General features: G+C 71.2%; 46 protein-coding genes (1 of these 46 running past the window's edge). 15 read left to right on the top strand and 31 right to left on the bottom strand.

Annotation, left to right across the window (positions count from 1 at the left end; all coding sequences use genetic code 11):
- Positions 1-998, bottom strand: partial view of a hypothetical protein gene (locus VGC13_RS10630; RefSeq protein ID WP_331125230.1) — the 5' portion only. It extends 256 nt beyond the left edge of the window; the window shows 998 of its 1,254 coding nt (coding positions 1-998); it begins with the start codon at positions 996-998; the stop codon falls past the left edge of the window.
- A 349-nt stretch (positions 999-1,347) separates the two neighbouring features.
- Here VGC13_RS10630 and VGC13_RS10625 point away from each other — a divergent pair, with 349 nt between their 5' ends.
- On the top strand, positions 1,348-1,758 hold the full coding sequence (locus VGC13_RS10625) for a hypothetical protein (protein ID WP_331125229.1): 411 nt from the start codon (positions 1,348-1,350) through the stop codon (positions 1,756-1,758).
- A gap of 191 nt (positions 1,759-1,949) precedes the next feature.
- On the top strand, positions 1,950-3,188 hold the full coding sequence (locus VGC13_RS10620) for a hypothetical protein (RefSeq protein WP_331125228.1): 1,239 nt from the start codon (positions 1,950-1,952) through the stop codon (positions 3,186-3,188).
- 348 nt (positions 3,189-3,536) lie between these two features.
- Here the strand turns inward: VGC13_RS10620 and VGC13_RS10615 are convergent, their stop codons facing one another.
- Positions 3,537-3,782 (bottom strand): hypothetical protein, encoded by a 246-nt coding sequence (locus VGC13_RS10615; protein ID WP_331125227.1) that lies wholly within the window; start codon positions 3,780-3,782, stop codon positions 3,537-3,539.
- A gap of 139 nt (positions 3,783-3,921) precedes the next feature.
- Here VGC13_RS10615 and VGC13_RS10610 point away from each other — a divergent pair, with 139 nt between their 5' ends.
- On the top strand, positions 3,922-4,170 hold the full coding sequence (locus tag VGC13_RS10610; protein ID WP_331125226.1) for a hypothetical protein: 249 nt from the start codon (positions 3,922-3,924) through the stop codon (positions 4,168-4,170).
- Between the two features lie 9 nt (positions 4,171-4,179).
- Complete coding sequence (locus VGC13_RS10605) at positions 4,180-5,649, top strand: hypothetical protein (protein WP_331125225.1); 1,470 nt, start codon at positions 4,180-4,182, stop codon at positions 5,647-5,649.
- On the opposite strand, the gene VGC13_RS10600 is transcribed toward VGC13_RS10605, so the two are convergent.
- Positions 5,646-5,894, bottom strand: coding sequence for a hypothetical protein (locus VGC13_RS10600; RefSeq protein WP_331125224.1), 249 nt, complete (start codon positions 5,892-5,894; stop codon positions 5,646-5,648). The genes VGC13_RS10605 and VGC13_RS10600 overlap by 4 nt on opposite strands.
- A gap of 264 nt (positions 5,895-6,158) precedes the next feature.
- Between VGC13_RS10600 and VGC13_RS10595 the strand changes: the two genes are divergently transcribed.
- Entirely contained in the window at positions 6,159-7,382 is a 1,224-nt protein-coding gene (locus tag VGC13_RS10595) for a hypothetical protein (RefSeq protein WP_331125223.1), read from the top strand.
- Positions 7,383-7,517: 135 nt separating this feature from the next.
- Here VGC13_RS10595 and VGC13_RS10590 read toward each other — a convergent pair whose 3' ends face one another.
- Both VGC13_RS10590 and VGC13_RS10585 read right to left on the bottom strand, forming a co-directional pair.
- Entirely contained in the window at positions 7,518-7,943 is a 426-nt protein-coding gene (locus tag VGC13_RS10590; protein WP_331125222.1) for a hypothetical protein, read from the bottom strand.
- Between the two features lie 35 nt (positions 7,944-7,978).
- Entirely contained in the window at positions 7,979-8,377 is a 399-nt protein-coding gene (locus VGC13_RS10585; RefSeq protein WP_331125221.1) for a hypothetical protein, read from the bottom strand.
- 548 nt (positions 8,378-8,925) lie between these two features.
- Between VGC13_RS10585 and VGC13_RS10580 the strand changes: the two genes are divergently transcribed.
- Positions 8,926-9,048, top strand: coding sequence for a hypothetical protein (locus tag VGC13_RS10580; protein WP_331125220.1), 123 nt, complete (start codon positions 8,926-8,928; stop codon positions 9,046-9,048).
- A 471-nt stretch (positions 9,049-9,519) separates the two neighbouring features.
- On the opposite strand, the gene VGC13_RS10575 is transcribed toward VGC13_RS10580, so the two are convergent.
- Complete coding sequence (locus VGC13_RS10575) at positions 9,520-10,554, bottom strand: chemotaxis protein CheB (protein WP_331125219.1); 1,035 nt, start codon at positions 10,552-10,554, stop codon at positions 9,520-9,522.
- A 327-nt stretch (positions 10,555-10,881) separates the two neighbouring features.
- Here VGC13_RS10575 and VGC13_RS10570 point away from each other — a divergent pair, with 327 nt between their 5' ends.
- From VGC13_RS10570 to VGC13_RS10550, 5 genes are all read left to right on the top strand, one after another.
- The gene (locus tag VGC13_RS10570; RefSeq protein ID WP_331125218.1) at positions 10,882-11,322 is read left to right on the top strand and encodes a response regulator; all 441 of its coding nucleotides are present in this window, start codon (positions 10,882-10,884) and stop codon (positions 11,320-11,322) included.
- A 378-nt stretch (positions 11,323-11,700) separates the two neighbouring features.
- Positions 11,701-12,300, top strand: a complete 600-nt coding sequence (locus VGC13_RS10565; protein ID WP_331125217.1) for a chemotaxis protein CheB — start codon at positions 11,701-11,703, stop codon at positions 12,298-12,300.
- Positions 12,297-14,180: a CheR family methyltransferase gene (locus VGC13_RS10560; RefSeq protein WP_331125216.1), complete on the top strand. Its 1,884-nt coding sequence runs from the start codon at positions 12,297-12,299 to the stop codon at positions 14,178-14,180. Before VGC13_RS10565 ends, VGC13_RS10560 begins: the two co-directional genes overlap by 4 nt.
- On the top strand, positions 14,170-16,506 hold the full coding sequence (locus tag VGC13_RS10555) for a PAS domain-containing sensor histidine kinase (RefSeq protein WP_331125215.1): 2,337 nt from the start codon (positions 14,170-14,172) through the stop codon (positions 16,504-16,506). Before VGC13_RS10560 ends, VGC13_RS10555 begins: the two co-directional genes overlap by 11 nt.
- 130 nt (positions 16,507-16,636) lie before the next feature.
- Positions 16,637-16,813 (top strand): hypothetical protein, encoded by a 177-nt coding sequence (locus VGC13_RS10550; protein WP_331125214.1) that lies wholly within the window; start codon positions 16,637-16,639, stop codon positions 16,811-16,813.
- 270 nt (positions 16,814-17,083) lie between these two features.
- Here VGC13_RS10550 and VGC13_RS10545 read toward each other — a convergent pair whose 3' ends face one another.
- The 10 genes from VGC13_RS10545 to VGC13_RS10500 form a co-directional block, all read right to left on the bottom strand.
- Positions 17,084-17,644, bottom strand: coding sequence for a hypothetical protein (locus VGC13_RS10545; RefSeq protein ID WP_331125213.1), 561 nt, complete (start codon positions 17,642-17,644; stop codon positions 17,084-17,086).
- A gap of 42 nt (positions 17,645-17,686) precedes the next feature.
- Positions 17,687-18,337 (bottom strand): hypothetical protein, encoded by a 651-nt coding sequence (locus VGC13_RS10540; protein WP_331125212.1) that lies wholly within the window; start codon positions 18,335-18,337, stop codon positions 17,687-17,689.
- Between the two features lie 4 nt (positions 18,338-18,341).
- A complete protein-coding gene (locus VGC13_RS10535) occupies positions 18,342-19,127 on the bottom strand; it encodes a hypothetical protein (protein WP_331125211.1) in 786 nt (261 codons plus the stop codon).
- A 7-nt stretch (positions 19,128-19,134) separates the two neighbouring features.
- A complete protein-coding gene (locus VGC13_RS10530; RefSeq protein WP_331125210.1) occupies positions 19,135-19,692 on the bottom strand; it encodes a hypothetical protein in 558 nt (185 codons plus the stop codon).
- Between the two features lie 301 nt (positions 19,693-19,993).
- A complete protein-coding gene (locus VGC13_RS10525; RefSeq protein ID WP_331125209.1) occupies positions 19,994-20,635 on the bottom strand; it encodes a hypothetical protein in 642 nt (213 codons plus the stop codon).
- On the bottom strand, positions 20,632-22,290 hold the full coding sequence (locus VGC13_RS10520; protein ID WP_331125208.1) for a metallophosphoesterase family protein: 1,659 nt from the start codon (positions 22,288-22,290) through the stop codon (positions 20,632-20,634). The genes VGC13_RS10525 and VGC13_RS10520 overlap by 4 nt, the downstream gene beginning before the upstream one ends.
- Positions 22,287-22,679, bottom strand: coding sequence for a hypothetical protein (locus tag VGC13_RS10515; protein WP_331125207.1), 393 nt, complete (start codon positions 22,677-22,679; stop codon positions 22,287-22,289). Before VGC13_RS10515 ends, VGC13_RS10520 begins: the two co-directional genes overlap by 4 nt.
- Before the next feature lie 9 nt (positions 22,680-22,688).
- Entirely contained in the window at positions 22,689-24,131 is a 1,443-nt protein-coding gene (locus tag VGC13_RS10510; RefSeq protein WP_331125206.1) for an FHA domain-containing protein, read from the bottom strand.
- Between the two features lie 114 nt (positions 24,132-24,245).
- Positions 24,246-25,721, bottom strand: coding sequence for a protein kinase domain-containing protein (locus VGC13_RS10505; protein WP_331125205.1), 1,476 nt, complete (start codon positions 25,719-25,721; stop codon positions 24,246-24,248).
- A 74-nt stretch (positions 25,722-25,795) separates the two neighbouring features.
- On the bottom strand, positions 25,796-26,518 hold the full coding sequence (locus tag VGC13_RS10500) for a vWA domain-containing protein (RefSeq protein WP_331125204.1): 723 nt from the start codon (positions 26,516-26,518) through the stop codon (positions 25,796-25,798).
- 766 nt (positions 26,519-27,284) lie between these two features.
- Here VGC13_RS10500 and VGC13_RS10495 point away from each other — a divergent pair.
- Complete coding sequence (locus tag VGC13_RS10495; protein ID WP_331125203.1) at positions 27,285-27,992, top strand: hypothetical protein; 708 nt, start codon at positions 27,285-27,287, stop codon at positions 27,990-27,992.
- A 305-nt stretch (positions 27,993-28,297) separates the two neighbouring features.
- Here VGC13_RS10495 and treZ read toward each other — a convergent pair whose 3' ends face one another.
- On the bottom strand, positions 28,298-30,187 hold the full coding sequence (gene treZ / locus VGC13_RS10490) for a malto-oligosyltrehalose trehalohydrolase (RefSeq protein WP_331125202.1): 1,890 nt from the start codon (positions 30,185-30,187) through the stop codon (positions 28,298-28,300).
- A complete protein-coding gene (gene glgX / locus VGC13_RS10485) occupies positions 30,184-32,673 on the bottom strand; it encodes a glycogen debranching protein GlgX (protein WP_331125201.1) in 2,490 nt (829 codons plus the stop codon). Before glgX ends, treZ begins: the two co-directional genes overlap by 4 nt.
- Before the next feature lie 1,254 nt (positions 32,674-33,927).
- Here glgX and treY point away from each other — a divergent pair.
- The gene (treY, locus tag VGC13_RS10480; protein WP_331125200.1) at positions 33,928-36,825 is read left to right on the top strand and encodes a malto-oligosyltrehalose synthase; all 2,898 of its coding nucleotides are present in this window, start codon (positions 33,928-33,930) and stop codon (positions 36,823-36,825) included.
- 158 nt (positions 36,826-36,983) lie between these two features.
- On the opposite strand, the gene VGC13_RS10475 is transcribed toward treY, so the two are convergent.
- From VGC13_RS10475 to VGC13_RS10435, 9 genes are all read right to left on the bottom strand, one after another.
- Complete coding sequence (locus tag VGC13_RS10475) at positions 36,984-37,892, bottom strand: anti-sigma factor (RefSeq protein WP_331125199.1); 909 nt, start codon at positions 37,890-37,892, stop codon at positions 36,984-36,986.
- Positions 37,889-38,494 carry a sigma-70 family RNA polymerase sigma factor gene (locus tag VGC13_RS10470; protein WP_331125198.1) on the bottom strand — a complete coding sequence of 202 codons (606 nt, stop codon included), beginning with the start codon at positions 38,492-38,494 and terminating at the stop codon, positions 37,889-37,891. The genes VGC13_RS10475 and VGC13_RS10470 overlap by 4 nt, the downstream gene beginning before the upstream one ends.
- Positions 38,495-39,428: 934 nt before the next feature.
- Positions 39,429-40,280 carry a ferritin-like domain-containing protein gene (locus VGC13_RS10465; RefSeq protein WP_331125197.1) on the bottom strand — a complete coding sequence of 284 codons (852 nt, stop codon included), beginning with the start codon at positions 40,278-40,280 and terminating at the stop codon, positions 39,429-39,431.
- 15 nt (positions 40,281-40,295) lie between these two features.
- Positions 40,296-41,078, bottom strand: coding sequence for a ferritin-like domain-containing protein (locus VGC13_RS10460; RefSeq protein ID WP_331125196.1), 783 nt, complete (start codon positions 41,076-41,078; stop codon positions 40,296-40,298).
- 138 nt (positions 41,079-41,216) lie between these two features.
- On the bottom strand, positions 41,217-42,455 hold the full coding sequence (locus VGC13_RS10455) for a hypothetical protein (RefSeq protein WP_331125195.1): 1,239 nt from the start codon (positions 42,453-42,455) through the stop codon (positions 41,217-41,219).
- Between the two features lie 716 nt (positions 42,456-43,171).
- Positions 43,172-43,894, bottom strand: coding sequence for a helix-hairpin-helix domain-containing protein (locus tag VGC13_RS10450; protein ID WP_331125194.1), 723 nt, complete (start codon positions 43,892-43,894; stop codon positions 43,172-43,174).
- A 59-nt stretch (positions 43,895-43,953) separates the two neighbouring features.
- Positions 43,954-46,164, bottom strand: a complete 2,211-nt coding sequence (gene glgB, locus VGC13_RS10445) for a 1,4-alpha-glucan branching protein GlgB (RefSeq protein ID WP_331125193.1) — start codon at positions 46,162-46,164, stop codon at positions 43,954-43,956.
- A gap of 909 nt (positions 46,165-47,073) precedes the next feature.
- The gene (locus VGC13_RS10440) at positions 47,074-47,325 is read right to left on the bottom strand and encodes a hypothetical protein (RefSeq protein WP_331125192.1); all 252 of its coding nucleotides are present in this window, start codon (positions 47,323-47,325) and stop codon (positions 47,074-47,076) included.
- 511 nt (positions 47,326-47,836) lie between these two features.
- Entirely contained in the window at positions 47,837-49,435 is a 1,599-nt protein-coding gene (locus VGC13_RS10435; protein ID WP_331125191.1) for a sulfatase-like hydrolase/transferase, read from the bottom strand.
- Positions 49,436-49,779: 344 nt separating this feature from the next.
- Here VGC13_RS10435 and VGC13_RS10430 point away from each other — a divergent pair, with 344 nt between their 5' ends.
- Together VGC13_RS10430 and VGC13_RS10425 are read left to right on the top strand one after the other, a co-directional pair.
- Positions 49,780-50,832, top strand: a complete 1,053-nt coding sequence (locus VGC13_RS10430) for a L,D-transpeptidase (protein WP_331125190.1) — start codon at positions 49,780-49,782, stop codon at positions 50,830-50,832.
- Between the two features lie 309 nt (positions 50,833-51,141).
- The gene (locus VGC13_RS10425) at positions 51,142-51,387 is read left to right on the top strand and encodes a hypothetical protein (protein WP_331125189.1); all 246 of its coding nucleotides are present in this window, start codon (positions 51,142-51,144) and stop codon (positions 51,385-51,387) included.
- Positions 51,388-51,689: 302 nt separating this feature from the next.
- Here the strand turns inward: VGC13_RS10425 and VGC13_RS10420 are convergent, their stop codons facing one another.
- The 4 genes from VGC13_RS10420 to VGC13_RS10405 all read right to left on the bottom strand — a co-directional run bounded on the left by VGC13_RS10420 (position 51,690) and on the right by VGC13_RS10405 (position 57,528).
- A complete protein-coding gene (locus VGC13_RS10420) occupies positions 51,690-52,559 on the bottom strand; it encodes an SWIM zinc finger family protein (protein WP_331125188.1) in 870 nt (289 codons plus the stop codon).
- A gap of 7 nt (positions 52,560-52,566) precedes the next feature.
- Complete coding sequence (locus VGC13_RS10415; RefSeq protein WP_331125187.1) at positions 52,567-55,683, bottom strand: DEAD/DEAH box helicase; 3,117 nt, start codon at positions 55,681-55,683, stop codon at positions 52,567-52,569.
- A 145-nt stretch (positions 55,684-55,828) separates the two neighbouring features.
- Complete coding sequence (locus tag VGC13_RS10410) at positions 55,829-56,569, bottom strand: hypothetical protein (RefSeq protein ID WP_331125186.1); 741 nt, start codon at positions 56,567-56,569, stop codon at positions 55,829-55,831.
- Between the two features lie 269 nt (positions 56,570-56,838).
- Complete coding sequence (locus tag VGC13_RS10405) at positions 56,839-57,528, bottom strand: class I SAM-dependent methyltransferase (protein WP_331125185.1); 690 nt, start codon at positions 57,526-57,528, stop codon at positions 56,839-56,841.
- Between the last annotated feature and the right edge of the window lie 143 nt (positions 57,529-57,671).

Below are 57,671 nucleotides of genomic sequence, written 5' to 3'. Positions count from 1 at the left end.
GCAAGGTGCTCATTCGGCCTGGGTACGTACGCGGTTACGCCCTGCCACGCGTCGAAGAACACCTGGCTTTCACCCAGGCCCGCAGCGGCACGCCCCAGGTTCGCGAGCAGTTTGATCCGCTCCTTCGGATGCGTAATCAGCGGCACCGCCGCCAAGAAGACGGGGTACGCGGCGGAATAGAAGCGCTGCCACGCCCACAACTGAGCTACGTCATGCGCGAAGTAGGGCATCCGGCCATGCTGCCGCCCGTAGAAGCCGAACGCGGCCAGGGCATGGTCCTGCGCCTCATCGAACTTTCCACGTTCGAGCGCGAGCGTCATCAGGTTGTGGCGAGCGGCGCCACCCTCTTCGCGAAGGTGGAATTTTCGGGCGGTCCGCCACGCGCGCACGAAGAAGCGGCGAGCGGACGCGTGCCTGCCGCGCTGGAACTCCATGTTGCCCCAGCTCAGATAGCCAGCCGCCTGCGCCGGCCGGTCAGCATGCGCGCGTGCGAGGTCGATCCCTCGCTCATACCAGTGCCGGGCCCGTTCGTAAACCGCGTATCGCCGGTTCACCCGACCGGCGGCCAGTGCAAGCAGCGCATCGTCCTCGGAGGCGGAAGCAGCGAGCTCAGCAAAGTAGATCGCGGTGCTGGCAAGCCCGCCTTCATTCTCAGCCCATTCGCTGATGGATGTACAGGCCTCGGCAACAGCGGCGGAGCGCACCGATTCCGGATGGGTCCACAGGCCCCGCAACGCGGCGGCCGCACGCGCCGAAGGCCCTTGAAGATCGAGCACGCGGGGAGCGTCAGGCCAGAACAACCCGGATCGCTGATCCGGCGGGGTTTGCACCCAGAGCGCAACATCACGCGCCCAGGTGAACAGCGCACCACGTGTGCCCTCCAGCTCATCGAGCAGTGCGGCGCCTTCGAACGGGCGCGTGGCGAGCGACGGCCCGGGCAGAATGCGCCGGTGCCGTTTTCTTGCGCCTGTCGGCTCGGGCCGCTCGGTGAGAAGCATGAACGCGGGTGCGTGTGCAGGAGTGCGCCATAGGAGCGCCCCGGAAAGCTAGTCCGCAAGTAAACAGTCCCGCAAGCCGCCCACGCGCCCACTCACCCCGCCAAAAGTGAACAGCTGCGAGGCAGCGCCCCGCCCTTTCCAATCGGCCCGCACCGTTCCGTTTCGGGGCCGAGGCCTCACCGCTCATCCAGTCTTTGTCGATCAGTGGCGCCACAGGGGACGTTCCGCGCTTCCGGCTGCTACGCGCCGGGTATCCACGATGCGAAGGGGGCGGCGCTCTCGTGGCGATCGGAGGGCCACGGGACGGCGGCGCACTCAGGCGCCGGGCTATTCCCTACGGAGGAGAACGATGGACATGATGAAGCGGCTCATTCTGGTTCCGGCGATCGCCATGCTGGCGGCGTGCGGCGGCGGCGACGAGGGCGACGCGGCGGCCGGCGGCACCGGCGGCGACACCATGGGCGCGGCGGGCACCACCACCGGCACCACCACGGGCGCCACCACCGACCCGGCCATGGGCGGCACCACCACCACCGACCCCGCCATGGGCGGCACCGGCACCATGGGCGACACCACCGGCATGGGCGCCGGCGGCACCATGGGCGGCACGACGGGCACCACCGGCACGACGGGTGGCACCACTGGCGGCACCACGACGGGCGGCACGGGAACGACCGGCGGAACCACCGGAACGACCGGCGGAACCACCGGAACGACCGGCGGCACCACGGGCGGCACGACCACGGGCACCACGCCCTGACCCAGCGGTCCACCAGACAGCCCGCCGCGCGGAGACATCCGCGCGGCGGGTTCGTTTTACCGCCGCCGGGCTCCCATTCCGCCATTTCATCCATCGAACCACTGGCGACGGAGTCGGAATCCCATTAATATGAGCTTAAGGAGCGTGCCCATTACTACATAAGTTTGGACGCCATGACCATCCAGAGCAAGATGGAACAGACAGACCCTGCGCGGCGGCCGCGGAGGCAGCGCACGCGCGGCTCGTCACGCCTGTGGTGCATTCCCCCCGTGATGCTGCGGGACCCGGGCGAGGGGCTGGAGCGGGCGGCGGTGCTGGACGAATCGGCGGGAGAGCTGGGGGTGCTGCTGTGGCGCACCGTGCGCGACGTGGAGCTGTGGGCGGCCACGCCGGCCGCCAGGCGGCGCGGGCTGTTTCACCCCGACGGCGCGGAGCACCGGGTGCGGCGGCTGGTGCAGACGGGGGTCCCGGCGCAGCTGGCGGAGCCGCTGGACGCCCTGGCGGACCTGCTCTCCACGCCGGAGCGGGTGAGCCCGGAGGCGCTGGCCCGCGGCTGCCTGCGCGTGGCGGAGTGGGCGGGCGGCACCGGCGCCCCGCGGACGGCGCTGGCGTACGCGCAGGCCGCGTCGCTGGTGCTGCCGGACGATGCGCACGCGGCGCTGCAGACCGGCGTGTGGGCGCTGCACGCGGGGCAGCGGGCGCGGGCGGAGGTGTGGCTGCGCCGCGTGGTGGGGCTGGGACGGCGGGCGGACGCGTGGGAGCCGTACGCACGGGCGCTGCTGGCGCTGGCGCAGCTGCGCGAGCGCGCGGAGGACCCGGAGCACGCCCTGCGCGACTACCGCCTGGCGTACCGGTCGGGGCTGCGCTACGGCGTGCGCGACGTGCGGCGGGGCGCGGCACGGGCGCTGCTGCGGCTGGCCGCCGGCTCCGGCGACGTGGAGGCGGCACGGGGATGGGCGGTGGCGGTGCAGCGCGCGTACCGGCCCGGCGCGCCCGACGCCGCGCCGCTGCTGCTGGAGCTGGCCCGCTTCTGGATCGGCGCCGGGCGCGAGGCGAACGCGGTTCCCGCGCTGCGCCGGCTGGCGCCGCGGGAGCAGGAGCTGGGCGCGGCGGACCGGCTGGCCGCGGCCGCCATGCGCGCCCGCGCGTACACGTCCGTGAAAAGGGACCCGGCGCTCGCCCGCGACGCCGCGGAAGAGGCGTTCACCCTGCTGCGCGACGTCGACGTCGCCGCGCCGGTGCAGCTGAGCGCCGCGGTGGACCTGGCCCACGCGACGGCCGCGCAGGGGGACGCCCCAGGCTTTGGCCGGGCGGTGCGCACGGCGCTGCGGCTGGCGTCGCTGGCGGAGTACGCACGGGTCCGCGAGGAGCTGGCGTCGCTGGCCCGCACGCGGCACCTGGCGGTGCCGCTGCTGGAGGCAGCGGCGTAAACGCGCGGCGTCAGGGCGGCACCACGGGCATCCCGACGACGCGCTGACTCAGCCGTTCACCAGAGAACTCGCCGCGCGGACCTGTCGCGCGGCGAGTTCGTTCTTTGCAGGCACCGGGTTCTGCCCAGGCTACGGACCCGCTCACGGCCGAACTCGCGGAGAGGGCGCTCCACCTCGCCACCCTTCGTGGAGAACGGACTGTCGCCGAACGATCCTCCACGCTTGCCCAAAGCGTCGGCTCCGGGCAGCCCGGCGACGCAGACCGCCCTCCCACCGACGAGATGCATGAGATGGCGGAACGGCTGGTCGGGCGTCTGCACCGGAGCGCCGCCACGCTGCTTCGATAAGTCAGTTCCCCGATCCCAGCGTTCCCACCCCGGATTCCTGCGTCGTGCTCTCGGCGCGCCCATCACCCGCCGCATTGCCGCCCCCATAAACTCCCGGGCCCTGCCGGTCCCCGCCTTCATACGAAGACGTCACCTCGTGCAGTAGCGGAACCGCCCCGTCCGCTTCGGGGCTCGTCGGCTCCGGTCCGCTGCACGCGGACAGCGCGAACAGGGCCATGATGGCGACGGAACGAGCAGCACGCTTCATCCTGACGACTCCAGTGAAGGGGCGGTAGCGAAGACCCGCTTCGCCTGCGGGCGAGGGCACATGCGCGACGTGGAGCTTTGGGCCGCGACGCCGGCCGAGAGACGGCGGTCTGTTTCACCCGAACGGTGCAGAGCGCAGGGTGCGGCGTCTGGTGGAGGCGGAGATCCCGCCGGAGCTGGCGGCCCCGCTGGATACGCTGGCGGCCATGCTCTCCGCGCCGGAGTGCGCCGACGCGCAGGTGGTGGCCCAGTGCTGCACCCACGTCGCATCGTGGGCGGACAGCAGCCGTGCGCGAGAGACGGCGCTGGCGTATGCGCAGGCCGCGGCGCTGGTGCTTCCGGGCGATGCGCGCGCGGCGCTGCGGACGGGCATCTGCGGTTCATGGTAGATCGAGTGCTTGTCCTGCGACATCGTCTCTGAAGCAGTGCACCGCGGCAGCCGCCGATCGATTGCTGCGCGCATCCCGCCGACCGCAGGAACATTGCGTAATACTATGGCGCGTTCCGGACTGGAGTTGTATTTATCCGGCGTATTTACTTCGTTCACCCGTTGGTTGACGAAGCACATCATGAAGGGTATGCCCAATTCAAAGCCCAGGGTCATTCCTCCCCTGCCCGGTTGGCCGCGCAAGGAGGCCGCGATCCTGGCTGAGGTCACCGACGCGGCGGTCGCGGTGGAACTCTGGGTGCAGCTTCGGCACGTGCGAGATTGGCTGCAGGCGGCGCAAGAGGGCGCTCAGGATCTATTCCACGAACACCCGTCGTCCAAAATCCTTGCACGGCGCGCCGAAGCACTGGAGGCGGCACACGGATTGGAGAACGCCCTGCCGGCGTTCCATGCACTCACGGATGGACTTGCCGACTGCACCAGCGAACGGCTCGCGGTCGCCTGTGTCGCGGTTGCCGACTGGGCCAACGAAGCAGGCTTCGGGACGACCGCCGCACAATTCGCGGCCGCAAGCACGCGCGCAGACCCGCAAAGCCCCGTATGCCACAACGTGGCCGGACTGACACATCGGAAAGAGGGGGAATGGTCGAGCGCTGAGCTGTACTATCTGCGCGCCGCGTACCTGGCGCGCGAGCAGAACAACGTGGACGAGCGAGTCTCGGCCCACATCGGTCTGGCCGCACTGTGGCTCTCGCGCGGACATCCCCGGCGGGCGCGCCGCCACCTGGACACCGCGACGAACGCCGCGACCCGCAGCGGCAGCCTGTGGCTGGCGGGACACGCGCAGCATGATCTGATGCTCATGCTGACGGAGTGCGGCGACTATGGCCAGGCAGAGCGCGCCGCTTCCCGTGCCGTCGGCCTGTACCCCCTCAACGACCCGCGCTTTCCCTATCTGGCCGCTGACTTCGCGTTTCTGCAAATCGCCCAGCATCGATATGCCGAGTCAATTCCCCTGCTGGAACGCTTTCTGGAGCTCGTCACCGAACCGGCCCAACAGGTCATCGGCTTGAGCCTGAAGGCACGTGCGTACGCCGGGGCAGGCCGCGTGGATGAACTCGACCGCGTCCGTGCTCACGTCATCTCGCTGGTTGCGGTTCACACCCAGGACAGGCCGGCTGCTTTCTACCATCTTGCCGAAGCCGCGCGTTCCTGCGGAAGGTGGCAGGCGGCCGAGGAGTTCGCGTCGCTAGCGCATGAGGAGGCCCGGCAGCGCGGAGACATTTCTGTCGCTCTCCATTCCGCGGCGCTGCTTTCGAAGATCGCGGCACGAAAGTATCCGGAAGCTTCGGCCGCACCGGACAGCACCACGACGCGGCGAACGACCGCGAACGCACTTTTCGTCCGTCTGGCCAGGTGGAACCCTGGTGCCAGAAAGGGGCGCAAGCGCACACGGCGCCGTAATCATTGGGCGGCTTAGTGCCCCGAGCCGTACCCCACCCCGCCCCTGTTCACAACCACGCCGCTGTCCGCCTCGATCGCGATTTCTTCTGAAATCGCGGCGGTGCCGGCTTGCTGGTCATGCCCCGATCCATAGCCAAGACCGGAGAAAGCTGCGTCCGCCTCCATCGTCCGTGTGGAAGAAACGGGCGAAGAGGAGCATGCGGAGGCGGCAATCATGCCGCAAAGGCTGACGCATCCCAGAAGGCTCCGCCTGACGTTCATCGTTCCTCGCTGGCTAGGGTGACATCTGCAGATCGGCTGCGTGCAGTACGATATGACTGACGCACCATTCCCGCCAGCCGCTACGGGCAAATACGCCTATGTCCATTTTCCGCCATCCACGGCGGGTACGCCAGCCGTCAACCACGCGAGTGTTTTCGGACTCGATGGGTCAATATCGTTGTGCAACCCGGCGAACCGCGGCGACGGTTTGCATGCTCGGGCTGCGTATGTAGAGTGACCCCTGGAGCGATTGGAATGCGGAAGATGGAAGCAAGCGCACACCGGCGGCCCACGCGGGCAGCGGGTCGCCCGTGGTGCATTCCGCCGGTGATGGTGCGCGACCCGGGCGAGGGGCTGGAGCGCGTGGCGGTGCTGGAAGAGTCGGAGGGGGACCTTGGCGTGCTGCTGTGGCGCACCGTACGCGACGTGGAGCTTTGGGCCGCGACGCCGGCCGAGAGACGGCGCGGGCTCTTCCATCCCAACGGTGCGGAGCGCAGGGTGCGGCGCCTGGTGGAGGCGGAGATCCCGCCGGAGCTGGCGGCCCCGCTGGATACGCTGGCGGCCATGCTCTCCGCGCCGGAGTGCGCCGACGCACAGGTGGTGGCCCAGTGCTGCACCCACGTCGCATCGTGGGCAGACGGCAGCCGTGCGCGAGAGACGGCGCTGGCGTACGCGCAGGCGGCGGCGCTCGCGCTCCCCGAAGATGCGCACGCGGCGCTGCGGACGGGTGTCTACGCGCTGGCCGCGGGGCAGCGGGCGCGGGCGGAGGTGTGGCTGCGCCGCGCCGTGGGGCTGAGCCGGCGCGGGCGGCAGTGGGAGCCGTACGCACGGGCGCTGCTGGCGCTGGCGCAGCTGCGGGAGCACGCCCGTGACACGGCGCGCTCCACGCGGGACTACCGCCTGGCGTACCGGGCCGGGTGGCGCTACGGAGTTCTGGACGTGCGGCGGGGCGCGGCGCGCGCGCTGCTGCGGCTGACGTCCGGCTCGGGGGAGGTGGAAGCGGCACGGGGATGGGCCGTGGCGGTGCAGCGGGCGTACCGGCCCGGCGTGCCCGACGCAGCGGCGCTTCTGCTGGACCTGGCGCGTTTCTGGATCAGCGCCGGCAACGAGGGGAACGCGGTTCCCGCATTGCGGCGGCTGGCACCGCGAGAAAAGGGGCTCGGCGTGGCGGACCGCTTGGCCGCCGCGGCGATGCGTGCACGCGCGTACGCAGGCGCCGGGGGCAACGCGGCGCTCGTCCGCGATGCAGCGGCGGAGGCGTTCACGCTGCTGCGGGACGTCACCGTCGCCGCGCCGGTGCAGCTGAAGGCCGCCGTGGACCTGGCCCACGCCACGGCCGCGCAGGGGGACGCGTCCGGCTTTGGCCGGGCCGTGTGCACGGCGCTGCGGCTGGCGTCGGTCACGGAATACGCGCAGATCCGCGAGGAGCTTGCGTCGCTGGCCCGCACGCGGCACCTGGCGGTGCCGCTGCTGGAGGCAGCCGCGTAATTGCGCGGCGCCGGGGCGGCCACCACGGGCATCATGTCGGCCCCGCTGACCCAGCCGTTCACCAAAGAACCCGCCGCGCGGACCTGTCGCGCGGCGGGTGTCCTGTGGCTTGGCCTTTCGAGAACGGATCGATGGCTACGCGGAGAATCGGGCGACGAACCGGTATTCTCTGTCGTATACCTCGATCACGCTGTGTTCACCCAGGCGGATGCGGTCGGTAGGGCGGCGAGGCGTGATCGGGACAAAATATCGATCGCCGGAACGATAGAACGCCACCTGATCCCCGGCTGTCAGCCCCCTCCCGCTCGATGCAATGGCTCGCCGGAGCGCAGCGCACGTTGGGCGGTCCGCCTCACCGGCCAGCGCGTGCACGTCTGACGCGGAGGATGACCCGAGATCCGCCACCTTGCGAAGCTCCGCGAGGTGAGGGAGCGACAGGAAGTTCGTTACGCGCGACTGTGCCTGCGGTTCAGGCGCCGGGCAGCCGGCCTGTCCTTCAGCCGATGCTGTCGGCCCAAGCCGCAACGCAAGAGCAAGAATCGCCGTGAGAAAGGCATCCATGAGATTGCTCCGGTTACGGGAAAAGAAGGGAGCAGTCAGTAACCGCAGCGAGTGATCCGAAAGGCGGTCTGCCCACCCGACGTGGTATACTTTGCGATTCCGGTGTGGTCTATGAAGAACCCCGTAGAAAGTCCGAGGTGCGCCAGCGCCTGGACATCTTCCGGGCTTGGCGTTCCCGTGTAGAACGCGTAGGCGCCGCCGCACATTCGCGCCTGCCCCAGCCGCCACGGATGTGTGTGGAACAGCGACACGAGATTGGCTGGCGGAGCCTCGAAGACGTCCACGCCGCAGGGTGTGTACACCGCGTTCTGAAAAGGGATCATCCGATAGTTGTCGGTGCCGTCTCGCACGATCCATCCGCCCATTTCGACGCCCTGCTGCACAGACTGCTGCCACAGGGCATCGAACTTTCCGAACACGTCCACATCATCCACGATCTTGTCGCCAGTTCGACAGGTATCGGTCGGGGGCGGCTCGCTCGGGGGAGGCTTGCTTGGAGAAGTCCCTGCTCCCCCACCGGGGGCACTCCCGCCGCTGATCGGGCAGGACTGGACCGCTGGACTGCGTGGATCAGAGACGGAGGTCATGCAGATGCCACCTCCTCCCTCACACCAGGAAAGGCTCATCCAGGGATCGCAACCCGGGTCTACGACGATGGGGGGCAGGACGCACACGCCGTCACCCACACACCCCTGCACATCAGCCTCCATCCGTGGCGCACCAGAAGGCATGTTCGGCGGCCGCTGACCCGGGAGCGTCGGGCTGTCTGCACACGCCCCCAACGTCACGAGCGCGCCCACGACCATAACAATGCGTAACATGAAAATTCGCATCATGCGTCCGTTGTCAGGCGGTTATACCCCTCTGCAGATTCGGTGAAGTTGCAGCGAACCAGTTGAGATCCTCCTTTCGCCCGATTTTCATTAGACGCGAGTTCCCAAAACAAGCGCTATATTAGGTACGTTTCAGGCATGCGTCAATCATGGCCGTGCGCACAGCGCTGCGGCTGGCGCCGGTCACGGAATACGCGCAGATCCGCGAGGAGCTTGCGTCGCTGGCCCGCACGCGGCACCTGGCCGTGCCGCTGCTGGAGGCAGCGGCGTAAACGCGCGGCGTCAGGGCGGCACCACGGGCATCATGTCGGCCCCGCTGACCCAGCCGTTCACCAAAGAACCCGCCGCGCGGACCTGTCGCGCGGCGGGTTCTTGTCGTCGGATTCTCTCCGGAATCTCGGCTCCCCCCGAACTGTCATTCCGAGGGAGCGCACGCCCGATACCTTGCCTGACCACGGAACCCGGCGCGCGACCGAGGAATCTACTTTCGTTTTCCTCGTGGCGCGTCGCGAGCCCCGGACCGGCCCTGTCCAGCGGTTTCGCCGCCGAACGAGCGGAGCGGGCCGCCGCGTCGGGCCTCGCGCGGACCGACAGCAGATTCCTCGGCCCTGCAGCCTGCACCGCGTCCCGCCAATGACCCTGTGGCCGGGCCTCGGAACGACAGTCCCTGGTTCATCCAGCTGGTGATCAGAGCGCCGCCGGCCTCAGGAAAGCCAACGCCGCCACCAGGATCAGCGGCCGGATCAGTCGGCGACGTTCTGGCCCTGGGGTCCGTCTTCCAGCACCGGCACCTCCTGGGTGCTCATCAGCAGCACGCGGCGAATGAGCTCGGCGCGCTGCAGCGTTTCTTCCGTCTGCTCGGCGTAGCGCTGGGCCAGCGACTCCTGCCCGCGCTCCCGCATGCGCGCGCCCATGCGGGAGGTAAGGGCGGCGCGCTCTTCCAGCGCGCGGTAGGCGGCCCACAGGGCGGCGTCCATGGACGCGCCCTGCCCCGCCAGCAGGTTCTCGATGGAGTAGGCGTGCCCCACGCGGCAGCGAAACCGCAGCAGCCCGCCCTCGTCCGTCTCCCACAGCGCGCCGTGGCACTCCGGGCAGGCGTAGCCCGAGGGCACGCCCGCCCGGGGGCTTTCCAGGGCATCACGGTACATCTCGGAGATGCCTACTTCGTCGTTCTGCTGCCTTGCCACGGGACCGGCTCCTTTCTGCTCCACCCGTTCGCCCACGCGGCGCACCAGCAGGGTGGGAATTTCGCTGAGCGGCGCCACGTGGTCCGCCTGCACGTGGCGCAGGGCGCTGGAGGGCATTCCGGCGTACAGCGCGTCGTCGGGATCCTGGATGATGGCCAGCCCGCCGGCGGACCTGACGGCCATCAGGCCGGCGGTGCCGTCGTCCAGGTTGCCGGTGAGCACAATGCCGATCACCCGCGACCCGTACGCCCGCGCGGCGCTGCGGAACAGCGGGTCCACCGCGGGGCGGGCGCTGTTCTCGCGCGGGCCGCGGATCAGCCGCACGAAGCCGTTCTCCACCAGCAGGTGCCGGTCGGGGGGGGCCACGTACACGCACCCCAGCTCGATGGGTGTGCCGTCCTCCGGGTGCATGGCCGTCATCCCCCCGCGGCGGGTGATGATGCGCGGCAGCACGCTGGTGGTGTGCGGGGGAAAGTGCACCACCACGAAGACGGCGGCCGCAAGGTCCCGCGGCAGCGCTTCGATGAGCGATGCCACGGCCTCTACCCCGCCCGCCGAGGCCCCGATGACGACGATGTCGCGCTCTTCCAAGTATCCTTGCTCCGGTGTATGCGGCAGACACGCCGACAGGGCCTGCCCAGGGAGCAAGACCCGTGCTCCCCCGGCCACACTCGGGCTGCGGGGGATCTGCCGGTTCTTCCCCGCGGCCGCAGGCACGTTTCGCCGTCCGGATGCGTTCGGGCGGCCCGGGAGAGGTGGAGCCACGCGGCGGGCGCATTCCCCGCGGTGGGCGGGCGGCATCAGGTGCTCCCTGTCCCCCGAGGCCACGCGGCGTTATGTTTACGGACCCCTCCCCCCGGCCTCTGCGGCCATCCCGACCGCACCGACCTCGTGGACTCATTCCCCGAAGGTGCGCCGATGCAGGATTCGTCCACTCCCCGCCCCCTCATCCTCATCGCGGACGACACGGAAGACAACCGCATCGTCTTCAGCGCCGTGCTGAAGCACGCGGGCTTTGCCGTGTTCACGGCGTCGAACGGCGCGGAGGCGCTGGACCAGGCCCGGATGCACCTTCCCACGCTGATCGTGCTGGACCTGAGGATGCCCGACATGAACGGCGACGAGGTGATCCGGCGGCTGAGCGCCCACCCCGCCACCGCCGACATTCCCGCCATCGTGGCAACGGCGGACGATGGCTACACCCCCGCACGGGCACGCGCCGACGGCTTCTGCGCCCACCTCGCCAAGCCCGTGCTGCCCAGGCAGCTGCGGCTGGCGGTGGAGCACTGCCTGAGCCGGTGGTCGCCCCGGGAGCGCTGGGTGGAAATGCCCGTGTTTTCGATGACCGACGACACGTAGCGCGGCAGGCACCTTCCGCTCGCGCCGGCGTCTTCTCGATGGATCCCGCGGCCACCTGTCATCCCGAGGGAGCGATGGCGGGCAAGCGTTTCCGCGGCCACGTGTCATCCTGAGTCACTCGCCGCTGCGCAGATCCTGTACGCGCCGCTACGGACGCACTCGGTTGACTTTTTTTCCCGCGCGGGGCACCTTGCCCCAGCCGGCACGCGCGGCGGCACGGCGCGGGCGCCGCACGCTCCGGCGGCGCCCGGAGTGAACACCCGCCCGTTTTCCGCCTTTGCGCCGGACCGCCAGCCCCGCGAGCCAGGGCCGCTCCCGGGGAGCCGTTTTACGCACGTCTCTTTGGAAGGGTCGTTCCGCCTGGTCCAGGATTCTGAAATGGATTCCACACGCACCACCGTGCTTCCCGTGATCGCCCTGGTGGCGTCCTCCGGGGGCCTGGACGCACTGAGCGAGGTGCTGGCCGCGCTCCCCGCCACGCTTCCCGCCGCCGTGCTGGTGCTGCAGCACCTGGAAAGCGGCCGCCGCAGCCTGCTTCCCGCCATCCTGGACGCGCGCACGGCGCTGCGGGTGCGGCCGGCGGCGGACGGGGACGCACTGGCGGCCGGCACGGTGTACGTGGCGCCGTCCGGGCACCACCTGCGCATTACCCCGGACCGCACCCTGCAGCTGACCGACGCACCGCCTGTCCACTTCTCGCGCCCCTCGGCCGACGTGCTGCTGCGGTCGCTGGCCGCCGCGGGCGCGCCGGTGATCGCCGTGGTGCTTACCGGCAAGGGCGAGGACGGCGCGCGGGGCAGCGTGTACGTGTCGCGCAGCGGCGGCACGGTACTGGCGCAGGACCGTGCCACCTCCCTTCACTTCGGAATGCCCGGCGCCGCGGCCCGCGCCGGCGGAGTAAGCGAAGTGCTTCCCCTGGCCGCCATCGCCGCGCGGCTGGTGGAACTGGTTCACGAGCTGGCCCTTTCGCACGCATGACGCAGCAGCAGCCACCCGGCGATCCGCAGTTCGAGTCCCTGCTGGGCTTTCTGAAGGCCAGCCGGAGCTTCGACTTTACCGGCTACAAGCGCTCCACCCTCATGCGCCGCGTGGTCAAGCGCATGCAGACGGTGGGCATCGAAGGCTTCGACGCGTACCGCGACTACCTGGAGCTGCACGGGCACGAGTTCGACGAGCTGTTCAACACCATCCTCATCAACGTCACCTCGTTCTTTCGCGACCCCGAGGCGTGGGACACGCTGGCCCGCGAGTTCATCCCCGCCATCCTGGCCCGCAAAGGTGCAGACGAGCCGGTGCGCGTGTGGACGGCCGGGTGCGCCAGCGGCGAGGAGACGTACACGGTGATGATGCTGCTGGCCGAGGCCATGGGCCCGGAGCAGTTTCGCGACCGCGTAAAGGTGTACGCCACCGACGCCGACAACGACGCGCTGACGGCCGCCCGCCACGCTTCGTACGAGGACCGGGACATGGAGGGGGTGCCGGAGGGGTTCCGCGACCGCTACTTCGAGCGGATGGGGACGCGCTGGACCTTTCGCGCGGACATGCGGCGGCAGGTGATCTTTGGCCGGCACGATCTGGTGCAGGACGCACCCATCAGCCACCTGGACCTGCTTACCTGCCGCAACGTGCTGATGTACTTCAACGCCGAGGTGCAGGCGCGCATCCTGGCGCGCTTTCACTTTGCCCTGGCCCCGCAGGGGGTGCTGCTGCTGGGCAAGGCCGAGATGATGCGCTCGCACGCCGACCTCTTCGTCCCCGTGAACCTGCAGGCCCGCGTCTTTCGCAAGACGGCGGGAAGCACCCGCGACCGGCTGCTGCTGATGGGGCGCGCGGGCGCGCGGCAGGCGGTTCCCGCGGCGCACGTGGTCAACGTGCGCGAGGCCGCGCTGGACGTGATGCCGGTGGCGCAGCTGGTGGTGAGCCCGCACGGGTTGCTGCTGCTGGCCAACGACTGCGCCCGCACGGTGCTGGGGCTGGAGCCGGGCGACGTGGGCCGGCCGCTGCAGGACCTGAAGGTGAGCTACCGGCCCGTGGAGCTGCGCTCGCGCATCGAGCAGGTGGTGGCGGAGCGCCGCCCCGTGCACCTGAGCGGAGTGGAGCACCCCGGCGCCGCCGACGGCGAGGTGCGCGCGTACGACGTGGAGCTGGCCCCGCTGGGCGCCGCCGGCGGCGAGCTGCTGGGCGTTTCCATCGCCTTCGTGGACGTGACCCGCCACGCGCGGCTGCAGTCGGAGGTGGAGTTTGCCCACCAGTCGCTGGAGACGGCGTTCGAAGAGCTGCAGAGCACCAACGAAGAGCTGGAAACCACCAACGAAGAGCTGCAGAGCACCATCGAGGAGCTGGAGACCACCAACGAGGAGCTGCAGAGCAGCAACGAAGAGCTGGAAACCATGAACGAGGAGCTGCAGAGCACCAACGAGGAGCTGGAGACGCTGAACGACGAGCTGCAGCGCCGCACCGCCGCGCTGAACGACGCCAACGCCTACCTCTCGTCGGTGCTCACCAGCCTTCGTTCCGCCGTGGTGGTGGTGGACGCCGAGATGCGGGTGCAGGTGTGGAGCCCCAAGATGGAGGAGCTGTGGGGGCTGCGGTCCGCCGAGGTGCGCGGGCAGCCGCTGCTGAACCTGGACATCGGCCTTCCCGTGGAGCACCTGAAGGCGCCGATCCTTGCCGTGCTGGACGGCCGCGAGGCGTTCCAGGAACTGGCCCTGGACGCCTTGAACCGGCGCGGCCGCGGCATCGCCTGCGCCGTCGGCGTGTCGCCGCTGCTCAGCGACCGCGGCGAGATCCGCGGCGCGGTGGTCCTGGTGGACGAAGTGGACGAACCAGCCCGGGTGGCGGCTCCCCATGCCGGCTGAGGGACGCGACCCCACCCCGCCCGCCGGGCCGGACGACCCCTCGCTGTCGTCGCCGCGCAACTTCGACGCGCAGGTGCGCCGGTCGCGCGACCAGCTGGCGGACCTGCGCCGCTCCGCCGACGGCGGTGCCGGCGCGGGCGCGCCCGACCCGCGGGTGGACGACGCCATCGAGTCGCTGTACACCGCCCTGGAAGAGCTGCGCGTCACAGAAGAAGAGCTGCGCGTGCAGAACGAGCAGCTGGCGCACACGCAGATGCTGATGGAGGTGGAGCGCGTCCGCTACGAGGAGCTGTTTCAGCTGGCGCCCGACGCGTACCTGGTGACGGACGCGGCGGGGATCATCGCCGAGGCCAACCACGCCGCCGCCGCCCTGCTGAACGTTCCCGCCCGCCGGCTGCAAGGCAAGCCGCTCACCGTCTTCGTCCCCGCCCCCGAGCGCCTGGAGTTCCGCACCCGGGTGGACCAGGGCGTGGCGCTGGGCCGCCTGGACGAGTGGGACACCTGGCTGCAGCCCCGCGGCGGCGGCGCGGCCATCCCCGTCTCGTGCACCGTGGCCGCCGTGCACGACGCGGCGGCGGGCGCCGCGGGGCTGCGCTGGCTGGTGCGCGACGTGCGCGAGCGCCGCCGCGCGCAGGACGTGGAGCGCGCCCTGCTGCGCGAGGAGGGGGCCCGGCTGCAGACGGAGGCGTCGCGCGCGCGGCTGGAAGCGGTGCTGCGGCAGATGCCCGGGGGCGTGATGATCGCCGAGGCCCCGGACGGGCGCATCGTGATGCACAACGCCGCCGCCGAGCGCATTCTGCGCCGCCCCATCCCCGCCGTGGAGTCGGTGGACGCGTACGCCGGCGCGGGAATGCTGCACGACGACGGCACCCCCTTCGCCGCGGAGGAGTACCCGCTGGCCCGGGCCCTTCTGCACGGCGAAACGCTGGCGGACGCGGAGGTGCCGTACCGCCTGGGGGACGGCTCCATCGCCACCCTGCGGCTAAGCTGCGCCCCCGTACGCGGCCCGGACGGCGCCATCGTCGCCGCGGTGGTCACCTTTACCGACGTGACCGAGGCGCTGCGGGCGGCGCGCACCGAGCACTTTCTGGCCGAGGTCAGCGAGGTGCTGGCCAGCTCGCTGGACCCGCGCGAGGTGCTGCAGCAGGTGGCGCGGCTGTGCGCCGGCAGCCTGGCGGACTACTGCATCGTGCACGTGGAGGAGGGCGACACGGTACGCGCCCACGGCGTGGCGCACGCCGACCGGGCCCGCGAAGAGCTGGTGCGCGGCGTCCTGCGCCGCTTTCCCGTGCCGGCGGACGCCGACCAGCCGGTGATGCGGGTGCTGCGCACGGGGCAGCCCGAGCTCATCCCGGTGGTGGACCGGGCGGCGCTGGACGACATGTGCACGGGGCCCGAGCACCGCGACATGCTGCAGGCGCTGGGGCTCTCGTCGGCGCTGGTGGTTCCCATCCGCGCCAAGGGGCGCACGCTGGGCGCCATCTCGCTGGCCCGCGGCGGCGGCGAGCCGTTCGGCGCGCGGGAGCTGGAGGTGGCGCACGAGCTGGCCCGGCGCGCGGCGCTGGCGGTCGAGAACGCGCGGCTGTACGAGCAGGCGCGGCAGGCCGTCCGCGCCCGCGACGAGGTGGTGGCCGTGGTCTCGCACGACCTGCGCAACCCGCTGAACGCCGTGCTCATCGCCTCCACCATCCTGGCCGAGTACGGCGACGCCGAGCGGCTGACGGAGCGCGACCGCAAGCAGGTGGAGATCATCCGCCGCTCGGTGGAGCAGATGACGGCGCTTACGCAGGACCTGCTGGAGGTGTCGTCGCTGGAAAGCGGGTCGGTAGAGATGCACCCCAGGGCCTGCGCCCCCGCCACCCTGCTGGGCGCCGCGGACGAGATGTTCCGCCCGGTCGCCGAAGACCAGGGGATCGCGCTGCGGGTGCACCCGGCGGAGGAAGGGGCCACCGCCTGCCGGGCGGACTACGGGCGCATTCTGCAGGTGTATGGCAACCTGGTGGGGAACGCCCTGAAGTTCACCCCCGCGGGGGGGCGGGTGGAGCTGGGGGCGGCGCGCGCGGCCGACTACGTGCGCTTCTGGGTGCGCGACACGGGCCCGGGGATCGAGCGCGAACACCTGCCCCGGCTGTTCGACCGCTTCTGGCAGGCGCGGCGCGGGGGCAAGGCGGGCGCGGGGCTGGGGCTGTCCATCGCGCGCAGCATCGTCGAGGCGCACGGGGGGCAGATCTGGGCCGAGAGCGAGCCCGGCCAGGGGAGCACCTTCCACTTTACCCTGCCGGTGGAAGCCGGCCGCGCGAACCCCGCTCCGGGAAATCCCAAGTAGTTGATATTGTTTCACTTACCCGTTAGATTACACACCGGACGCTTCCCGATCCACTCTCCTTTCCAAACGCACAACCGCAACGCAGCCGCCGCCCGGACCCGGGAGGCGCGCTTCGCCACGCGCCTGTTCAATGACGACGACGACCTATGCGACTCCGCACCTGCGCGACCTGCGCGAGGTGCTTCACGATGCCATTCAGCAGACGCAGGACGCCATCCGGCGCACCCGCGAGCTGCTTCGCCACTCCGACCGCCTGCTGGCCTCCGACGACGAGGCCGCGGCCCCGCCGGCCCCGGAGCCGGGTTGAGGCCGCGGGTGCGATTTGCGGACAAAGCAGACAAATCAGCCAGCGGGGCGGGATCACAAGGATCCCGCCCCGCTGTGTTCGTGGGGCTGAGATCCGATAAGCGGGTAATCCCGAATCGGGGAAAACAACACCTTCATAGGTACAGAGGAACAGAGCAGACAGAGGAACCAAGATGACATTTCAGCTCGCTTTCTCTGTCTGACTCTGTTCCTCTGTACGATCATTCTTTTTCAGGATCTGGGATAGCGACAAGCCCCGTCCCGGCGCGCACTACTTCCGCGTCGCGAGGGACGAGCGGAGGGTGTACACGGCGGCGCCCAGCAGGCCGGCCAGCAACCCGATCGCACCGCCCGCCCAGCCCCACTCCCCCGCCGTGGGCTCCACGCCGAACCCCTGGTTGAAGCCGTAGATGGCGCCGGCCACCACGCCGGCCTGCCAGCCGATGAAGGCCAGAAGGGCCACCGCCAGCAGCCTCCCCTGCATGCTCGCCAGGACGGACGGCGGGGGTGCGTCCGGCTCCGCGGGCGCGAGCACACGGCGCCGCGCCGGCCGGTCGGCGGGGATGGGGTGCGGGAAAGGAGGCCGCTCGGCCAGGGGATGGAGCATGGGCGGCGCGGGGGCGGGACGCGCGACGGGCGGTGCGGGCGCAGGCGCGGGACGGGCGGCCTCCTCCGCGCAGCGGTGGCAGGCGGGGCCGCTCAGCCAGCCGGTCTCGCGGCCGTGGCGGCGGCACCAGGCGCGCAGCGTCTCGCCGCACGCCTCGCAGGCGCCGTCGCCCGGCTTCTCGTGCTCCACGCCGCAGCTGGGGCACCGCTCCACAACGTGCTTCATGCGCAGGGTCGTGCGGGATGAATGGGGAAAGATGAAAGAAGCCTACTTCTTTGGCGGCACGGATGGATGGATCACGTAGAAAAAGGCGCTGATCCAGCCCAGCACCAGGCCCACGATCCCGATCGCCTTTCCCCAGGCCGGCGCCGCCTGCTGCACGGTGGCGGCCGCGAACACCGCGTAGAGGGCGCCGCCCGCCATCCCCACCAGCCAGCCGCCGAACCAGCTCAGCAACGTCGTGATCACCCCGATGCCGATGCGCACCGGCAGGGGCGGCGGCGCATCCGCTTTCGCAGGTACTCCCGCGGGCGAGGGCGCGACCTCGAGCGAGGGCGCGACCGCGGGTGAGGGGGCGATCGCGGGTGCAACCTCAGGTGCCCCTGGGACCGCGGGCGCGTCGACGACGAACGGCACCGGACCGCCGCGCGTCCGCGCCCTGACCTTCGCGCGGCGGCGGGGACGCGGGGCGGCGGGCATCGTCACGGGAAGCGACGGCGCGGGACAGGGGACGCGCCCGCGGCGGGCGCCCTCCTCCACGCACCGGGGGCAGGCGGGGCCATCCAGCCAGCCGACTTCCCGGCCGTGCACGCGGCACCAGTAGCGCAGCGCGCCGCCGCACGCATCGCATTCGTCCGCGCGGTCGTCGTGCTCCACGCCGCAACTGGGGCATCGCTCCACCACGTGACGCGCGGTCACCGCCTCACCTGCGGCCGGAGAAGTTGAAGTGCCCGACGGCGTAGAAAAAGCCGAGCAGCACGCCCAGCATGCCGCCGTACACGCCCCAGTGCACGGCCATGAGCGGGATGTCGCCCTGGGAGATCGCCGCCTGCATCCCCCCGGCCGCTACGCCGATCAGAATGCACACGATCACCACCCACAGCATCGACAGCAGCGCATCGAACACGCGCAGCAGCACCCCGGGACGCCCCGGCTCGCGCGCATCCACCGGACCGCGCGTGTCCGCGGGAGCCGGCGCAGGCACGGGCGCGGCGGGCGGCGGAGGCGCGGCCATCGTGCGCCGGCCCCGCGGCGGGGGCGCAGCGGCCGGCGGAGGCGGTGCGGCGGCGGGAACGGCCGCTCGGAGGATGCGGGCCGCCTCTTCCGCGCACCGGGGGCACACCGGCGAGGCCAGAAAGCCGATCTCGGGGCTGTGGGTGCCGCACCAGTACGGCGTGACCGACGACGGCGGCCGGGGCGGCGGCGCGGGCGGGGGCGCGGCTTCGTGCGGGGATGCAGTCGGCCGGGGCGGTACGGGCGACGGCGCCGCCGTGCGCGGAGACGCCGCCACGGGCACGGACGTGCGGGGCCGGCGGCGCGCTTCGTCCTCGGCGCAGCGGCGGCACTCGGCGCTTTCCAGCCAGCCGATCTCGCGGCTGTGCGCGCGGCACCAGTAGCGCAGCGCCGTGCCGCACGCCTCGCATCCGTCCACGCGCACGTCGTGCTCCACGCCGCAGCTGGGGCACCGCTCGATGATGTGCCTGGACATCAGCGGCTCATTCCTCGGCCGAATCGTAGACGCCGGACTCGTACAGATTGGAGTTGCCGATCGCGATCACAAGGCCCAGTGCCAGGCCGAATCCGCATGCCAGCACCCCCCACTCCACCACCGCGGATTCGATGTCTCCGCCGCTCTCGATCGCCAGGACGCCGCCCACCGTCATCCCCAGCAGCCAGGCCGCGAACCCGGTGCCCGCAATCGTCAGCAGCGCCTCGAACAGGCCCCACAGCGGCCCGCGGGGCTTCACCTCGACGGCGGCCGGCACCTTTCTCCTCCTGCGCCGCCGCCTGAACGCGGCACGCGGCGGGATGGATTCCGCAAGCAACGGCGCCGACACCGTACGCCAGGCAGGCGGCGCGGCAGGGGATGGCGCGACCGCGCGGGGCAACGGCGCCGGTCTGGGCGCGCGCGGCCGGCGGCGCGCTTCGTCCTCGGCGCAGCGGCGGCATTCGGCCGAATCCAGCCAGCCGATCTCGCGGCTGTGCGCGCGGCACCAGTAGCGCAGCGCCGTGTGGCACGCCTCGCACTCGTCCGCGCGCTCGTCGTGCTCCACACCGCAGCTGGGACACCGCTCTACGACGGGCATGTGGGAGATGGGGGTGGACCCGGTGGCTCGGGTGGGGAAACGGCGCAGCATCTCCCCATCTTAATCACAAGGCAGTACGCGAAACCAGCCTCCGGGATTCGGCGGGCGGATGAAACGGCATTTGGGGGTACAGAGGAGCAGAGGATAAAAGAAAGGAGCAGAGGAAACCCGTGCGGTCCTCTGCTCCTCTCTTTTCAACCTCTGGCCCTCTGTACCCCAACCTTTGTGACTCCGGGGCACACGAGAAAGCGGAGGGAGCACACCGCAGTCAGCGGTCCGGCGGCGGCGCGAACAGGATGCGCAGGGCGCGGATGGCCCCGAAGAGCAGCCCCACCCCGCCGCCCACCATCACGCCGAACGCGGCCGTGTAGATGGGATCCAGCTGCCCGCCCATGGAGCTGGCATAGAAGAACCCGATCAGCGCGCCCAGCAGCCCCCACCCGATCACCGAGCGCACCACCGCAAAGAACGCCAGCATCAGCCGCACCGCGAAGGTGGCGCCCGCCGACGCGTACGGCGCCAGGTCCTCCGCGCCCTCGCGAATCACCACGCCGGGGTCGCGCCCGCCCCACGACGGCCGCGTCCGCCGCCTGGGGGGCGCCTCGGCCGCCCAGGGCGGCACCTCGTCCGGCTCCACGCGCGTGGGCGCGGGGCGGCGCGGAGGCGGAGCCGGCGGGACCTCGCGCGGACGCGGCGGGGGCGGCGGCGGGGCGGGCGCGCGGGGCGGCGGCGTGGGACGGGCCGCCTCGGCCGCGCAGCGCGGGCAGGCCGGCGAATCCAGAAAGCCGATCTCCTTGCCGTGCAGCCGGCACCAGTAGCGCAGCTGCGTGCCGCACACCTCGCACGCGCCGCCCTTGGGATCGTCGTGCTCTACCCCGCAGTTGGGGCACCGCTCGATGACGCGCTTCATCCAGCCATCTCCTCCCCGCCTTCGCCGCCTTCGCCGCCCGGCTCGGGATACACGTCGCGAACGAGCTGCGCGGGCACGAACAGCCGCCGCACCTCGGGCAGCTCGCCGCGCACCCACTTGGCCACCACGGGCACCCGCTCGTAGTCGCCAAACACCTCGCGCGGCAGCCGGTGCGAAAGCGTGTTGATGGTGAGCACCGGGTTGGCCGTCCACGCGGGATAGACGGCGAACCGCTCCTCCACGTGGTCGTGGCCGCGCAGCATGCGCTCCACCGGCCGCCCCAGCTTCGTGGCCACGCCGCAGAACGCCGTAAAGTCGTCGCGGCCAAACTCGCTGCCGCGCGTGGTGCGGTTGGGAATGCGCTTGCGCGCCCGCGGGTGCGCCCGCAGCCACACGAAGTCCTGCAGCACGCGCGGATCGTTCCAGTTGCCCTCGCGCGCCAGCTCCTCGTGCAGGTCGGTGTGCGGCACGCCCGCGTGCACCACCAGCAGCCCGTCGGGAAAGAACAGGGCCCGCGGCGCGCGCGCAAAAAAGCGGATGATGACGTGCCCCAGCCGCGCCGCCAGCGGATCGCCGGCGTGGGCGTTCAGCCAGTCGGTAAAGTCGCTGGGAAGCACGGACGACTGGAATCGCCCGTCCGCGTACGCCAGCGCCTCGTCGTGGTTGCCGGCCAGGACCGTCAGGCGCAGCGGGCCGTCAAGCAGCAGCTCGAAGATGCGCAGCACCACCTGCGCCGCGTGCACGCCGTCGTCGAACAGGTCGCCCAGGAACACCAGCCGCGCCCCGGACCCGCCGCCGCTGCGGTCGATGTGCTGCAGCGCCGCCTCCAGCGCCAGCAGGTCGCCGTGCACGTCGCCCACGAACCACACCTCGTCCAGCGGCCAGTCCTGGCCCACCTGGATGGCGCGGTCGGCGGGGCCGGCGGCGTACTCCTCGAAGGCCAGCCCCAGCGGCCCGCCGCCTTCCAGCCGCTCCTCCATCCGCGCGATGATGCGCTCCGCCCGCTCCCCCATGGGCGGATTGGCCACGGCGGCGCGGACGGCGTCCCAGTCCAGCTCGCGCACCTCCAGCACGCTGGCGGCGGGCGCGGCGCCCGGCGCCGCGCCCCGCACCGGCCCCGGCGTGGACGCCCACCCCGGCGAGTTGGGCGTCGCCGCGGCGGGCGCCTCCCCCTGGGGCGCTTCGCCCTCCACCGCCCCCGGAGGCGCCACGGGCTCCGGCTCCGGCGGCTGCCCATCCGTCCCCGCGCCGCTCCCCTCCACGCCCCCCGCGTCCGCACCGCCCGCATCCACCGGCACCTCCGCGCGGGTGCCGGCCTCGGGCTCGGCGGATGAAGACGGCGCGACGCCCGCATCCACGGCAAGCTCGGGGGATGGAGATGCCTCGATTCCCGCATCCGTCCCGGTTCCCACGGCGGGCTCGGGGGATGCGGATGATTCGCGGCCTCCATCCACGGCGCGCTCGGGGGATGACGTCGGCTCGGCGCCCCCATCCACGCCGCGCTCGGCGGATGGGGACGACTCGGCTCCCCCATCCGCGGCGCGCTGGGGGGATGCGGAGGCGTCCGCGGGCGCGCCCCAGTCGGTCCGGGGCGGCTCGCGATCGGAGCGGGCCGATCCGGATTCGGACTGCTGATGCTTTTCTGTATCCTTCACGGCTCGTTCTCCACCCGCAGCCGCAGCCGCTCGGGGCCGATGGTGATCACCGCACCGGGTTCCAGCGGCGCCGGCGCGGCGCCCAGTGCGGCACCGTTCAAAAACGTGGGATTTACCGCGCCCGGCGCGGGGGCGATGCTCCATCCGCCCCGCACCGGGTCGCGCGCCAGCAGGAACTGCGGGTCCGCCGCATACGCGTGGTCCGCGCCCGCGAACGTCTCCAGCAGCTCCTTGCCGATGGCGGTGTCCACCCCCACCTGCAGGCTGCGCCGCGTCTGTTCGGCCACCAGCACCAGCGTGCCGGGGGCGCGAACGTAGCCGCACGCCTCGCACACGCGTGCGGCCTCGTTCTCGTGGACGAAGCCGCACTGCGGGCACTTCCATGCCATGCGCGTCCTTTAGGCCTGGCGCACGGTAAGCGGCAGCCGTGCGATCCCCTTTTCCGCGCGCCCCACGGCGATCACGTCGCCGTCGTGCAGCGGCTGGGGCCCGGTGACGGCGGCGCCGTTCAGCAGCGTCTCGTTGGTGGTGCCGGCCCCCGGCACGATCTGCCATGCGCCCTCCGCCCCGCGCTCGATGACGGCCTGCTCCGTGTCCCACACGTTGCTGTCTTCGCCGAACTGGCGGACGATGTGCTTGCCCAGCGGCGTCCGCACGCCCAGCCCCAGCGTCTGCCCGCTCTCGCCCACCAGCTGAATGCGGTCGGAGGTCAGCGGCCCGCCCGCCGCGGGCGCCGCCGCTCCCGCATCCGCGGGCGCTGCTCCGGCGATGGCGGCATCCACCGGCGCCGTGCTCGTCCCCGCATCCGCGGCCACCGTCCCGGCTGCGCCCGCATCCGTGGCCGCGCCCGCTCCGGCATCCGCCGAAGCCGTCCCCGCCGTGCCCGCATCCGCCGGAGCGGAGTCTGGTCCCACGACCGCGGCGGCTGCATCCGCCGACGCCCCTGCTGCGCCTGCATCCGGCGAGGCCGTACCCGCAGCCCCGGCATCCGTAGACGTCGTACCTGCCGCGCCGGCATCAGCAGACGCGGTCCCGGCATCCGTCGTCGATCCAGCGCTCGTACCTGCGTCGGCCGGCGCGGCGCCGGCATCCGTTCCCGCCGGGGCCTCGTCCACCGGGACCGATCCGCCGTATCCACCCGACCGCGTGTCCGACGGCGTCGCCGCATCCGGCCCCGCGGTGGGCGCCGCCGCGTCGGCCGATCCGCCCGCCGCATCGGTTGAACCCGCGCCGCCGGTGCCCGCGTCCGCCGAAGCCGTGCCTGCCCCGCCATCCGTCGGCGTGGGGGGCGGCGCGGGCGCGGCGGGCGCGCCGTTGGTGGCCGTCTCCATCGGGCTGGCGGTGGAGATCTCGCCGCCAGCGCCTGCATCCGCGCCACCCGCGGCGCCCGCGGACGGCGATTCCAGCGTGGAGTCCGGATCGGTCCCGGTCGCCGCCCCGGTGTCGGAGGGCACGGTGCCTTCCGTGGCCCCACCCGAGCCGGACGCAGCCGGTGCGTCGGGCGCCGGGGGCGATGCGGACGACCCCGCGGCCCCGGAAGCGTCCGGCGTCGCGCCCGATCCGGCATCCGTCGTCGTGCCCGCCCCGGATCCGCTGGCGGCGTCCGGCGTCGTACCGCCGCCGCTGGAGCCGGACGAGCCGGCATCCGCCGAGCCCCCGCCGGCCGGAGCCGTCGGCGTGCCGGAGGTGGCGCCGTCCGGCGCGGGCGACGCGGCGGCGGGGGTTCCCGTTCCGCCGGTCGCGGGCGTGTCCGTGCCCTCGCCCGGGTGCGGGGCGTCTTCCGGGCCGGGAACCGGGTTGCGCGGGGCGCCGGTTCCGGGTTCGTTCTGGCTTTCGCTCACGGTTCATCCTCCACCCACGGTCCCTGCCCTGTCGGCGCGGTGTGGATCATCGCGCCCTCCATCAAAGCGGCGTCATGCACGCCGCGGATCAGCCTTCTGCTCCGTTCCGTCGGATCACGCCGGGCGCACGGTCAGCGGCAGCTTCTGGATGCCCTTGGCCGCGCGGCCCACGGCGATCACGTCGCCCTCGCTCAGGGGCTGCGGCGCGGTGATGGCGGCGCCGTTCAGCAGCGTCTCGTTGGTGGTCCCCGCCACCGGCACCACCTGCCACCGGCCGTCCGCGCCGCGCTCCACCACGCACTGCTCCGAGTCCCACACGGCGAAGTCTTCGCCGAACTGCCGCACCATGTGCTTGCCCAGCGGCGTCCGCACGCCGATGGTGATGGCGTGCCCCGACTCGCCCGCCAGCTGCACGCGGTCGGTGCGCAGCGGCACGCCGCGGGCCCCGGCCGGCGTGGACGGCATCACCGGCGGCGCATCCGTCACCGCCGCGGGGCTCGGCGGCGGCGGCGGGGCCGGCGCCACGGGAGCGGGCGGAGCCGCGGGTGCAGCCGGTGCGGGTGCCGTCGTCGCCGCGGGCGCAGGCGCGGGCGGAGCGGCTGGAGCCGCGGGAGCAGCCGCCGCCGGAGCCGCCGAAGCCGCCGCGGCAGCGGCAGCCGATGCAGCCGCCGCGGCGGCGCGTCCGGTAAGGACGTCGCGGACCTCGGCGGCGGTGGGGCGGTCCTGCGGGCGCGGGGCCAGGCAGCGGTGGATGATCTCGGCCACCGCCTCGTTGGTCGCCGCGCCGGGCATCGTCCCCCCCAGCACCGGCCGCTCCGCCTCCCACGCCAGCGCCTTGCGGGCGTACTCCGCCTGGTCCTCGGACCAGTACGGGTGCCGCCCCGCCAGCAGCTGATAGAGAATCAGCCCGCAGGTGAACACGTCCGACGCCGCGCCCGGCACCGCCCCCGCCGTAAAGTGCTCGGGCGAGCGGTAGTTGTCGGTGCCCACGTAGCCCTGGAACCCGTGCCAGGGCGCCTGCTCGTCGGTGAGCACCGAGAAATCGACGTCGATCAGCTTGAGCTGGAATCCCGCCGCGATGGTGGGGTCCTCGATGAGGAACGCGTTGTCGGGCTTGAGGTCCGCGTGGGCCACACCCGCCTGGTGCAGCGTGTGGATCCCCGACATCAGCACCTTGGCCCAGATCACGTGCCGCTCCCACAGCTGCGCCGCGAACGGCGGCCCGGGCGCGCGGCCGCCGTTGGCCTCGGCCTCCTGCTCGAAGATGCCGCCCAGGTCGGCGCCGTTCTCGACGAACTCGAAGACCTGGAAGTAGTTGCGGCCGCCCCACACCGCCTCGAACGCGTCGATGGCGCGCACGCAGTAGTTGCGGGCCGGGCTTTCGGCGATGCGGCGGTTGAGCTCCTTCTGGTAGCGCACGAAGCCGCGGTACCACTCTACCGTGACCGCCGGCGACTTGTACTGCTTGAAGAACACCCGCTGCCCCGTCCGGCCGCGCGCCTCGTACGAGATGGCCATGGCCCCGGGCCCGAACACCCGGGTGATGGTGTAGCCGTTGATTTCGTCGCCTGCCTTGAGCTTCTTGGCCATGAGTACGGTCGGGCTGTGCGGACGGGCGGGCGCGGCGGACAGCACCGCCGCGCCCGGCGAAACGGGCCTGCGCGCTACAGCGCGATGGTCTCGGCCGACTTGCTGACGCTGGCCGCCAGCTGGCGCAGCGTGTTCTTGAAGTTGGCCTGGTCGCCGGTGAACTTGACCAGCGCGTCCTGCGGGTTGAGCCCGGGGTAGGAGATGGCCTCCCACTCCGACTTGTCGATCTGGCTGAGCTCGTCGTAGCCCGGCATGTCGGGCGCGAACAGGCTCAGGATGATGCGGCTGTTGATGATGGCGTTGGTCACGTCCTGCACCCCGCCCCCCCTGGCCTCGGGGATGCTCATCGACGGCTTGAACGAGGCGTCGGTGAACACCACCACCACCCGCGCCGCGTCGCTGCGGTAGCGCCACTTCGTGGGGTCGGTGCTCTGCGCGCCCTTTTCGGTCTGCCCCATGCTGGCCACCTTGTACAGCGCGTCCAGCAGCGACTCGGGCTCGTCCTCGCCGCCCTCGGCGGTAAGGCCGGCCAGCTGGCCGCGCAGCGCCTCGACGTCGCTGACGAAGGGGTTGTCGATGAAGGGCTGCGCGTCGTGGTCGAAGTCGCGGTAGCCCACCGCCTTGGCGCGCCAGTCGCGCACGGGCGAGACGTTGTTGCCCTCGCCCTTGCTCAGCGACTCCACGAACGTGCCGATGTTGGCCTTGAGGGCGTCGATGGCGGGCGCCATGCTCCCCGAGATGTCGATCAGGAAGACGATGTCGGCAACGCCCCGGGTCTTGGTCTGCTGCTGGTCCATGCGATCGCTCTGCCGTCTGGAGTCCGTGCCTCAAAATGCCCCGCGATTCGAGGGGCCCCGCCTATGCAGGTTCCAGTCCCGCGCGCCGGGCGATGGCGGATCGAAGGTTTGTCGGAGGATGGGGATGCGTATTGCGACCGGGCGATGCCCCGCCACCGCCACCCCGGGCTAAAGCCCGGGGCTGGAAATGCCATAAGCCCCGTCCTGGCTCGCTGCGCTCGCCAGACGGGGCTTCAACTTCATGGGCGCTTCGCGCAAACGGCACCGTCGGAGCGCGGGCGCGGCCCACGCGAGCAGGTGAAGCCCCGTTCGGCGACGCGGCAGCGTCGCCGAACGGGGCTTCTGGCCGTTCCAGCCCCGGGTTTCAACCCGGGGTGGTTTTAACCCGGGGTGGCAAGACGAGCAACACCGGGCCCGAACCGCCGCGGCATCGGAGTGGCCGCGGCGCCGATTCAATCCGATCCGCGCCCCTCCTACACGCTCAACGCGTCCGACGCGCCCTCCACGCTCATCGCGTCCGACGCGCCCTCCAGCACCACCGCACCGGCGGTTTTCATCACCCGTCCGTTGCCCTATGTTGCTTCAGCCTCTCGCGAGGAGTAATCGATGGAAGAGCATTCCCTGCCCGTCCCCGAGCCTGCCCGTTCCCCGGCCATCGAACGCTGCGTGGATCCCGAGGTGCTCGAGTGGTATCGCATGAGTGCGCAGGAGCGCTGGGCGGAGAGCATGCGCCTGTGGAACACATTCCGCCTGCTGGGAGGCCAGCTTGAGCCTGAGCCCGATTCCCAAAGTCCTTTCAACGATGCGGGCGCACGGCGTGGAGGCCCTGCTCATGGGCGGCCAGGCCTGCGTGCTGTACGGCGCAGCGGAGTTTAGCCGCGACGCCGACTTCGCCATTCTCGCGTCACCCGAAAACCTGGGCCGGCTGACGGGCGCGCTCGCTGAGCTGCAGGCCGAGGTCATCGCCGTACCGCCCTTCGAGGTTCACTACCTGGAGCGAGGGCACGCAATCCACTTTCGCTGCAAGCATCCCGAAGCGCAGGGAATGCGGGTCGACGTGATGGCCCATCTGCGGGGCGTGGACCCGTTTCCGCAGCTGTGGGCACGACGCACGACCTGGGACCTCTCGGAAGGATTCCAGGTCGACTCCCTCGCGCTTCCGGATCTCGTCGCTTCCAAGAAGACGCAGCGCGACAAGGACTGGCCGATGATCCGGCGGCTGATAGAGGTCAGCTACGACGAGGGATTTTCGGCCCCGACGCCTGAACAGGTCGCGTTCTGGCTGCGGGAGCTCCGCACGCCGGAGCTGTTGGAAGAATGCGTTCGGCGGTTCCCGCACGAAGCCCGAGACGTAGCCCAACTGCGGGGAGCGGTGGCGGCTGCCCTGACGGATGATGCAGACAGGATTCGCGATGAGCTCGCGGAGGAGGAGTCGCGTGAACGCAATCTGGACCGCCAGTACTGGACCCGCTGAAGTCCGAACTGGAAGCCCTCCGGCACCGGCGCATCCGCGAGCCCTGATGCGGCGCAACGCGTGCTCGGCCGCGCCGGGCGCGGCCCACGCGAGCAGGTGAAGCCCGTTCGGCGACGCGTCAGCGTCGCCGAGACGGGGCTTCTGGCCGTTCCAGCCCCGGGTTTCAACCCGGGGTGGTTTCAACCCGGGGTGGTTTCAACCCGGGGTGGTTTTAACCCGGGTGGCAAGACGAGCAACACCGGGCCCGAACCGCCGCGGGATCGGGGTGGCCGCGGCGCCGATATCCAACCCGATCCGCGCCCCTCCTACACGCTCAACGCGTCCGACGCGCCCTCCAGCACCACCGCGCCGGCGCCGCCCATCTCCAGCCGCCCCTGCGGCGACAGGCGCACGATCTCGCCCTCGGCGTCCCCGCCGAAGCGCGCTTCCTCCGTGGAAAGCAGAAGGTCCCACGGCGCCCCCGACGCGCGCGTCTCCTCCACCGCGTCCAGGTCCACCGAAAGCGGGCCCTGGAACGAGACGACCAGGAGCAGCGCGCGGCCGTCCTCGCCGGTGCGGCGCAGGGCCAGGGCGTGCTCGCCCAGCGCCGCCACGGCGAACCGCTCGCGGTCGCGGCGGACCAGCGCGGGGTGCGTGCGGCGCAGGGCCAGCAGCTCGCGGTACAGCGTGCGAACGCCGGCGTGCGGCGGCCGCTCCGCCTCGTCCCAGCGCAGCCGCGAGCTCTCGAACGTGGACGGCGCCTGCGGATCGGGGATGCGCTCGCGCACGGCCGGGTCGCCAAACGCGCTGAACTTGCCGAACTCCTTGCGCCGCCCCTCCGTCACCAGCTTCCCCAGCTCTTCCGGGTGGTCGGTGAAGTACTGGAACGGCGTGGTGGCCGCCCACTCCTGCCCCATCCACAGCAGCGGCGTGTACGGCGACAGCAGCAGCAGCGCGCTCGCCGCGCGGTAGACCGGGAGCGACACCGACTCCGTCAGCCGGTCGCCGAAGGCGCGGTTCCCCACCTGGTCGTGGTTCTGGATGCAGTGCACGAACGCACGCGGCGGCAGCCCGTCCGCCGGGGTGCCACGCGGCGCGCCGTGGTTCTGTGACTCCTGCCCCTCGTAGAACCACCCCTGCCGCAGCGTCCGGACGATGTCTTCGACGGACCCCGTGTAGTCGCTGAAGTACGCCTCGTGGTCGCCCGCCGTGTGGCGCCGCAGCTGGTGGTGGATGTCGTCGGCCCACACCCCGTCCAGCCCGATCCCCTCCGGTTGCGGCAGCAGCACCCGCCGCTCGTTGCGCTCGTCCTCCGCGATCAGCACGAAGTGGCGGCCCTCCGGCAGCGATTCGCGGACGCGTGCCGAAAGCTCCTGGAGGAGGTGCGGATCGGAATCGTCCAGGATGGCGTGGGTGGCGTCCATCCGCAGGCCGTCCACGTGGTACTCGTGCGCCCAGTGCAGCGCGTTCTGGATGGCGAACTCGCGCACCGGCCGCCGCGCGTAGTCGATGGCGTCCCCCCACGGCGTGTGGTGCCGGTCGGTGAAGTACTGGCCGCCCGTCACCGCGTGCAGGTAGTTGCCCTCGGGCCCCAGGTGGTTGTAGACCACGTCCAGGATCACCGCCAGCCCGCGCGCGTGCGCCGCGTCCACGAAGCGGCGGAACCCGTCCGCGCCCCCGTACGACGACTCCGGCGCGTACAGGAAGACGCCGTCGTATCCCCAGTTGCGGTGCCCCGGGAACTCCGCGATCGGCATGGGCTCCACCGCCGTGGCGCCCAGCGCGGCGATCTCGTCCAGCCGCTCGACCAGCGCGTCGAAGGTCCCCGCCCCGGTGGCCGTCCCCACGTGCACTTCGTAGATCACCAGCTCGTCGGCCGGCACGCCGCCCCATCCCTCGTCCGTCCAGCGGAAGGGGGAGGGGTCCACCACCTCGGACGGGTCGTGCACGCCGTCCGGCTGCGACCGCGAGGCGGGATCGGGATAGGCGTCCGCGCCATCCAGCCGGTACCGGTAGCGCGTCCCCGCGCCGGCCCCCGGGACCACGGCCGCGAACCACCCGTCTTCCTCGCGCCCCAGCGGGTGCACCGCCTCGGCGTCCGGGCCGTAGAGCACCACGTCCACCGACCGGCTGGCCGGCGCCCACACGCGGAACTCCGTGCCGCCCTCCACCACGTTGGCGCCAAAGGCAAGGCGCCATCCATTCGTCCCGCTCACTCCCCCACCCCTTCCCGGTTCGTGGCCACGCCCTCGCGATCCTCGATCAGCACCATCATCGACCGCCCCTCCAGGGTGACCGTCTGCCCGTCGGGAAAGCACAGGCTCCTTTCGGGCAGCTCCGGGAGCGCGGTGTCCAGCATGACGCACCACCCGAACGACCGGCCGAAGTCCGGCAGGGTAAAGTCCATGGCCCCGCCGTCCGCGTTGAACAGCAGGAGAAAGTTGGCGTCGCGGATCTGCTCGCCCTGCTCGTTCCACTCTTCCATCGCCTCGCCCCCCATCGCCATGCCAAAGCAGCGCACGTAGCCGCCGTTCCACTCCCGGTCCGTCATCTCGGTGCCGTCCGGGCTCAGCCACACCAGGTCGCGCACGTCGCTGCCGCGGATCTCGCGGCCCCGAAAGAACCTGCGGCGCCGGAAGGTGGGGTGCTCGCGCCGCAGCCGGGCCACCCGCCGGGTGAACTCCAGCATCTCGCGGTCGGGCTCGCCCAGGTCCCAGTGCACCCAGCTGAGCTCGTTGTCCTGCGCGTACGCGTTGTTGTTGCCGTGCTGCGTGCGCCCCATCTCGTCGCCGTGGCAAATCATGGGCACGCCCTGCGACAGCAGCAGGGTGGCCATCAGGTTGCGCTTCTGGCGCTCGCGGGCGCGCAGGATGTCGGGACGGTCGGTGGGCCCCTCGACCCCGAAGTTGTACGAGTGGTTGTGGTTTTCGCCGTCCCGGTTGTTCTCGCCGTTGGCCTCGTTGTGCTTGTGGTTGTAGCACACCAGGTCGTTGAGCGTGAACCCGTCGTGCGCCACCACGAAGTTCAGGCTCGCGTGCGGCTTGCGCCCGTCGTTCTCGTACAGGTCGCTGCTCCCCGTCAACCGGTAGCCCAGCTCGCCCAGCGTCCCCGCGTCGCCCCGCCAGTACGCGCGCACCGTGTCGCGGTAGCGGCCGTTCCACTCGGCCCACAGCACGGGAAAGTTGCCCACCTGGTAGCCGCCCTCGCCCACGTCCCACGGCTCGGCGATCAGCTTTACCTTGCTGACGACGGGGTCCTGGTGAATGACGTCGAAGAAGGCGGAGAGCTTGTCGACCTCGTGGAGCTCGCGGGCCAGGGTGGAGGCCAGGTCGAAGCGAAAGCCGTCCACGTGCATCTCCTGCACCCAGTAGCGCAGGCTGTCCATCACCAGCTGCAGCGCCTGGGGGTGCACCATGTTCAGCGAGTTGCCGGTGCCCGTGTAGTCCATGTAGAACCGCGGGTCGCCGCGCACGGTGCGGTAGTACGTGCAGTTGTCGATGCCCTTGAACGACAGCGTGGGCCCCATGTGGTTGCCCTCGGCCGTGTGGTTGTACACCACGTCCAGGATGACCTCGATCCCCGCCGCGTGCAGCGTGCGCACCATCTCCTTGAACTCGCGCACCTGGGCCCCGTAGTCGCGCACGCTGGCGTAGCGGCCCGCCGGCGCAAAGTAGCCGATGGTGTTGTATCCCCAGTAGTTGCGCAGCCCCTTCTGCACCAGGAAGTAGTCGTCCACGATCTCGTGCACGGGAAGCAGCTCGATGGCGGTGACGCCCAGCGACTTCAGGTGCTCGATGATGGCCGGGTGGCAGACGGCGCTGTAGGTGCCGCGGATGTCGTCGGGGATGTCGGGGTGCAGCATCGTCAGCCCCTTGACGTGCGCCTCGTAGATCACCGTCTCATGCCAGGGGATGTCGGGCGGCTGGTCGCCCCGCCAGTCGAAGCCGTCCTCGGCCACCACCACGCCCTTGGGCACCCCCCAGGCGTCGTCGGTGTCGTCGAGCACCCAGTCCTCGCCGGGCTGCTCGAACGGGTACGCGAACGGGTGCGCCTCCCACCGGACGCGCCCGGCCAGGGCGCGGGCGTAGGGGTCGATGAGCAGCTTGAAGGGGTTGCAGCGCAGCCCGCGGGCGGGCTCGTACGGGCCGTTGATGCGGTAGCCGTAGAAGGTGCCGGGCCCCAGCCCCTCCACGTAGCCGTGCCACACGTACGCGGTGCGCTCGCGCAGGCGGTAGGTGCGGGCGGGGTCCGCGTCGCCGGGCCGCTCGAAGATGCACAGCTCCACCTCCCACGCCGCCTCGGAGTAGATGGCGAAGTTGGTGCCCTTGCCGTCGAAGGTGGCGCCCAGCGGGTACGGCCTGCCGGGCCACGCGGTGGTGGCCGTCTCCAGAAAGCCGGGAACGTGGTGCTCGGACGCGGGCGCGCGGCCGGCCTGCCCGCGGCTCACCCATCCAAACGGCAGCGGCGGCCGCCGCTCGCCCCCGTCCGGCGCCTCGGCCGCGGCGGAGGCGCGTTCGCCCTCCCCCGCCTCCGGCGCTTCCGCTTCCGCTTCCGCGTCCGGATCCGCGTCCTCTTCCGCGAGCGCGACGGCGCCCGCGCCTGCGTCACCGTCGAAGGGGGTTTGATGATGATCCGCGTGGTGCTGCTCGTCAGCCGGGCCCGGCTCGCCCGCCTGGTTGTGATCGTTCGGCTGCTCGTGCATCCTGCTCCGTCTCTGATCCATGCGGTCGGTCGATTCGCCCCACGCGGGTGGCGAATCAATGTCGATGGTCCGTGCGGCCGGGGCCAGCCCCACCCGGTGCGGACGTGCCCGCACGCCGGGCGAATGATGCTCGCTGCGCTCCTCCTCCGCCTGCCGTGCCGTCCGCCCGCCCGCCCGCCGGAGCGAATGAATTCGCCGCTGGAAAATCGCAAAGTCCGCCTGCGCGGACTCGGCGGCCCGGCTCTACACCGCGTCCGAAGCACCTGCGCGTCCGCAACCCGGCGGTCACCGCACCAGATCCGCGATGGCGTACTTCGCGGCCGGGAAAACGCGACGCCGCCTGCGCAAACGGGTGCCGCGACATCGGCGCGTACGGCGCGTCCCCGCGAGGTTCGCGGTTGAAGCCCCGCGCAGTTTGCGGGGCTTTCCGCGTTTGTTGCGGTGGCTTCAGCCGCTCCCGCCGCGGCACCATCCAGGCGGGTCCCGGGCCGCGGGGCGCGTCCGCCATCCCAAGGCGAATGAATTCGCGGCTGGGAAACCCGAGGTCCGCCTGCGCGGACGGGTGCGCGGCGTCGGCGCGTGCGGAGCGTCACCGCGAGGTTCGCAGTTGAAGCCCCGCGCAGTTTGCGGGGCTTTCCGCGGTCGTCGCGGCGGCTTCAGCCGCTCCCGCCGCGGCACCATCCAAGCGGGTCCCGGGCCGCGGGGCGCGTCCGCCATCCCAAGGCGAATGAATTCGCGGCTGGGAAAACGCGATGTCCGCCTGCGCGGACGGGTGCCGTGGCGTCGCGCGTGCGGCGCGTCGCCGCGGCGTTTGCGGTTGAAGCCCGCGCGGTTTGCGGGGCTTTCCGCGGTCGTCGCGGCGGCTTCAGCCGCTCCCGCGCGGGAGGATCCAGACGGGTCCCGGGCCACGGCGCGTCCGCCATCCAGGCGAATGAATTCGCGGCTGGGAAAACGCGATGTCCGCCTGCGCGGACGGGTGTTGCGGCGTCGGCGCGTGCGGCGCGTCCCCGCGGCGTTCGCGGTTGAAGCCCCGCACGGTTTGCGGGGCTTTCCGCGGTCGTCGCGGCGGCTTCAGCCGCTCCCGCCGCGGAACCGTCCAGACGGGTCCCTGTCCCGCTATTCCCTATTCCCTGTTCCCTATTCCCTGTAGTCCTGTTCCCTATTCCCTGTCGTGCCCGCTTCTTGCTCCGGCCCCCGCCCGACCCGCGGCGAGGTCCGCCGCGCGCACCACAGTCCCGACGGCAAAAACCCAACGTGAACGCTAAGGACCCCACGGGCGCGGCGCCCCGGCGCCGCATTCCCACGGCCACGTACCGCATTCAGTTCAACGCCGGCTTCACCTTTCGCGACGCCACGGACATCGTGCCGTACCTGGCGGAGCTGGGGGTGAGCGACCTGTACGCGTCGCCGTACCTGCAGGCGCGCCCCGGCAGCGTCCACGGCTACGACATCGTGGACCACGACCAGCTCAACCGCGAGATCGGCACCGAGCAGGAGCACGGGCGCATGTCGGCGGCGCTGCGTGAGCACGGACTGGGCCACGTGCTGGATATCGTTCCCAACCACATGGGCATCGCCATGGGGGCGCGCGGCAAGCGCAACCGGTGGTGGATGAGCGTGCTGGAGAACGGCCCCTCGTCGCCCTACGCCAGCCACTTCGACATCGACTGGAACCCGCGCAACCCCGAGCTGTGCGGCAAGGTGCTCCTTCCCGTGCTGGGCGACCAGTACGGCCGCGTGCTCGAGGCCGGCGAGCTGAACCTGGTGTACGAGTCGGGCCAGTTCCGGGTGGAGTACTACGAGAACGTGTTCCCCGTGGCGCCGGGGAGCACCGCGGCCGTGCTGCGGCTGGCGCTGGAAACGCTGGGCGGCAAGCCCAACGATCCGGACCGGATGGAGCTGGAGTCCATCATGACCGCCCTGCACCACCTGCCGCCGCGCAGGGCGCGCGACCCCCGGAGCATCGCCGAGCGGTCGCGCGAGCGCATCGTCACCCGGCGGCGGCTGCGCGACCTGGTGAACCGCGCCGAGCCCGTGCGCCAGGCGCTCGACGCCGCCGTGGCCGAGTACAACGGCACCCCCGGCGAGCCGCACTCGTTCGACCTGCTGGACGCGCTGCTGCACGACCAGGCGTACCGGCTGGCGTACTGGCGGGTGGCGGCCGAAGAGATCAACTACCGGCGCTTCTTCGACGTCAACGACCTGGCCGGCGTGCGCGTGGAGCGCCCCAAGGTCTTCGAGGCCACCCACCGGCTGATCCTGCGGCTGGTGCGCGAGGGGACGGTGACCGGCCTGCGCATCGACCACCCCGACGGGCTCTTCGACCCGCACGACTACCTGGTCACGCTGCAGCGGATGACGATGGGGCTGCAGCGCACCGAGGACTTCTACGTGCTGGTGGAAAAGATCCTCACCGGCGACGAGCCGCTGCCGGCGGAGTGGCCGGTGGCGGGAACGGTGGGATACGAGTTCATGAACCGGGTGAACGGCCTGTTCGTGCAGCCGGCCAACGAGGAAAAGATCGACGCCATCTACCGCGCGTTCACCGGCTTCCAGGGCACGTTCGAGGACCTGGTCTACCAGAAGAAGGGGCTCATCCTCCGCTCGTCGCTGGTCAGCGAGCTCACGGTGCTCACCACCCTGCTGGACCGCATCAGCGAGCGCAACCGCCGCTCGCGCGATTTCACCTGGGGCAGCCTGCGCGACGCCCTGCGCGAGGTGATCGCCTGCTTTCCCGTCTACCGCACCTACATCGAAGCCGTCCCCGGCGTGGTGACGGACCGCGACCGTGCGTGGGTGGACCAGGCGGTGGCGCACGCCAAGGAGCGCAACCGGACGACCAGCGGCGCCATCTTCGACTTCGTGCGCGACACCCTGCTGCTGGAGTGGCCGGACTCGCTGGATGAAAAGGCGCGCCGCCAGCACGCGCGCTTCGTGATGAAGTTTCAGCAGCTCACCGGGCCGGTGATGGCCAAGGGGGTCGAGGACACCACCTTCTACGTCTTCAACCGCCTGGTCTCGCTCAACGAGGTGGGGGGCGAGCCGGACCGCTTCGGCATCACCCCCGACGAGTTCCACGCCTTCAACCTGGAGCGTGCGGAGCGCTGGCCGCACGCCATGTCCAGCAGCAGCACGCACGACACCAAGCGCAGCGAGGACGTGCGCGCGCGCATCAACGTGCTTTCCGAGATCCCGGAGGTGTGGTCGGAGCGCGTGAACGCGTGGCACGGCTTCAACGCGGCCAGGATCCAGAAGGACCGGGAGCGCCCCGTGCCCGACGAGAACGACGAGTACCTGCTGTACCAGTCGCTGGTGGGCGCGTGGCCGTTCGGCGCGCTGGACGACGAGGCGCGCGAAGACTTCGCCTCGCGTGTGCAGGCGTACATGGAAAAGGCCACGCGCGAGGCCAAGCGCCACACCAGCTGGCTGAACCCCAACACCGCCTACGACGACGGCCTGCGCGCCTTCGTGGCCGGCATCCTCTCGGCCGGGAACACCGCGTTCCTGGACGACTTCCTCCCGTTCCAGCAGACCGTGGCGCGGCTGGGGATGGTCAACTCGCTGGCGCAGACGCTGGTGAAGATCGCCTCGCCCGGGGTGCCGGACGTGTACCAGGGGCAGGAGCTGTGGGACTTCTCGCTGGTGGATCCCGACAACCGCCGCCCCGTGGACTACGCGTTGCGGCGGACGCTGATGGATGAGCTGGAGGCGCGCCGCGGCGAGGCGGGGCTGCGGGCGCTGGCGCGGGAGATGGTGGAGGGGTGGGAGGACGGGCGCATCAAGCTGCACGTGGTGCAGACGGCGCTGCGGCTGCGCCTGGCGCTTCCCGACGTGTTCACCGGCGGCGCGTACCTGCCGCTGGTGGCGGAGGGCGACCGGGCGGAGCACGTGGTCTCGTTCGCGCGGACGGCGGAGGGCGCCGCGGTGATCGCCGTGGTGCCGCGCCTGGTGGCCACGCTCACCCGCGACCGCGGCTTCGCGCTCCCCGAGGCGTCGGACTGGAAGGGCACCCGCATCCCCCTTCCCGACGAGCTGGCCGGCCGCTACCGCAACGCCCTCACCGGCGAGGAGCTGCGCGCCGGCAAGCACGGCCTGGACGCGGACGAGGTCTTCGCCGACTTCCCCGTCGCCCTCCTCGAGCGCATCGGCTGAGAAGAGGTCTCACACCAGATCCTGAAGAAGAATAATCGTACAGAGGAACAGAGTCAGACAGAGGAAGCGAGCAGAAATATCGTCTCGTTCCTCTGTCTGACTCTGTTCCTCTGTACCCATGAAGGTGTTGTTTTCCTGGATCGGTATGCTGGGTGACGCTACTCCGCGGCCGCGCCGACGATCAGGATCTCGCCGGTGGGCTGGGGAAGGCCGCCGGCGGGCTCCTCGGTAACGGCGACGGCGGCGAGGGCGTCGGCGGGGAGCGCGTAGGTGGCCTGGACGATGGCGCTGCCGCCCGCGTCGGGGCGGAAGGTGCCCGCGGGGATCTTCTGCTGGTCCGCGGTGATCAGCCACAGCTGGTACTCGCGCCCCTCGCGCACGGCCGGCAGGTTGTGCGCAAAGAAGGTCCAGCGGTTGGTGGACGGGTCCCAGAACATCCGCCCGCTGGGCGCCGCCGGCCGCGACGCCGCCATCTCGATCACCCGCGCCGTGGGACCGCTGACGGCCGCCAGCGTGGCCTCGCGCTCGCGCACCCGCTGCTCCAGCGCGCCCCGCTCCCGCTCCGCCGCCGCGTACCGCGCCTCCGCCGACGCCAGCCGGCCGCGGAGGGAACTGGCGTACATCCCCACCCCCAGCAGCAGCACCAGCGACGCCGCCGCGGCCAGCCAGGGAAGCACGGAAGACCGGCGCCGGGTGATGGGGATGACTTCCGTCTCCCGGCGCACCGGCGCGACCGGCGGCGCGGGGGCGACAAGGGTCACGTCCGCCCCGTCGGAAGCCGGGAGGGGCGGCGCGGGGGCGATCTGCGTCGTCGAGTCGCGGTCCTCGGCCGCCTTCGCCAGCAGGCGCGCGCGGACGCCGGCGGAGCGCGCCGGCTCCATGGGGCGCGCGGGGGCGGCAAAGGCCAGCAGCGCGGCGGACTCGCGCAGGCTGTGGAGCTCCGCGCTGCACCGCGCGCAGCCGGCCAGGTGCGCGAGCAACCGCTCGCGCTCCTCGCCGTCCAGCGCGTCGACCGCTTCGGCGGCCAGTGCGTCGTAGAGCTCTTCGTGCATGGGTTCCGTGGTCATGCGCCGTCCTCGCGCAGGACGGACAGGGCTTCCCGCAGCTTCATCAGTCCCAGCCGGCAGCGCGTCTTGATGGTGCCCAGCGGCTGGCCGGTGGCCTGCGCGATCTCGGACTGGCTCATCCCCTTGAAGTACGCCAGCTCCAGCGTCTCGCGCTGGTCAGCGGGGAGCTTTTCCATGGCCGCGTGCACGATCTGCCGGGTCTCGGCGATCTCGGCGGCGTCCAGGGGCGTGTCGTGGGATTGATGCAGGGCGCCCGCGGACTCGGCGGACTCCAGCGGCTCGGCGGCGGCGGCGCGACGGTGGCCGGCCAGCCGCACCCGGTCCAGGGCGCGGCTGCGGGCAATCACCACCAGCCAGGTGGATACCCCGCCCCGCGTGCCCTCGTACCGCCCCGCCTGCCGCCACGCCTGCAGAAAGGTTTCTTCCACCAGCTCCTCCGCGTCGCCCGGGTCGCCCGTGATGCGGGCCGCCACGGAGTGGACCAGCGTGGACCAGCGGTCGTACAGGGCGCCCAGCGCCGACTCGTCGCCGGCCGCCATGCGGCGCAGCAGCGCGCCGTCCGGGTCCGCGGCGGGAGCCGCGCCGGCGGCGTGCCCCTGCAAGGGATACGCGTCTGCGGGGAGGGAAGGATTCATTGCCAGCAACTTTGCGCGCGCGCGCCCGCCGCGCAAGCGCGCGACGGACGCAAAAGACCGGTGCCACGCAACGCAGAGGCGCAGAGCTGTTTCTGCGCTCCTCTGCTGCGCTGCGTGACACGATTTGCCCGGTCGACGTCCCGGGTGCGCGCCGGCGGATGCAGCCGGCGCCTCCGGATCCTCCGGCTACTCGCCGCGGTTGAAGCGCAAGGAAAACCGCGACCTGCATCCGTGCCCGCCCACAGACGAAAAAGGATCGGACCGGGGTCGCGCCGGCATTCCGGGTGGCGGGCGCATCCAGGTCGATTCAGCGCCCGCCGCGACGCCCCGGCGCGCCGCGGCCAGGTCGCCGGACGGGTACAGCGCCCATGCCGGCATGTCCCCTCGGTCGTGGAGCGGGCGGATGGCTCTCCAGATCGCGCATCAGGGGGCGGGACGGCCCGTTTCCGTGCGCCGCGGAGATCCCCTCGCGATCCGCATTCCCTCCCAAAAAAATTCTCATGGCCCCCTGCCGCATTCCATCTCCTTCCCGTTCCCGAAAACCCACGCCGGCTCGTGCCTCGTCGACCGGCGCGCCATGCCTCCGCTCACATGGGCCCCGGAGCGTGGAGCGGAGGAAACGGCACGAGAAAACTCCGTTGACTCCGTTGACTCCATGTGAGGCCGGTCTTCTTCAGCACGGGGATGACGCAGAAACGCGGAGGGTACGGAGAGATCCTTCTTCTCCGCGCCACTCCGCGTTCGAGTTCCGCCGTCCAGCCGGCCGGCGGCGGGGGCTGACGCCTTCAACCGTGCCCGCCCGGGACTCAATCGGACGGGGGTGAAAGGGTCGGTGTTCTGAGCGCCCGCCCCGCCGGACGGCCGCCCCCTCCGTGCTGGGAGGGAACGGCCGCGTTGCCGGTCAGCCTTCGGTTCCGTCGCCGTCCACGTCGCCCGCGATGAACGGGTCCACGATCATCAGCACCTGCGCCCTGGTCAGCGGCTCGTCGAACGACTCCGACGCCTGGTTGGCGCCGATGGTGGTTCCCGTGCCGGCGCCCGGAAGGGTGCTGATGTTGACCCCCGCCTGCGTCACATTCTCTTCGCCGTCGTAGACGGGCTGCGTGGCCGCCGGCATGTCGGTGCCGCGCAGGTTCAGGGTAATCCACCCCTGCTGCGGCTCCTGGTCGGTAAAGTTGCCGCGCAGGCGGCGCACTTCACTGGCGTGGCGCGCCTCGACCGAGTGGATGGTGAGCGCCGCGCGCAGGATGGCCTTGGACTGCAGCAGGATGGGCGCCTGCCCCTTGTACGCCCGCACACCCGTGTCCTCGAACGCCTGCGCCAGCGCCTTGAACTGGTCGTAGTTGCTGAAGGGCGTGAACATCCCCCCGGCGGTGAAGTCGAACGTCGGCTTGGCGACCGCGGCCGCGCCCAGCGCGTTGCGCAGGAACTGGACGTGCGCCACCTCGTGGTCGCGGATGGTGCCGAAGATCTGCCGGTCGGCCGCGGGGATCAGCCCGGCGGCGTTCATCCCCATCACGTAGAACTCGGCCTCGAGCTCTTCCAGCGTGAGGGCAAAGTTCAGCACGTCCACCACCGCCTGCGGCGTGCCCTGGGCAAAGGCGCTCTTCGCCATGCTGGCCAGCGCCAGCGGCACCGAGGCCATGGCCAGCCCCATCCCCCAGCGTCCGGCGCCCCGCAGGGCGTCGCGGCGCGAGGCCATTACGTCCAGTACCTCGGGGTCCAGGCCGCCGAGAATCGATTCGTTGCTCATGTTCGCTCGGCTCCCTTAGCTGATGGTGGGGACGTTGGTTGCCGTCACCGCGTTGCGGATGAACGGCGCGGCGATGGCCAGCACCTGCTGCGGCGTGAAGGCATCGTCGAAGGCCTGCGGGGCGAACGCGCCTGTGCGCGGGGCCAGCAGGTCGCGGATGGCGGCCGCGTGGCGCGCCTCGACCGAGACGATCTTGCCGGCCACGGTCAGCAGCGTCTGCCCGGTGGCGTCGTTGCTCAGCAGCGGGCCGGCGCCGTTGTACGCCGCCACGCCCAGGTCCTCGAAGGCGCGCGCCGTCACCAGCACGCTGTCGCGGCTGGCGAAGTTGATGCTGTCGAAGTTGGGCGTAAGGTTCGGGATCAGCGTGCCGCCCAGCGCCGGGATGGCGGTCCTGAAGAACTCGCGGTGCGCGATCTCGTGGTCGCGCAGGTCCGTGAGGATGCGGCGCTCGTTCTCGGCGAAGGTGGTGTTGAACGACGCGTTGGCCACCACCATGGTGTAGAAGGCCGCCTCGAGCTGCTCCAGCGCGAACGCGTAGTTCAGCACGCCGAAGTTGTTCGCGAAGTTCAGCGTGACCGCCGCAAAGGTGGGCGGCGGCGGGGTGACCGTGACCGTGTCGGTCTCGGTGATCACCTCGGTGATGCTGCGCACGTCGGTGTCGTCGCTGCAGGCGCCCAGCGCCACCGCCCCCAGCACACCCGCGCCCGACCACTTGAGGAAGTCGCGCCGCCCCGCCGGCTGCTGCAGCCGCTCCAGGGTGCCCTGCTCTCCCCCGCCCGGCTCGTTCTGTTGAGACATGTACTCGTCCTCCGTGATGAGTTTCGATGATCTTCGGTGCGCGCCCGCGCGCCACCGCGCCCTTCGCGCCGGCCGCCGCTGCGGACCGGCCCTGGTGCCCGGGCGCCGGGGGTCGTCCCCCCGGCGCCCCGCTCCGGCTCAGTCGCCGCGCACCCCGCCCGCCTTCACCTCAAGCTGGTACGGCTGGAACTCGCACCCCGGCCGCACCGGCACGTACAGCACCTCGGGCGTCCCCGTCATCCCCGCCTCGGCGAACACCGGGATGCCCTGGAAGTCGCCCATCCGCCTGACCTCGTTTACGCCCAGCACCCGCGGCAGGCCGTAGCGCACGTACCGCCGCCCCATCACCGTGATGGGCTCGTTGTTGATGAACCAGGTGGCGCCCGCGGCGTAGCCCGTCATCGGCATCTGCCCACCGGTCCAGGTGGTGTCGCCGGTCTGGGTGTTGTACATCGCCGTCACCTCGCGCAGCGCGCCGTTCTCCACCACGCACACGCGGATCTCGCGCATGGGGTTGGCCTGCGCGGGCGGCGGCGGAGGCGGCGGGGGCGGAGCCACCGGCGGAAGCGGCGGCGGGGGCGGCACCACGGCGGGCGCCGGGATCCAGTCGCCGAACATCGCCTTGAGCCCCAGCACCAGCCGGCCCGTCACCGCCGTGGCGTCGTCGGCAATGCGCACCGTGGCGCCCTCGGGGGCGCGGATGGGCCCCAGCCAGGCGTCGCCCACGTGCACCGGCGAGTCGTAGACGTGCACCGCCGCCTCGCCGAAGAAGGCCAGCGCCCCGCCGATGGGGAACAGGTCGAAGCCGATGCCGGCCGTGCCCTGGCCCACCGTGGCGTGGTCCGGCTCCAGCGACAGGCAGGCGCCCTGCGCGGCCAGCGTGCCCTCGCAGAGCTCCCGGTCCTCGCCCGCCACGTCCACCATCAGCCCGCCGCCGCCGGCGAACAGGTAGAACGACGACATCAGCGGCGAGCGCATGCCGCCGGCGAAGGGGCGAAAGGCCAGGTTCAGGTCGGCCACGTAGGTGTTGGCCACGTAGCCGTAGTCCTTGATCGCATCGTCGCCGTTGTGGGGAAGCCGCATGGGCAGGTAGGCGGCGTGTGCACGCAGGCCCAGTGCGGGTGTGAACCAGAAGGTGGCCAGCGCGCCGAACGCGCCGCCGGTGCCGGGCGAAAAGCCCTCGTCGTCGTCGTTCTCCGTGGGCGTGTCCGTGCCGTTGAGCGTGACCGTGCGGCTTTCGAACCAGTCGCTGGTCAGCGTTCCTCCGGCGTAGACGCCCAGGTCGAACCGGCTCAGCCGCCGGTCCATCTCCTGTGCCGTGGCCTGCGTCGCCAGCGCCGCACTGCACGCCAGGACGGGGACCAGGCGGGGTAGCATCCCTCTCATCTTCTCTCTTTCAGAACCGGGTGGATGGATCTGCCCGCCAGCACGCGGGCCTCGGGTGCCGCTCCAGCCGCCTGCCGGGCCCGAGCGCCGCGGCGGCATCTATTCAGGTTAGCACAAACCGCGTGCAATCATTGTCGAAACCCACCTGCACACCGGTACGGTCGTGCGGCCTGGAATGGATCTCCGTCCCGCACGCCATCCTTCTCCCGGCGCTTCTTCGTCCTCCGCCTCCCGAAACGCAAAAACGTCCGCTCCGGCGATGGCCGGGGCGGACGATGCATTCCTTGTGCCCCCTGCTACTGTATCAGTTGCAGGATGCGACTGCTTCTGATACAGACTTTGTCCAAGGCAAGAAACAAGCCTGTTCAGGAAAGTGCGCGCGTCTGCGCAAGCTTTTCGACCCTTAATTCCGTGTCTCTGCGTCTCTGCGCACTACCAGATCCTGAAAAAGAATCATCGTACAGAGGAACAGAGTCAGACAGAGAAAGCGAGCCGAACGGTCATCTTGCTCCTCTGTCTGACTCTGTTCCTCTGTACCTGTCAAGGTGTTGTTTTCCCGGATTCCGGATGAGGCATGCGGTTGCGAGGGGCAGGAATACGGGACAAAAAGGAGGGACGTGGATGAAGTTCTCATCCGCGTCCCCATTCTTTTCCTCTGCGGCCCCTGCGTGATCCGCCGTTTCAGGAGCCGGCGGATCGGACGGAGGTCAGGCGTAGCGCTCGCGCAGCTGCTGGACCACGCGCTCGGCCAAGGGGCGCGTCATCCCCGGTACGCCGGCGATGGAGGCCGCGTCGGCGTGGCGCATGCTCCACAGCGTCTGGAAGCGCTGCACCAGCGCGTCCACCCGCTTGGGGCCCAGCCCCTCGATGCCGGTGAGCGCCACGCCCAGCCGCTCCTGCTCCAGCCGCGAGCCGATGACGGCCTGGTCGCTGACGTCGTGCCCGCGCTCCGACAGGTGGGCCAGGAACGCCATCCAGTCTTCGTGGTTCCACCCCGCCGGCCGCGCCACGGCAAAGGCGCGCAGGTCGGCCTGCAGCTGGTCCACTTCCTTTTCCCTGCGCCGCCGTGCCGCCGTCTCGGTGTACGTCTCGCGCTTCTTGCGGCCGCCGCTCTTCTTCGGCGCCGGGCGGGGCGCGGGGGACGCCTCGGCTACGCCGGTGCCAGGCGCGGAGCGGCCCCGCCCCCGCGACGCCGGCGTCTCGACGGCCGGCGCGCCCGCGGGCGTGTCTGCGTCCGCGACGCCAGCCCCGGGCGCCGCCCGCCGTCCCCGCGCCGGTGCCTGCACCGCCGCCTCGGGCGCGGCCGTCCCGCCGATCTCGTCCTCGGGCGCCCGGGTGCGCGTGCGCCGCGCGCGCGTCTCGCCCGCCGTCCCGGCCGTGTCCGCCGGGATGCCCGTGCCGGAGGTGCCCTTCCCTCGTGTGGTCGCCATTCTCGTCCGTCCAAAATCCGGAAAAAAAGATGGGGAGCGGAGACGCTCCGCCCCCTCCGTCAGCCTTCGTGCCGCAGAACCAGCACGCCCAGCGGCGGCAAGGTAACCGGAAGCGACTGCTCGCGCCCGTGCGCGGCCAGCGGCACCGTCTCCACGACGCCCATGTTGCCCACGTTGCTGCCGCCGTAGATCTCGGCGTCACTGTTCAGCACCTCGCGCCAGCGGCCGGCGCGCGGCACCCCCAGGTGGTACGCGTGGCGCGGCACGGGGGTACAATTCAGGACGAAGAGCAGCTCGTGCTCGGACCCCTCGCTGCACCGCACGTACGAGAGCACCGTCTGCTCCACGTCGTGGAAGTCGATCCATTCGAACCCGCTGTGGCTGAAGTCGTTCTGCCACAGCGCCGGCTCGGCGCGGTACAGCGCGTTCAGGTCGCGCATCCACCGCTGCATCCCCGCGTGCAGGGGCTCGTCCAGCAGGTGCCAGTCCAGCGAGCGCGCCTCGCTCCACTCGCGCCACTGCCCCAGCTCGATCCCCATGAACAGCAGCTTCTTGCCGGGGTGCGACCACATGGCGCCCAGCGCCAGGCGCAGGTTCGCCGCCTTCTGCCAGGCGTCGCCCGGCATCTTGTTGATCAGCGATCCCTTGCCGTGCACCACCTCGTCGTGGCTGAACGGCAGCACGAACTTTTCGCTGAAGGCGTACATCAGCGAAAAGGTCATCAGGTTGAAGTGGTACTTGCGATGGACCGACTCCTCCTTCATGAAGCGAAGGAAGTCGTTCATCCATCCCATGTTCCACTTGAGGTGAAAGCCCAGCCCGCCCAGGTGCGGCGCCTGCGTCACGCCGGGCCAGGCGGTGCTCTCCTCCGCGATCATCAGCGCGCCGGGGTGGCGGTCGCGCACGGCGGCGTTCAGCTGCTGCAGGAACTCGATGGCGTCCAGGTTCTCGCGCCCGCCGTAGCGGTTGGGCACCCACTGCCCGGGCTGCCGCGAGTAGTCCAGGTACAGCATGCTGGCCACCGCGTCCACCCGCAGGCCGTCCACGTGGTACTCCTCCATCCAGTACAGCGCGTTGCTGACCAGGAAGTTGCGCACCTCGTTGCGGCCAAAGTTGAAGACCATCGTCCCCCAGTCGGGGTGCTCGCCCAGCCGCGGGTCCTCGTGCTCGTACAGCGCCGTGCCGTCGAAGCGGCGCAGCGCGTGGGCGTCCTTGGGAAAGTGCGCCGGCACCCAGTCCAGGATCACGCCGATCCCCCGCTGGTGCAGGTGGTCCACGAAGTACCGGAAGTCCTCCGGCGTGCCGAACCGGCTCGTCGGCGCGTAGTAGCCGGTAACCTGGTACCCCCACGACGGGTCGTAGGGGTGCTCCATCACCGGCATCAGCTCCACGTGCGTAAAGCCCATCTCGCACACGTAGTCCGCCAGCGCGTGGGCGGTCTCGCGGTACGTCATGGGCCGGTCGCCGTCCTCGGCCACCCGCTTCCACGAGCCCAGGTGCACCTCGTACACCGTCATGGGCTCCACGCAGAAGTCCTTGCCGCGGCGGGCCTCCATCCACTCGGCGTCGCCCCACGCGTAGCCGCGCAGGTCGGCGACGACGGACGCCGTCTCGGGGCGCAGCTGCGCGGCGAAGGCCAGCGGGTCGGCCTTGAGGAAGGCGGGGCCCTGGCGCGGGAGGATCTCGTACTTGTAGCACGCGCCTTCGGCCGCGCCGGGGACGAAGATCTCCCACACGCCCTGCGCGGGGTGCCTGCGCATGGCGTGGCGCCGCCCGTCCCACTGGTTGAAGTCGCCCACCACGCTCACCCGGCGCGCGCCGGGCGCCCACACGCCAAAGGCCACGCCCGCCACGCCGTCCACCTCCATGGGGCGGGCGCCCAGCACCTCCCACAGGCGCAGGTGGGTGCCCTCGCCCATCAGGTACAGGTCGAAGTCGCTGATGACGGGCGCGAACGCGTACGGGTCCGCCATGACCACGGCCGCGTCCGGGCCGGGCCAGCAGACGCGCAGGCGGTAGGGAAAGCTGCCGGTGCCGCGCGGCAGCAGGGTTTCGAAGAAGCCGTCGGGGTGCACCTGCTCCATGGGCGCCACGTCGCGCCCGTCCGCGTCGGCCACCCACACGCTCTCGGCGCCGGGAAGGAACGCGCGGATCACGAGCCGGAGCTCGCCGCCGATGGAGACGGTGTGCATTCCCAGCACCCGGAACGGGTCCGGGTGCTCTGCGGTCAGGATCTGCTGTAGGTCGATCTGGAGTGTCGCGGAAGCCATCGCCTGCCCGTCCGAGTGTGCACTGGAGATTCGTCGGCCGGTGGATGCCGCCAATCCCGTGCCGCGGGGCGGGCAGGGGGGTGAAGGGGTGAAGGGGTGAAGGGGTGAGCGGGTGAACTCGCCGCAACGAAAGCGGAAAGCCCCGCAAACTGCGCGGGGCTTCACCTGCACAAGCAAAAGTGACTTCCTGAGGGAGCGCCGCGCGGCACTGTCCCTCACACAAAAACCCGGCGCGCGACCGAAGGACCTCGTGTCGGCATGCTCGAAGCCGGCCTTCAGCCACGGACCGCTCCCCCTCGCGTGAGCGGGTGAACTCGCCGCAACAAAGGCGGAAAGCCCCGCAAACTGCGCGGGGCTTCAACCGCAACACCACACCCCGCTGCCGGCACAGACCCGTCGGCGAAGGCCGACATCGCGTTGTCCCAGCCGCGAATTCATTCGCCCCGCTAACCGCGGGGCTTCAACCGCAACACCACCCCATACTGCCGGCACACACCCGTCGGCGAAGGCCGACATCGCGTTGTCCCAGCCGCGAATTCATTCGCCCAGGTAAAACCGCGCGGGGCTTCAACCGCACACCACACTCTGCCGCCGGCACACACCCGTCGGCGAAGGCCGACATCGCGTTGTCCCAGCCGCGAATTCATTCGCCCGGGCAGGGCCGGAGGGTGGCATTCACCCTCCACCCACACCCGACTGTCATTCCGAGGGAGCGCCGCGCGAAACGTTCCTCACCGCCGCACCCGGGGCGCGACCGAGGAATCTACCTTCGGAATTCTGGTGACCGGCGGGGTACACGAATGCGGCGGACGGGAGCGCAGGAGACAGCAGAGCCCGCCGGATTTCTCGCGGCGGGCTCTGCTGTCGATCCGGGCGTCGGACTGACCCGCTGCCTACGGACGCGTCAGCTTACGCATAGTAGCACTGCGGGCAGTACGTAAGCGGCCAGCTGCCGCAGACGCCGCCGGAGCAGGTGCCCTGACAAGTGTCGGCGCAGGTCTGGTAGCACGTCTCGCTGCCGTCGCAGGTGTAGCTGCCATCGGCGGTCACCGCCGGGGCGGTCTTGTGCCCCTGTACGGTGCCACGCTCCGCAGGGGGATTGGTCGAGGCGTCGAACGAGGTGACTTCCAGGTTGTTGACGTCCAGCTTGAGTTTGCGCATGGGGGGTCTCATCGAGAGTGGTGGAGGGCTGCACCTGAATGGCACCGATAGGGACAATCTATACTAAGACCACCCATGGCGCCACTCACCCGGCGGGAGCAGTGACCTGCCGCAACGAAACGCGGGAAGCCCCGCAAACCGCGCGGGGCTTCAACCGCAACACCACCCCATACTGCCGGCACACACCCGTCGGCGAAGGCCGACATCGCGTTGTCCCAGCCGCGAATTCATTCGCCTGGGCCGCTCGGGGGCTTCAACCGCAACACCACCCCATACTGCCGGCACACACCCGTCGGCGAAGGCCGACATCGCGTTTTCCCAGCCGCGAATTCATTCGCCTGGGCGGCGCGGGGCTTCAACCGTAACACCGCACCTCGCCACCGGCACACACCCGTCGGCGAAGGCCGACATCGCGTTGTCCCAGCCGCGAATTCATTCGCCTGGGCCGGGAAACAGGGACGGCTGGATGCCGCGGCGACCCACCGCACCCGCCGAACCTAACCGCATCCCATCAACCCGCGGACGCCGTCGGCTCCGTCTCGACGGATGCCGTGCGGGTGGTGGGGAGCGGCTGAAGGCGGGTCTTCTGGATGGCCGCCAGCCGCCGCCTGAGGCGGCGGAAGTGACGCTCCTGGTCGGGTGTGCGCTCGTGGCCCCGCCACGCCAGGTTCACGCGCTCCAGCGGGTCGCACTCCAGGTCGTACATCTCCCACTGCGGGGGCGACTTGCCGTCGACCGCGTAGTACTTCGCCAGCTTCCACCGCTCTTCGCGAATGCTGACGATGTGGTTGGCGCCCTTGAGGTACGGGCCCGACGCCTGGCCCGCCTGCCAGTCGTCCCAGGTAAAGACCACGTACGGCTGCGGCGGCCGCGCCGGCTCCGGGTGCAGCACGTTGCGCGCGTACGACACCCCCTGCCAGTCGCGGCGGGCATCCGCCGGCGCGGCGAACAGGTCGGCGAGCGTGGGCAGAAAGTCCACGTGCGACACCAGCGCGTCGGTCTCCATGGGGTTCGCGTACAGGCGCCGGTTGCTGAACACCAGCGGCACCCGCAGCGACTCTTCGTAGAAGTTGAAGTTCTTCTGGCGCAGCCCGCCGTGCGCAAGGCCCATCTCCCCGTGGTCGGCGGTGCGGATGACGACGGTGTCGTCCATCAGCCCCGTGGCGTCAAGCGTGTCCAGCACGTTCACCAGGTACTGGTCCGACGCCTTCATCAGGTTGGCGTAGAAGTTCAGGTACGCGCGCTTCATCTCCACGCTGGTGAGCGCGCCGCCGCCCTTGTTGAAGGCCGCCACGAACTCGCGCTGCACCACCGGCTTGGTGGAAAGGTCCTCGTCCACCGTGGCCGGCAGCCTCATGTCGCCGCGGAACCACGCGCCGTCCTCGTACCCGGCCTCCTGGTAGGTGTTGGGATAGAACAGCACGTCGTGCGGGTTCACCAGCGAAACGATCAGAAAGAAGGGCTGCTGTTTCGCGGCGGCCGAGCGCAGGTAGGCCAGGGCCCCCTCGTCGCCGGCGGCGGCGGGGCCGTCGGCGTCCATGAAGCGGCCGTCGTTGTCGGGCCACCCGCCGCCGGCCTGGTCCACGTCCTGGTTGGCGCCGGCGTCGGGCGGGTTCCACCGGCTGAAGCCGTACTGCTCCACGTCGTGCGGCCGCCACGGCTGTCCCTTGACGGGCTTGCTGAGGTGCCACTTGCCCTTGTAGACCACCTGGTACCCCGCCGCCCGCATGACGGTGGCGATGTTGGGCAGGTCCAGCGGCATCTGCACCTGGTCGTACTTGCGGGGGTCGTACATGTCTTCTTCGAGCGTGTACTTGACCCCGTGCTGCGCGGGAAAGTAGCCCGTCATCAGCGTGGCGCGGGCCGGCGAGCACATGCACGAGTTGGTGATGCAGTTCTCGAAGCTCAGGCCGTGGCGCAGCAGGCGCCGCATCCCCGGCAGGTTCTTCTTTGCCCAGCCCCTGGGAAAGTGCTGGATGGCGCGGTCCTGGTCGGTGATGAACATCACCACGTTCATCCCCGCCATCCCGCGGTCCGCCGTCTCCGCCGCCCGCCCTTTCACCAGCCTGCGTCCCGCCGCCACCACCCGCTCCGCGACCGGCGCACCCACTCGTTTCCTGCCCGGGGGACCATCCGTACCGTTCCGTTTCGCCATCTGCTGTCCTCTTGCGAGATGAGGGGGAGGGGATGAAGCGGGGACTGCGGTTTACGACAGATAACGGATGGCGGACCGGCGCGGCAAGCAAACATTTAGATCTGGCCGGGGGACGAGGGCGCGGGATGCCGTTCCCCGTGGGGCACATGGCGCAATACGGGCGCACCCCGGGGCGGAAAAATCCACGGAATCATTGCCGCCCGCGCCGAATGCTTGTCATTGGACGCGATCCATGTTTGATTACATGCGAGGTCCCCTTCCGGGGCCCGTGCTCGACCTCTCCGCAAGCTGGTCCTCTCATGTCCAGGTCCCGCGCCCGCACCCTCGGCGCCTTCTTCGTCCTGACCGCCGCGGTGGCGGCCGTCGTCTTTGCGCGCGTAAACGCCAGCGGCGAGGCCACGGCGAGCGCCCTGGTCCCCGAGCCGGAGCCCGGCGCGTCGGCGGACGGCGCCCGGACGGATTCCGCCGTCCCCGCGAAGCCGCGCCGGCAGATCGTGCCGGACGTGGAGGTGGTGGTCAACATTCCCAGCGGGCGGCTGGAGCTGGTGCAGGGCGACAGCGTGGTGCAGAGCTACCCCGTGTCCGTCGGCTCCGCGCGCTACCCCACGCCCACGGGCGACTTTCTGCTGGCCACGGTGATCTGGAACCCGTGGTGGACGCCGCCGCCGGGGAGCGCGTGGGCGCGCAACCGCGAGCGGACGCCGCCGGGGCCGGGCAATCCCATGGGCCGCGTAAAGCTGCACATGGACGAGCTCATCTACATCCACGGCACCAACTCCGAGGGCCGGCTGGGCGCGCCCGCGTCGCACGGGTGCATCCGCATGTCCAACGCGGACGTGGTGGATCTCGCGAAGCGGCTTACCCGCATCGCCGATCCCAGCGTGGAGGACGCGCGGCTGGACCGGCTTGCCGCGCCCGGAAAGAACGAGCGCCACACGGTGATGACGCGCTCCATCCGCATGCGCGTGACGTACGACGTGGCGCGGCTGCGCGGCGACCGGCTGCACGTGTACCCCGACGTGTACGGCAAGGCGGGGAGCTACGGCGCCCACGTGCGGCGCGAGCTGGCGCGCGGCGGCGTGGACACGGCGCAGGTGCCCGCGGTGGCGATGCAGCGCCTGCGGGCCAGCGGCAGCGCGCGCGGCGGTGCGTCGTTCGCGCTGGCGGACGTGCCCTACCTGCAGCCCTTGCCGCCCGCGGAGCCGCGCGAGACCGGCCCGCGTGTGCTGGGCACCGCCGTGGCCTCGGACGCGCCGCCCCAGGCGCCCGCCGACACCATCGTGATTCCCGCGGCCGCGCCGGAGCCCGCCCCGCCCGCGGACTCCATCGTGATCACCGACGATCAGCCCTGATCGGGATCCACCCAAAGAAGGCCTCACACGGAGTCAGCGGAGTTCACTCTGCTGACTCCGGCGACTTTGTGCCAGTAATGCAAGGACGAGTGAGATGAGTATTCTGTTTTTCCTAGCGTTCGCGCTCGCGGGCCAGCCGGCCGAGACGGTCGCCGCCGAGCAGGCGGCGGACATCGTGGCTGGAGAGAGTTGCCCGCCCGCTCACGGGCAGTCAGAGACGCGCGTGCATAACCTTCTCTCCTCGCCGTTGCTCCCGGAGATGGCGGCGCGGTTCGACATCGGCACGGCGGCACGGCGTCCGCCTCGGACGTGCGGCTTCTCACCAACCAGGGTGACCTGGAAACCTGCCGTGCGCTCTGGAATGCGCTCGCGTCGTCGGGGACGGAACTCTCCTCCGGAGACCGCGTCACGTTCTACCGATCCGGTGACACGTTTTTCGTGCCGATATCGCGCAGCCGCCGTCCCGGCAGGCCCGGCGCCATTCAACTGGACGGCTACAGTTCGCTCGACGTTTACGATGCGGAGTTCCGGCTGGTTGGCCGCTTCGGGGCGTAACGGAAGCGGGCGCGGGTGATTCCGCGGAGTCCGCCCGCCCGCGGACTCCATCGTGATTACGGACGACCAGCCCTGATCCGAATCCACCCAAAAGAAGGTCACACAGAGTCAGCAGAGTTCTATACCGAATCCGGGAAAACAACACCTTTTTGGGTACAGAGGAACAGAGTCAGACAGAGAAAGCGAGCTGAAATGTCAGCTAGGTTCCTCTGTCTGACTCTGTTCCTCTGTATGATCATTCTTTTTCAGGATCCGGTGTTACTCTGCTAACTCTGCTGACTCTGTGTGAGGCCTTTTCTGTTTCAGGATGTGCCGAACGCGCGGCGCTCGGCGGCGGCGGTAAAGACGGCATAGGCCTCGGAAAGCGCGGCATCGGCTTCGGGGCCGCCGGCTTCGGGGGGCAGGGGGCCCAGCTGCCGCAGCACCGCATCGGGCACCGCCGCCGCGCGCGGGGAGAATGCCAGCGCCGCCAGCTCTCCCCCGGCGCGCCAGAAGTCCGCCGACGCGGGCTCGCTCGCCGCGGGCGGCGCCTCGTCCTCCAGATCCTCCTCCGCCGGCTCGTCCTCCTCCGCCGGGCGGGATGCGCGCAGCTCGCGCAGGCGCGCCAGCAGGTCGTCGCGCCCGCGGCCGCGCCACGAAAGCACCAGGAACGGGTCGGTGTCGAACGCCTCGGCCAGGATGTAGTACGTGGCCGCCACGTGCTTGCAGGGGTTGCTCCAGTCGGGGCACGAGCAGTCGGAGTCCAGCTCCGCCGCCCGCGAGGGGAACAGCGACAGCCCGGCCGCCGCGAACGCCTGCTCCACGTCGCGCGGCATCTCGCCCGCCAGCAGCGCGGCCAGGAACAGCGCCTGGTCCGCGAGCGCCTCCTCCGCCCGTGCCCACTCCGCGTCCGTAAAGGGCGTCAGCCGAATGCTCACCACGTACGGCAGCGTCCGCGAGCCCTGCACGCGCGCCGTCACCGCGCCGGGCTGCACGCGCAGGTCCATCACCTGGCCGCTGCGGGCGTAGCTGCGGCCGCGCGTCAGCCGCCCGGCATCCGCCACCTGCTTGAGCGCGGCGATGAAGCGCTGGCTCCACCACGTCTCGCCGATCTCGCCGCGGGTGCTGCGGGCCTTGATGCCGTCCTTGGCCGGCCGGCGCGGTCCGTTCTCCCAGTCCCACCAGTCGCTCATCGCCCCCTCACTCGGCCACCGCGTCGGCCGAGAGCGCCACCACGCGCCGCAGCTCGTCCGTCGACATCTCCGTGAGCCACGCCTCGCCCGTCCCCAGCACGCTGCCGGCCAGCGCCTTCTTTTCCTCGATCACCTGGTCGATGCGCTCCTCCAGCGTCCCCGCGCAGACCAGCTTGCGCACCTGCACGTCGCGCCGCTGGCCAATGCGAAAGGCGCGGTCCGTGGCCTGGTCCTCCACCGCGGGGTTCCACCAGCGGTCATAGTGGATCACGTGGTTGGCCGCCGTCAGGGTGAGCCCCGTCCCCCCCGCCTTCAGCGAGAGCAGCAGCACCGGCGGCCCGCCCGCCTTCTGGAAGCGCGCCACCAGCGCATCCCGCTCCCCCTTGCGCGTGCCGCCGTGCAGGAACGGGATCTCGCGCGCGAACCGCTCCCGCAGCCGCGCCTGCAGCAGGTGCCCCATCTCGGCGAACTGGGTAAAGACCAGCGCGCGGTCGCCCACCTGCATCACCTCGTCCAGCACCTCCTCCAGCCGCTCCAGTTTGCCCGACCGCCCCGCCAGCGCACTGCCGTCGCCCAGCAGCTGCGCGGGGTGGTTGCACGCCTGCTTCAGCCGCAGCAGCATCGAAAGCACCAGCCCGCGCTGCTGGATGCCCTCGCTCTCCTCGATCTTCCGCATGGAGTCGTCGACGATGGCCTGGTACAGCGACGCCTGCTCGCGGGTCAGGTTACAGAACACCTTCATCTCCTGCTTCTCCGGCAGGTCGCGGATGATGCCGCGGTCCGTCTTCAGGCGGCGCAGGATGAAGGGCCCGGCCAGCTGCCGCAGCCGCGCCGCGCGGTCCGCGTCGCGGTGGCGCTCGATGGGGAGCGCGAACTTCGTCCGGAACTCGCGCGCGGAGCCCAGCAGGCCGGGGTTCAGGAAGTCCAGGATGGACCACATCTCCGACAGCCGGTTCTCCACCGGCGTGCCGGTGAGGGCAATGCGGCGGGGCGCGCGAAAGCCGCGGACGGCCTGCGCCTGCCGCGCGGCGGCGTTCTTTACGTTTTGCGCCTCGTCCAGCACCAGCCGCCCCCACTCCACCGCGCCCAGCTCGTCGCGGTCGCGGGCGGCCAGCGCGTAGGTGGTGATGACCAGCTCGCTTCCCCGCACCGCCCTGCGCAGCGCGGGGCCGCTCAGCCGCTCGCCGCCGTGGTGCACGTGCACGCGAAGCCCCGGGGCAAAGCGCGCCGCCTCGCGCTGCCAGTTGCCCACCAGCGACATGGGGCACACCAGCAGCGTGGGCAGCGTCTTCTTTCCGTTGGGCGCGCGCGGCGGCCGGGCCAGGAGCAGCGCCAGCAGCTGCACCGTCTTGCCCAGCCCCATGTCGTCGGCCAGGCAGGCGCCCAGCCCCAGCCCGTCCATGAACGCCAGCCACGACAGCCCGCGCTCCTGGTACGGCCGCAGCGTTCCCTGGAACCCCGGGGGCGGGGCCACCGGCTGCACCCGCGCGTCGCCCGCGGCGGCCAGCAGGTCGCCCAGCCACCCCTCCGCCTCTACCCCCTCCACCGGCAGCGTGGCGTCCGTGGCCTCGGCGCCGGCGGCCAGCCGCAGCAACTCCGCGGCGGTCATCTCGCCGCTGGCGCCCTGCTCGAACAGGCGCAGCGCGGCGGCCACCTCCTCCGGCCGCAGCTCCACCCACTGCCCGCGAAAGCGCACCAGCGGCACCTTGGCTTTCGCCAGCGCCCGGAACTCGTCCGCGGAAAGGGGCGCGCCGCCCAGCGACACCTGCCAGTCGTACGCGACCAGCGACTCCAGCCCGAAGCGCCCCTCCGCCGCGCCCTTCCCTGACGACGACGCCGAGCGTGCCCGCAGCTTCGCGCCCAGCCGCGCCGCCGGCTGTCCCCACCACGGCGGCACCCGCACGCCAAAGCCCGCCTGCTGCAGCAGCGGCGCGCCCTCGCGGAGGAAGCCGTAGGCGCGCTCGGCGTCCATCGCCATTCCCGTGGGCTTTGCGCCGCGCAGGGCGGGGGCCAGCCCCGGCACCAGCCGCAGCGCGCGCCCCAGGTCCTCCAGCAGGCGCTCCTGCGGCTGCTCCAGCGTGCGGCGCAGCACCTTCAGCGCCCCGCGCGCCTTCCACACGTCCGCCGCGGGCACCAGCAGGCTGGGATCGTCCGCCGCCTGCAGCAGAAAGTCCAGCCGCCACGCGTCCACCCGCGCCCCGCGCTCCAGCTGCTCGGCCGCGGCGTCCGCGTCCACCGCCAGGTCCACGGGCGGCGTGAGCTGAAAGCAGGTGCGCAGCCCGCCCGCCGTGGACGGGGCCAGGGGCCGGCTCCACGTCCCCAGCGCGGCGTGCATCCGCTCCCATGCCGGACTCCCCGCGCGCGGCGCCGGCTCCACGGCGAACAGCGCGTCGCGCCACTGCTGCTCGGGGGTGCGGCGGGCGGCCTGCCGCAGCGCGACCGGGTCGGCGTGCCCGTCCAGCCCCTGCCGCACGCACGCGTCCACCAGTGCGTCCAGCGCGCGCCCGGCCACGTCGTCCGCCGCGGCGGCGGGGGCGTGCGCGGCGCAGGCGCCCGGCATGCCGCGGCGCAGCGCCGCCAGCCGCTCCCCGTCCGCCTCCGCCGCGACCAGGGGCCGCCAGCGGGCGGTCCACCGGCCGCCGTGCGCGGGCTCCAGCAGCGGCAGCACGCGCCCGCCCGCCACCAGCTCCAGCGCCAGCGTGGCGAGTTCGCCGAACGCGCGCACGCTGTCGCCCATCGCCACCCCGCCGGGTTCGGCGCCGGGAAGCGCGAGCAGCACGTCGAGCGCGTCCTGCCCCGCCAGCGACAGCACCCCCACCGACCACGCCGACACCTGCACCACGCCCTTGCCGCCCTCCGGCGCCACGTGCGCCAGCTGCGGCGAGGCCAGCGGCACGCGGCCGCGGGTGGGCAGGTGCAGCGTGATCTCTCCCGCGCCGGCCGGCTCCACGGGAAGCAGTTCCCGCAGCGCCTCGCGCAGTTCGCGCGCGTCCACGGCAAACGGATGCGGCCGCGTGTCGCGCGGGGTGCGCCCGCGCGGCGGCGCTACCGACGCCAGGCGGGTGGACGATTCACCCCACAGGTGCAGGCCGAACGGGCTCCAGCAGGCGTGTACGGCGATCACGCGGATTCGTGCAAAGGATGCGGCGCGCGGGCGGCTCCCGCGTCAAGTGCACAATGTACACTTGTGGGGGTGGATGATGAAAGGTCCCGGCGCCCATCGGAGGCGGGGTGTCAGGCCGGACGCGGGCCGGGGGAGGCCGGGGAGGTCAGGGGTACGGGTGGATCGTGATCTCGCGCTCCAGCATCTGCACCGGGCCGCCATCCAGCGGAACCCGCACCACGTACCGTTCGCTGCGCCGGCAAGGGTCGTTGCACTCCGTGCGCAGGCCAAAGCGAAAGACGTCGGCGTCCGCACCCGGCGCCCAGCCCACGTACGGGTATTCGGAGCCGGTCAGGTTCCACGAATGGATGTCGGGACGGATGCCGGCCGCGGCGTAGATCCCCTCCAGCCGGCCGGAGTTCATGGGGCCGATGAACCGCACCTCCAGCAAGCCGCCCCGCTCCAGCGCGCCCGTCACCGGGTCCACGGGCACCACCATGTCCACGGCGCCGAACCGCGCGTTCAGCGAGTCGAAGGCCAGGTATCCCGTCCGGGCGAGGGGGAGCACCACGCGGCCGTCCGCGCGCGCCGCAGGCCCGGCCGCCTGTACCTGCCGGGCCAGGGACTGCCGCACGCTGTCGGGAAACTGGTACAACAGCGACGCCAGGGTGGCGCCGGGCCCCCGGGCGACAATGCGGCGCAGCTCGGGAAAGGCCGCGCGGCTGCGCTCCAGCCCCCACCGCACGCGCTCCAGCCGCGCGGAATCCAAGTACAGCGTGGTGTCGCGGAAGGTGATGACGTTGGCGGCCTCCGCGTACCGCGACCAGTCCTGCGCATGCGCGGCCGGGGGAATGCCCGCCAGCAGGACGGCGCACGCGAGCACCAGGCGGCTGGACAAAAGGTGCATGGGACCGGTGGATCGGCAGGGGGATGGCACGGGTTCGATGATGCCCATTCCGGATCTGATCGGTGCTCGCCGGGTTGCGGACGCGCAGGTGCTTCGGACGCCGCAGATCGCCGGGCCGCCGAGTCCGCGAAGGCGGACTTTGCGATTTTCCAGCGGCGAATTCATTCGCTCCGGCGGACGGCACGTTACCGGATTAGAACCGCGACGAGCATCATCAACGTCCCGCACCCTCCGGCCCTGACGATCCGCTCCCGGGCCCGCCGTCGATCCTACGCCGGCGGCGCCAGGTCGAAGAGGCCGAGGGGGCGCGGCGTGTCGTCGCGGCCGATGGTCCACTTCGTCATGGCGATCTTCCAGCCGTCCGCCTCCAGCGCCTCCAGCAGCGTCAGGCTGGTGGCGCGGAAGGGATCGGAGAGCAGGATGCGCCCGCCCGGCGCCAGGTTGCCCTCGAAGATCCCCCGCAGGTGCGGATGCATGGTGCCGCCGTACAGGATGTCGGAGCCGATGATCCAGTCGTAGCGCGCGTCATCCTGCCAATCCACCCAGTCCACCAGCCGGTGCTCGATGGAGCCCACCCCGTTGCGCTGCACGTTGCGCCGGCAGACGGACATCGCCATCTCCTGCTTGTCGGTCTGCACCACCCGCGCGCCGAACGACGCCGCCACGATCCCCGGCAGCCCCGTCCCGGCGCCCAGCTCCAGCACCCGCTTTCCACGGAACTCCTCCGCGCGCGCGGCGATCTCGTGCGCCAGCGCGATGGCCGCGGGCCAAAGGACCACGCCGTACGGCAGCCGCTCCTTCAGCTCCATCAGGAAGTGCGCTTCGTCCTCGCGGCTGAGCACCGACTCCGAGTGCAGGATGCTCCACGTGCGCCCGCCCAGCCCCAGCCGGTACTCGTGCAGCGGAAAGTCGCCCGCGGTGGTGTGCAGCACCTCGGCCTGCGTGGTGGATTCGCTCATGTGCTCCGGCGTGACCGTCTGATGGGATGCGGCGGACGGCGGGAGGCGCGTACAAGATTCCTGCCCCGGGGCGGAACAAGCACGCCGTCGGGTGCACCGAATCAACCCCATTTCTCACCCGGAGGCCGCAGAGGCCACAGAGA

Source organism: Longimicrobium sp. (genome assembly GCF_036399255.1).
Classification (GTDB): Bacteria; Gemmatimonadota; Gemmatimonadetes; order Longimicrobiales; family Longimicrobiaceae; genus Longimicrobium.
The sequence above is the reverse complement of the archived record's forward strand: the minus strand, read 5'-3'. Positions and strand labels throughout refer to the sequence as shown.

Excerpts from the sequence above, each read along its gene's own strand:
- VGC13_RS10625 (WP_331125229.1), top strand. The coding sequence starts at position 1,348 with ATGGACATGATGAAGCGGCTCATTCTGGTTCCGGCGATCGCCATGCTG.
- VGC13_RS10620 (WP_331125228.1), top strand. The coding sequence starts at position 1,950 with ATGGAACAGACAGACCCTGCGCGGCGGCCGCGGAGGCAGCGCACGCGC.
- VGC13_RS10615 (WP_331125227.1), bottom strand. The coding sequence starts at position 3,782 with ATGAAGCGTGCTGCTCGTTCCGTCGCCATCATGGCCCTGTTCGCGCTG.
- VGC13_RS10600 (WP_331125224.1), bottom strand. The coding sequence starts at position 5,894 with ATGAACGTCAGGCGGAGCCTTCTGGGATGCGTCAGCCTTTGCGGCATG.
- VGC13_RS10595 (WP_331125223.1), top strand. The coding sequence starts at position 6,159 with ATGGAAGCAAGCGCACACCGGCGGCCCACGCGGGCAGCGGGTCGCCCG.
- VGC13_RS10590 (WP_331125222.1), bottom strand. The coding sequence starts at position 7,943 with ATGGATGCCTTTCTCACGGCGATTCTTGCTCTTGCGTTGCGGCTTGGG.
- VGC13_RS10580 (WP_331125220.1), top strand. The coding sequence starts at position 8,926 with ATGGCCGTGCGCACAGCGCTGCGGCTGGCGCCGGTCACGGAATACGCG.
- VGC13_RS10570 (WP_331125218.1), top strand. The coding sequence starts at position 10,882 with ATGCAGGATTCGTCCACTCCCCGCCCCCTCATCCTCATCGCGGACGAC.
- VGC13_RS10565 (WP_331125217.1), top strand. The coding sequence starts at position 11,701 with ATGGATTCCACACGCACCACCGTGCTTCCCGTGATCGCCCTGGTGGCG.
- VGC13_RS10560 (WP_331125216.1), top strand. The coding sequence starts at position 12,297 with ATGACGCAGCAGCAGCCACCCGGCGATCCGCAGTTCGAGTCCCTGCTG.
- VGC13_RS10555 (WP_331125215.1), top strand. The coding sequence starts at position 14,170 with ATGCCGGCTGAGGGACGCGACCCCACCCCGCCCGCCGGGCCGGACGAC.
- VGC13_RS10550 (WP_331125214.1), top strand. The coding sequence starts at position 16,637 with ATGACGACGACGACCTATGCGACTCCGCACCTGCGCGACCTGCGCGAG.
- VGC13_RS10545 (WP_331125213.1), bottom strand. The coding sequence starts at position 17,644 with ATGAAGCACGTTGTGGAGCGGTGCCCCAGCTGCGGCGTGGAGCACGAG.
- VGC13_RS10535 (WP_331125211.1), bottom strand. The coding sequence starts at position 19,127 with ATGTCCAGGCACATCATCGAGCGGTGCCCCAGCTGCGGCGTGGAGCAC.
- VGC13_RS10525 (WP_331125209.1), bottom strand. The coding sequence starts at position 20,635 with ATGAAGCGCGTCATCGAGCGGTGCCCCAACTGCGGGGTAGAGCACGAC.
- VGC13_RS10515 (WP_331125207.1), bottom strand. The coding sequence starts at position 22,679 with ATGGCATGGAAGTGCCCGCAGTGCGGCTTCGTCCACGAGAACGAGGCC.
- VGC13_RS10505 (WP_331125205.1), bottom strand. The coding sequence starts at position 25,721 with ATGGCCAAGAAGCTCAAGGCAGGCGACGAAATCAACGGCTACACCATC.
- VGC13_RS10500 (WP_331125204.1), bottom strand. The coding sequence starts at position 26,518 with ATGGACCAGCAGCAGACCAAGACCCGGGGCGTTGCCGACATCGTCTTC.
- glgX (WP_331125201.1), bottom strand. The coding sequence starts at position 32,673 with ATGCACGAGCAGCCGAACGATCACAACCAGGCGGGCGAGCCGGGCCCG.
- VGC13_RS10475 (WP_331125199.1), bottom strand. The coding sequence starts at position 37,892 with ATGACCACGGAACCCATGCACGAAGAGCTCTACGACGCACTGGCCGCC.
- VGC13_RS10465 (WP_331125197.1), bottom strand. The coding sequence starts at position 40,280 with ATGAGCAACGAATCGATTCTCGGCGGCCTGGACCCCGAGGTACTGGAC.
- VGC13_RS10460 (WP_331125196.1), bottom strand. The coding sequence starts at position 41,078 with ATGTCTCAACAGAACGAGCCGGGCGGGGGAGAGCAGGGCACCCTGGAG.
- VGC13_RS10455 (WP_331125195.1), bottom strand. The coding sequence starts at position 42,455 with ATGCTACCCCGCCTGGTCCCCGTCCTGGCGTGCAGTGCGGCGCTGGCG.
- VGC13_RS10450 (WP_331125194.1), bottom strand. The coding sequence starts at position 43,894 with ATGGCGACCACACGAGGGAAGGGCACCTCCGGCACGGGCATCCCGGCG.
- glgB (WP_331125193.1), bottom strand. The coding sequence starts at position 46,164 with ATGGCTTCCGCGACACTCCAGATCGACCTACAGCAGATCCTGACCGCA.
- VGC13_RS10440 (WP_331125192.1), bottom strand. The coding sequence starts at position 47,325 with ATGCGCAAACTCAAGCTGGACGTCAACAACCTGGAAGTCACCTCGTTC.
- VGC13_RS10430 (WP_331125190.1), top strand. The coding sequence starts at position 49,780 with ATGTCCAGGTCCCGCGCCCGCACCCTCGGCGCCTTCTTCGTCCTGACC.
- VGC13_RS10420 (WP_331125188.1), bottom strand. The coding sequence starts at position 52,559 with ATGAGCGACTGGTGGGACTGGGAGAACGGACCGCGCCGGCCGGCCAAG.
- VGC13_RS10410 (WP_331125186.1), bottom strand. The coding sequence starts at position 56,569 with ATGCACCTTTTGTCCAGCCGCCTGGTGCTCGCGTGCGCCGTCCTGCTG.
- VGC13_RS10405 (WP_331125185.1), bottom strand. The coding sequence starts at position 57,528 with ATGAGCGAATCCACCACGCAGGCCGAGGTGCTGCACACCACCGCGGGC.